This is a genomic window from Thermococcus sp. LS1 (assembly GCF_012027395.1).
Taxonomy (GTDB): domain Archaea; phylum Methanobacteriota_B; class Thermococci; order Thermococcales; family Thermococcaceae; genus Thermococcus.
On record NZ_SNUJ01000001.1, the window covers coordinates 330,611 to 385,078 of the forward strand.

55 protein-coding genes, 2 tRNA genes and 1 pseudogene (2 of these 58 only partly in view) are annotated in these 54,468 nt (G+C 52.8%); 36 read left to right on the forward strand and 22 right to left on the reverse strand.

All coding sequences use genetic code 11. From position 1 onward, the window contains the following. On the reverse strand, positions 1–1,011 hold the 5' portion of the coding sequence (locus tag E3E26_RS01805; RefSeq protein WP_167899648.1) for a DUF2139 domain-containing protein. The gene continues 438 nt to the left of window position 1, outside the view; 1,011 of the gene's 1,449 nt are visible here — the first part of the coding sequence; it begins with the start codon at positions 1,009–1,011; the stop codon falls past the left edge of the window. Positions 1,012–1,091: 80 nt separating this feature from the next. On the opposite strand from E3E26_RS01805, the gene E3E26_RS01810 reads away from it, so the two are divergent. Then, positions 1,092–1,445 (forward strand): CidA/LrgA family protein, encoded by a 354-nt coding sequence (locus E3E26_RS01810; RefSeq protein WP_167899649.1) that lies wholly within the window; start codon positions 1,092–1,094, stop codon positions 1,443–1,445. After that, the gene (locus tag E3E26_RS01815) at positions 1,442–2,116 is read left to right on the forward strand and encodes a CidB/LrgB family autolysis modulator (RefSeq protein ID WP_167899650.1); all 675 of its coding nucleotides are present in this window, start codon (positions 1,442–1,444) and stop codon (positions 2,114–2,116) included. Before E3E26_RS01810 ends, E3E26_RS01815 begins: the two co-directional genes overlap by 4 nt. Here E3E26_RS01815 and E3E26_RS01820 read toward each other — a convergent pair. Beyond that, positions 2,081–2,521, reverse strand: coding sequence for a Tfx family DNA-binding protein (locus E3E26_RS01820; protein ID WP_167899651.1), 441 nt, complete (start codon positions 2,519–2,521; stop codon positions 2,081–2,083). The two genes, E3E26_RS01815 and E3E26_RS01820, sit on opposite strands and share 36 nt — an antisense overlap. Positions 2,522–2,658: 137 nt before the next feature. Further along, positions 2,659–2,736 (reverse strand) — tRNA-Tyr (locus E3E26_RS01825). Between the two features lie 76 nt (positions 2,737–2,812). On the opposite strand from E3E26_RS01825, the gene E3E26_RS01830 reads away from it, so the two are divergent. Further along, positions 2,813–3,394 carry a hypothetical protein gene (locus tag E3E26_RS01830; RefSeq protein ID WP_167899652.1) on the forward strand — a complete coding sequence of 194 codons (582 nt, stop codon included), beginning with the start codon at positions 2,813–2,815 and terminating at the stop codon, positions 3,392–3,394. Further along, positions 3,391–3,948: an aldolase gene (locus tag E3E26_RS01835; RefSeq protein ID WP_167899653.1), complete on the forward strand. Its 558-nt coding sequence runs from the start codon at positions 3,391–3,393 to the stop codon at positions 3,946–3,948. Before E3E26_RS01830 ends, E3E26_RS01835 begins: the two co-directional genes overlap by 4 nt. A 65-nt stretch (positions 3,949–4,013) precedes the next feature. On the opposite strand, the gene E3E26_RS01840 is transcribed toward E3E26_RS01835, so the two are convergent. The 4 genes from E3E26_RS01840 to E3E26_RS01855 form a co-directional block, all read right to left on the reverse strand. Further along, positions 4,014–4,265: a UPF0147 family protein gene (locus E3E26_RS01840; RefSeq protein ID WP_012572490.1), complete on the reverse strand. Its 252-nt coding sequence runs from the start codon at positions 4,263–4,265 to the stop codon at positions 4,014–4,016. Positions 4,266–4,372: 107 nt separating this feature from the next. Then, positions 4,373–4,900 carry a cob(I)yrinic acid a,c-diamide adenosyltransferase gene (gene cobO / locus E3E26_RS01845; protein ID WP_167899654.1) on the reverse strand — a complete coding sequence of 176 codons (528 nt, stop codon included), beginning with the start codon at positions 4,898–4,900 and terminating at the stop codon, positions 4,373–4,375. 101 nt (positions 4,901–5,001) lie between these two features. Then, complete coding sequence (locus E3E26_RS01850) at positions 5,002–6,009, reverse strand: type I restriction endonuclease (RefSeq protein WP_167899655.1); 1,008 nt, start codon at positions 6,007–6,009, stop codon at positions 5,002–5,004. A 60-nt stretch (positions 6,010–6,069) separates the two neighbouring features. Next, positions 6,070–6,522: a DUF365 domain-containing protein gene (locus tag E3E26_RS01855; protein WP_167900100.1), complete on the reverse strand. Its 453-nt coding sequence runs from the start codon at positions 6,520–6,522 to the stop codon at positions 6,070–6,072. Positions 6,523–6,627: 105 nt separating this feature from the next. Between E3E26_RS01855 and E3E26_RS01860 the strand changes: the two genes are divergently transcribed. The 10 genes and pseudogenes from E3E26_RS01860 to E3E26_RS11350 all read left to right on the forward strand — a co-directional run. Continuing rightward, entirely contained in the window at positions 6,628–7,188 is a 561-nt protein-coding gene (locus E3E26_RS01860; protein ID WP_058937733.1) for a hypothetical protein, read from the forward strand. 227 nt (positions 7,189–7,415) lie between these two features. After that, positions 7,416–10,490 (forward strand): DUF1156 domain-containing protein, encoded by a 3,075-nt coding sequence (locus tag E3E26_RS01865; protein ID WP_167899656.1) that lies wholly within the window; start codon positions 7,416–7,418, stop codon positions 10,488–10,490. Then, positions 10,487–13,906, forward strand: coding sequence for a DUF499 domain-containing protein (locus E3E26_RS01870; RefSeq protein ID WP_167899657.1), 3,420 nt, complete (start codon positions 10,487–10,489; stop codon positions 13,904–13,906). Before E3E26_RS01865 ends, E3E26_RS01870 begins: the two co-directional genes overlap by 4 nt. Then, complete coding sequence (locus E3E26_RS01875; RefSeq protein ID WP_240911617.1) at positions 13,900–14,436, forward strand: hypothetical protein; 537 nt, start codon at positions 13,900–13,902, stop codon at positions 14,434–14,436. Before E3E26_RS01870 ends, E3E26_RS01875 begins: the two co-directional genes overlap by 7 nt. Continuing rightward, positions 14,433–17,432, forward strand: coding sequence for a helicase-related protein (locus E3E26_RS01880; RefSeq protein WP_206204298.1), 3,000 nt, complete (start codon positions 14,433–14,435; stop codon positions 17,430–17,432). Before E3E26_RS01875 ends, E3E26_RS01880 begins: the two co-directional genes overlap by 4 nt. A 242-nt stretch (positions 17,433–17,674) precedes the next feature. After that, positions 17,675–17,938, forward strand: coding sequence for a hypothetical protein (locus tag E3E26_RS01885; protein ID WP_167899658.1), 264 nt, complete (start codon positions 17,675–17,677; stop codon positions 17,936–17,938). Positions 17,939–17,942: 4 nt separating this feature from the next. Then, positions 17,943–18,218, forward strand: coding sequence for a hypothetical protein (locus E3E26_RS01890; protein ID WP_167899659.1), 276 nt, complete (start codon positions 17,943–17,945; stop codon positions 18,216–18,218). Between the two features lie 51 nt (positions 18,219–18,269). Then, on the forward strand, positions 18,270–18,701 hold the full coding sequence (locus E3E26_RS01895; protein WP_167899660.1) for an EVE domain-containing protein: 432 nt from the start codon (positions 18,270–18,272) through the stop codon (positions 18,699–18,701). Positions 18,702–19,223: 522 nt separating this feature from the next. After that, entirely contained in the window at positions 19,224–19,622 is a 399-nt protein-coding gene (locus tag E3E26_RS01900; RefSeq protein WP_167899661.1) for a hypothetical protein, read from the forward strand. A gap of 108 nt (positions 19,623–19,730) precedes the next feature. Then, a pseudogene (locus E3E26_RS11350) lies at positions 19,731–19,880 on the forward strand (type II toxin-antitoxin system CcdA family antitoxin); the annotation flags it as partial. A 37-nt stretch (positions 19,881–19,917) separates the two neighbouring features. Here E3E26_RS11350 and E3E26_RS01910 read toward each other — a convergent pair. Continuing rightward, a tRNA-His gene (locus E3E26_RS01910) sits at positions 19,918–19,994 on the reverse strand. A 142-nt stretch (positions 19,995–20,136) separates the two neighbouring features. On the opposite strand from E3E26_RS01910, the gene E3E26_RS01915 reads away from it, so the two are divergent. Beyond that, entirely contained in the window at positions 20,137–20,835 is a 699-nt protein-coding gene (locus E3E26_RS01915) for a hypothetical protein (protein WP_240911618.1), read from the forward strand. A 4-nt stretch (positions 20,836–20,839) separates the two neighbouring features. On the opposite strand, the gene E3E26_RS01920 is transcribed toward E3E26_RS01915, so the two are convergent. The 3 genes from E3E26_RS01920 to E3E26_RS01930 form a co-directional block, all read right to left on the reverse strand. Beyond that, on the reverse strand, positions 20,840–21,589 hold the full coding sequence (locus tag E3E26_RS01920) for a biotin/lipoate A/B protein ligase family protein (protein ID WP_167899662.1): 750 nt from the start codon (positions 21,587–21,589) through the stop codon (positions 20,840–20,842). 853 nt (positions 21,590–22,442) lie between these two features. Continuing rightward, a complete protein-coding gene (locus E3E26_RS01925; protein ID WP_167899663.1) occupies positions 22,443–22,919 on the reverse strand; it encodes a signal peptidase I in 477 nt (158 codons plus the stop codon). Then, complete coding sequence (locus E3E26_RS01930; RefSeq protein ID WP_167899664.1) at positions 22,892–23,443, reverse strand: DUF531 domain-containing protein; 552 nt, start codon at positions 23,441–23,443, stop codon at positions 22,892–22,894. The genes E3E26_RS01925 and E3E26_RS01930 overlap by 28 nt, the downstream gene beginning before the upstream one ends. Before the next feature lie 62 nt (positions 23,444–23,505). On the opposite strand from E3E26_RS01930, the gene E3E26_RS01935 reads away from it, so the two are divergent. The 3 genes from E3E26_RS01935 to E3E26_RS01945 are packed head-to-tail and all read left to right on the forward strand — an operon-like array spanning position 23,506 to position 26,434. Beyond that, the gene (locus E3E26_RS01935; protein ID WP_167899665.1) at positions 23,506–24,585 is read left to right on the forward strand and encodes a hypothetical protein; all 1,080 of its coding nucleotides are present in this window, start codon (positions 23,506–23,508) and stop codon (positions 24,583–24,585) included. Positions 24,586–24,595: 10 nt separating this feature from the next. Further along, complete coding sequence (locus E3E26_RS01940; protein WP_167899666.1) at positions 24,596–25,531, forward strand: dipeptidase; 936 nt, start codon at positions 24,596–24,598, stop codon at positions 25,529–25,531. A 45-nt stretch (positions 25,532–25,576) separates the two neighbouring features. Further along, entirely contained in the window at positions 25,577–26,434 is an 858-nt protein-coding gene (locus E3E26_RS01945; RefSeq protein WP_167899667.1) for a methyltransferase domain-containing protein, read from the forward strand. Positions 26,435–26,440: 6 nt separating this feature from the next. Here the strand turns inward: E3E26_RS01945 and E3E26_RS01950 are convergent, their stop codons facing one another. Continuing rightward, positions 26,441–28,312, reverse strand: a complete 1,872-nt coding sequence (locus E3E26_RS01950; protein WP_167899668.1) for a S9 family peptidase — start codon at positions 28,310–28,312, stop codon at positions 26,441–26,443. A 68-nt stretch (positions 28,313–28,380) separates the two neighbouring features. On the opposite strand from E3E26_RS01950, the gene E3E26_RS01955 reads away from it, so the two are divergent. After that, positions 28,381–28,707 carry a hypothetical protein gene (locus E3E26_RS01955; protein WP_167899669.1) on the forward strand — a complete coding sequence of 109 codons (327 nt, stop codon included), beginning with the start codon at positions 28,381–28,383 and terminating at the stop codon, positions 28,705–28,707. Here E3E26_RS01955 and E3E26_RS01960 read toward each other — a convergent pair. The 3 genes from E3E26_RS01960 to E3E26_RS01970 are packed head-to-tail and all read right to left on the reverse strand — an operon-like array spanning position 28,675 to position 30,838. After that, entirely contained in the window at positions 28,675–29,322 is a 648-nt protein-coding gene (locus E3E26_RS01960) for a phosphotransferase (protein WP_167899670.1), read from the reverse strand. The genes E3E26_RS01955 and E3E26_RS01960 overlap by 33 nt on opposite strands. Next, the gene (locus E3E26_RS01965) at positions 29,307–30,686 is read right to left on the reverse strand and encodes a transposase (protein ID WP_240911619.1); all 1,380 of its coding nucleotides are present in this window, start codon (positions 30,684–30,686) and stop codon (positions 29,307–29,309) included. The genes E3E26_RS01960 and E3E26_RS01965 overlap by 16 nt, the downstream gene beginning before the upstream one ends. After that, positions 30,683–30,838, reverse strand: a complete 156-nt coding sequence (locus E3E26_RS01970; protein ID WP_167899671.1) for a hypothetical protein — start codon at positions 30,836–30,838, stop codon at positions 30,683–30,685. Before E3E26_RS01970 ends, E3E26_RS01965 begins: the two co-directional genes overlap by 4 nt. Positions 30,839–30,986: 148 nt before the next feature. Between E3E26_RS01970 and E3E26_RS01975 the strand changes: the two genes are divergently transcribed. Continuing rightward, positions 30,987–31,214, forward strand: a complete 228-nt coding sequence (locus E3E26_RS01975; protein WP_012572508.1) for an Lrp/AsnC family transcriptional regulator — start codon at positions 30,987–30,989, stop codon at positions 31,212–31,214. A gap of 45 nt (positions 31,215–31,259) precedes the next feature. Here the strand turns inward: E3E26_RS01975 and E3E26_RS01980 are convergent, their stop codons facing one another. The 3 genes from E3E26_RS01980 to E3E26_RS01990 all read right to left on the reverse strand — a co-directional run bounded on the left by E3E26_RS01980 (position 31,260) and on the right by E3E26_RS01990 (position 34,886). Next, entirely contained in the window at positions 31,260–31,934 is a 675-nt protein-coding gene (locus tag E3E26_RS01980; RefSeq protein WP_167899672.1) for a TIGR00153 family protein, read from the reverse strand. Between the two features lie 4 nt (positions 31,935–31,938). Next, positions 31,939–33,159 (reverse strand): inorganic phosphate transporter, encoded by a 1,221-nt coding sequence (locus E3E26_RS01985; RefSeq protein WP_167899673.1) that lies wholly within the window; start codon positions 33,157–33,159, stop codon positions 31,939–31,941. 95 nt (positions 33,160–33,254) lie between these two features. Next, the gene (locus E3E26_RS01990; RefSeq protein ID WP_167900103.1) at positions 33,255–34,886 is read right to left on the reverse strand and encodes a metallophosphoesterase; all 1,632 of its coding nucleotides are present in this window, start codon (positions 34,884–34,886) and stop codon (positions 33,255–33,257) included. 91 nt (positions 34,887–34,977) lie between these two features. Here E3E26_RS01990 and E3E26_RS01995 point away from each other — a divergent pair, with 91 nt between their 5' ends. Beyond that, on the forward strand, positions 34,978–35,334 hold the full coding sequence (locus E3E26_RS01995) for a cupin domain-containing protein (RefSeq protein ID WP_167899674.1): 357 nt from the start codon (positions 34,978–34,980) through the stop codon (positions 35,332–35,334). Here the strand turns inward: E3E26_RS01995 and E3E26_RS02000 are convergent. The 4 genes from E3E26_RS02000 to E3E26_RS02015 form a co-directional block, all read right to left on the reverse strand. After that, a complete protein-coding gene (locus E3E26_RS02000; RefSeq protein ID WP_167899675.1) occupies positions 35,331–35,897 on the reverse strand; it encodes a signal peptidase I in 567 nt (188 codons plus the stop codon). The genes E3E26_RS01995 and E3E26_RS02000 overlap by 4 nt on opposite strands. Before the next feature lie 19 nt (positions 35,898–35,916). Then, entirely contained in the window at positions 35,917–36,318 is a 402-nt protein-coding gene (locus E3E26_RS02005) for a hypothetical protein (RefSeq protein ID WP_167899676.1), read from the reverse strand. A 172-nt stretch (positions 36,319–36,490) separates the two neighbouring features. Next, positions 36,491–37,768, reverse strand: coding sequence for a tRNA (N(6)-L-threonylcarbamoyladenosine(37)-C(2))-methylthiotransferase (locus E3E26_RS02010; RefSeq protein WP_167899677.1), 1,278 nt, complete (start codon positions 37,766–37,768; stop codon positions 36,491–36,493). 115 nt (positions 37,769–37,883) lie between these two features. Then, on the reverse strand, positions 37,884–38,096 hold the full coding sequence (locus tag E3E26_RS02015) for a TRAM domain-containing protein (protein ID WP_014013099.1): 213 nt from the start codon (positions 38,094–38,096) through the stop codon (positions 37,884–37,886). A 276-nt stretch (positions 38,097–38,372) separates the two neighbouring features. On the opposite strand from E3E26_RS02015, the gene E3E26_RS02020 reads away from it, so the two are divergent. The 15 genes from E3E26_RS02020 to E3E26_RS02090 all read left to right on the forward strand — a co-directional run. Continuing rightward, entirely contained in the window at positions 38,373–39,551 is a 1,179-nt protein-coding gene (locus tag E3E26_RS02020; protein ID WP_167899678.1) for a nickel-dependent hydrogenase large subunit, read from the forward strand. Next, a complete protein-coding gene (locus E3E26_RS02025; protein WP_240911620.1) occupies positions 39,548–40,231 on the forward strand; it encodes a 4Fe-4S binding protein in 684 nt (227 codons plus the stop codon). The genes E3E26_RS02020 and E3E26_RS02025 overlap by 4 nt, the downstream gene beginning before the upstream one ends. After that, complete coding sequence (locus E3E26_RS02030) at positions 40,228–41,058, forward strand: Coenzyme F420 hydrogenase/dehydrogenase, beta subunit C-terminal domain (RefSeq protein WP_167899679.1); 831 nt, start codon at positions 40,228–40,230, stop codon at positions 41,056–41,058. The genes E3E26_RS02025 and E3E26_RS02030 overlap by 4 nt, the downstream gene beginning before the upstream one ends. 43 nt (positions 41,059–41,101) lie before the next feature. Then, a complete protein-coding gene (gene fdhD / locus E3E26_RS02035; protein ID WP_370520066.1) occupies positions 41,102–41,872 on the forward strand; it encodes a formate dehydrogenase accessory sulfurtransferase FdhD in 771 nt (256 codons plus the stop codon). A 351-nt stretch (positions 41,873–42,223) separates the two neighbouring features. Beyond that, the gene (gene fdhF / locus E3E26_RS02040; RefSeq protein WP_167899681.1) at positions 42,224–44,359 is read left to right on the forward strand and encodes a formate dehydrogenase subunit alpha; all 2,136 of its coding nucleotides are present in this window, start codon (positions 42,224–42,226) and stop codon (positions 44,357–44,359) included. A 5-nt stretch (positions 44,360–44,364) separates the two neighbouring features. Beyond that, positions 44,365–44,865 (forward strand): 4Fe-4S dicluster domain-containing protein, encoded by a 501-nt coding sequence (locus tag E3E26_RS02045; RefSeq protein WP_167899682.1) that lies wholly within the window; start codon positions 44,365–44,367, stop codon positions 44,863–44,865. A gap of 4 nt (positions 44,866–44,869) precedes the next feature. Continuing rightward, the gene (locus tag E3E26_RS02050; RefSeq protein ID WP_167899683.1) at positions 44,870–46,312 is read left to right on the forward strand and encodes a hydrogenase 4 subunit D; all 1,443 of its coding nucleotides are present in this window, start codon (positions 44,870–44,872) and stop codon (positions 46,310–46,312) included. 3 nt (positions 46,313–46,315) lie between these two features. Beyond that, positions 46,316–47,530, forward strand: a complete 1,215-nt coding sequence (locus E3E26_RS02055; protein WP_167899684.1) for a complex I subunit 5 family protein — start codon at positions 46,316–46,318, stop codon at positions 47,528–47,530. Between the two features lie 2 nt (positions 47,531–47,532). Next, positions 47,533–49,605 (forward strand): proton-conducting transporter membrane subunit, encoded by a 2,073-nt coding sequence (locus tag E3E26_RS02060; protein WP_167900105.1) that lies wholly within the window; start codon positions 47,533–47,535, stop codon positions 49,603–49,605. Positions 49,606–49,615: 10 nt separating this feature from the next. Further along, on the forward strand, positions 49,616–50,539 hold the full coding sequence (locus E3E26_RS02065) for a respiratory chain complex I subunit 1 family protein (RefSeq protein WP_167900106.1): 924 nt from the start codon (positions 49,616–49,618) through the stop codon (positions 50,537–50,539). A 10-nt stretch (positions 50,540–50,549) separates the two neighbouring features. Beyond that, entirely contained in the window at positions 50,550–52,304 is a 1,755-nt protein-coding gene (locus E3E26_RS02070) for an NADH-quinone oxidoreductase subunit C (protein WP_167900107.1), read from the forward strand. Position 52,305: 1 nt separating this feature from the next. After that, on the forward strand, positions 52,306–52,803 hold the full coding sequence (locus tag E3E26_RS02075) for a 4Fe-4S dicluster domain-containing protein (RefSeq protein WP_167899685.1): 498 nt from the start codon (positions 52,306–52,308) through the stop codon (positions 52,801–52,803). Beyond that, a complete protein-coding gene (locus E3E26_RS02080; protein WP_167899686.1) occupies positions 52,800–53,621 on the forward strand; it encodes an NADH-quinone oxidoreductase subunit B family protein in 822 nt (273 codons plus the stop codon). Before E3E26_RS02075 ends, E3E26_RS02080 begins: the two co-directional genes overlap by 4 nt. Further along, positions 53,581–53,862 (forward strand): hypothetical protein, encoded by a 282-nt coding sequence (locus E3E26_RS02085; protein WP_167899687.1) that lies wholly within the window; start codon positions 53,581–53,583, stop codon positions 53,860–53,862. The genes E3E26_RS02080 and E3E26_RS02085 overlap by 41 nt, the downstream gene beginning before the upstream one ends. Before the next feature lie 5 nt (positions 53,863–53,867). Continuing rightward, positions 53,868–54,468, forward strand: partial view of a formate/nitrite transporter family protein gene (locus E3E26_RS02090; protein ID WP_167899688.1) — the 5' portion only. 428 nt of this gene lie beyond the right edge of the window; the window shows 601 of its 1,029 coding nt (coding positions 1–601); the start codon lies at positions 53,868–53,870; its stop codon lies beyond the right edge, outside the window.

Here is a 54,468-nt window from a genome sequence, read left to right on the forward strand (position 1 = left end):
GATGCTCGTTATCCGTGCCCCGAAGGCCCCAACGATTTTCACCATCGGCGGGACTATGTAAACCAGGACGCTGGGACCGGCCACAGTGTTGGTTGTGACCCAGTTGAACTCGTCGGTTGGCAGATAGGCCGCGTCGTGGTGGGCGTTGAAAGCAGTTAGTATCCCACCTCCGACGTTTATCGCGTTCACCCTGAAGGGCGCGTAGAAGGTGCAGAAGTCAAAGAGCCTAAAGAATGTGAAGTCCTCACCCATGAGCGGGTTGCCGGCAAAGAGACCCCCACGGACAAAGGCGAAAGCCCTGTTGTAAGCGGAAGCCATGGCCCCAAGCTCCGGCCTTATGTAGGACCTCCCGTCGACGCTGCTCCCGGGCCTGAAGGCCTCCCATTTCCCAGTTATCAAATCCAGAGCTCTTAACTCCCTCAGCCCCTCAGTGAAGTTGTTGCCGATTCCAAAGAACGCCACGTCATGGACGAGGGTCCCCTTCAGCGAGGGCTCACCTATCAGCGCCTCCGCCTTGCCGGTTCTCCTGTCAAGGGAGTAAACGCCGAGGTTGGCGTGACCGTCTTCCCTCGCGAGCAGAAGTCTATCACCGTAGGGGTCGTAGAGAATATCACTTATCTCCCCGGCCCAGTCGGTCTCGTGGTGGATTGAATCCTTCCATAGGAGCCGTATAGAGTCGTTCTCAGTATCGTAAACGTGAACATGAGAGTACTTGTTGACAAAGCTTATGGTGCGGTTCTTGTAAATGGCCGGAGCGTGAACCCAGCCGCCGAAGTAGATGAACTCATCGACTCCCGTTACGGCGTTGTAGGTATCTCCTCCGCTCGTGGGCCCTTCCCCGACAAGGGTGAAGTCGTAGGTTTTTTCCTCGCCGTCCCTCACGAAGTGAGCCTCGGCCTCGAAGGCCAAGGTGTAGTAGAGCACGCCGTTGTGATATTTAAGGCCGAATATTCCACCACTGCCCCATTCGGGGCCGTAACGCGGGGGGAAGCGGTAGTTCTTCAGCTCCATGATATCACCGGGGTTGAATATAGCTTCCCCCTTATTGGACTTTCGGGAGACTTTTATACCCCATCACCGTAGGGGAAACCATGTATCGCGGGCTGGCGATAATCTTCGGCTTCTTCCTCATGGGCGAGTGGCTGAGCGAAACCCTCAGTCTCTCAATCCCGGGAAGCGTTCTCGGGATGCTCCTGCTGCTCGGCGCACTTCTCAGCGGGGCGATAAAGCTCGAATGGATCGAGAACGAAGCGGAACTCTTCGTCAGGAACATGAGCATCCTCTTCATCCCGCCGGGAGTCGGCATAGTGACGTACCTCGGCCTGATAAAGAGCCAGGCGGTGCCGATATTCGGGGCGCTCCTCATCAGCTTCATTGTAACAATCCTGGCAACGGCGAAAACGGTTGAGCTGATAAGGGGGAGGAAAGGGGGCGATACCGGATGAATCCCTTCGGAATAACGCTCACTCTGGTTGTATTCTACATCTTCTCGGAGCTTCACAATAGGAGGAAGGCATTCTATACAAACCCGGTTCTTCTGTCGATACTCACGATAGCACTCATCATCAAAGCTGAGGGAATTACTTACGACTACTACATGGACAGCGCCAGGATACTCAGCTTCCTCCTCGGACCGGCAGTTGTTAGTTTAGCGGTTCCAGTTTACAAGGGAAGGGAGACTATAAGGGCCTACGCCAAGGAGATAACCATGGGGATAGTCGTCGGAGGAACGATAGCTATACTCAGCGCCTTCTACATGGCGAAGCTCCTCGGGGGAAGCGAGGAGGTTCTGCTCAGCATAGCGCCGAAGAGCGTCACAACAGCGATAGCGATAGGGATAAGCGAAAAGATAGGCGGCCTTCCAGCTTTGACGGCCGTTCTGGTGATCCTGACGGGAATCCTCGGCAATGCCATAGGAGTCGAGCTGCTGAACACGGTAAGGATAAAAGATAGAATAGCGAGAGGGTTAGCCATGGGTGTAACTTCCCACGGCCTCGGAACGGCTAGGATAATCCTCGACGACGAGCTGGCCGGAGCGGTGAGCGGATTGGCTATGGCCCTTAACGGCGTCTTCACGTCTCTAGTGCTTCCCTATCTCATCGAACTCCTCAAGTAGGCACTCGCTTATCCTAAGCCTGTCCCTGGCGTCGAGGAAGAGTGTGAAGTCCCTCTTGGCTATCCTGTCCGAGATTGGAGCATGCTCGACGAGGAAGGCTATGACCTCGGCCGTGCTGTACGGAACCTTAATTTGGAGCTCGTCCGCCTTCTTGAAGAGCTTGTCGGGGACTGTGAAGATGTCCTCACCCTTCCTGACCTCAACACTTATCTTTGAGTTTATCTGCTCCCAGATGATGATGGTGTTCCTTGCCCTTTCGATCTTCTCAAGGGCCCTCCTCTCGAGAATGCTTATGTTGGCCCTGCTCGTGCCTAAGAGCTCTGCTATCTCGCTCTGCTTGAGTCCCCTCGCGCGCAAACGGAGGATCTTAATCTGCTGCTCCGTGAGGAAGCTCTTACTCCCCATTTTAAACACCTGAGTTTAACACGTATCAAAAGGTTAAAACTTTTTCCATTCAAATGCCAGACTCCAACGTAATCTAGGAAGAGACAGCAAGAATTCCCAGCCAGATTATCCCTCCAGAAAAGCCACGAGAATTCTGGTGGTCCCGCGGCCCGGATTTGAACCGGGGACCTGCGGATCTACAGTCCGCCGCCGCTCCCAGGCTAGGCTACCGCGGGACCCTACAGCCAGCCCGTTCCATAATGCCCCGGGTAGGTTTATAAATTTTTCTCCCGACTTAACCTCGGTGAGAGCATGAAGCTTTACGAACCCATAACGCTCGCAATGCCGCTCGCGAAGTGGATAGGAGACTTCATAAGGGAGAACGGCCGCCTGCCAGAGGGTAAAAACGTTAGAGAAACCATGAGGAGTTTCGGCCTCGAGGAGATCTGTCTGGACAGAGGTCTAGCCGTTTACAGGGGTCGCTTTTTAATTGCGCTGGTCTTCCCGAGGAACGAGAATCTCGTCATCGACGTAATATCGTCCAGCGGAGAGCTGAGCGACGCGCTTGAGGTGATAGCCTACCACGACAAAAAGATAGAGACCTTCGTGGTGGAGATACTGCCGACCAACGACCTTGAATACGAGGGCAACATCGGCATCGAGCCGACAATCATAGACGAGGAGAGCCTTGAGCTCGAGAGCAGCCCGGTTCTGGGCCACTTTGAGGAGGACGAGGAAGGGATGTTCCTGGTGATAGACGGTGAGACCTACGAGCGCTGGAAGGAGGAGGACGATATTCACACCTGCCCAATATGCGGCGGCGAGCTGGCCTGGCGCAAGGAGAAGGCCTACTGTGCAGACTGCGGTTACGGGGTTAAGGTGGTGAGAAAATGAGCCGTATTGTTAAGGCCCAGCTTGTTAAGTACTCCCACCTCGCTCACGAGAGGGGACTTACGGCGGCCTTCGGCGGGAATCTGAGCATCAGACAGGGGGATCTGATCTTTATCAAAGCAACCGGGGCCGTCATGGACGACATGACGAGGGAGCAGGTGGCGGTAATCGACATGAACGGAAAACAGCTGTCAGCTATTAGACCCTCCTCCGAGTACAGGCTCCACCTGGCGATCTACCGCGAGAGACCGGACGTCAAGGCTATAGCTCACCTCCACCCGCCGTATTCCATAATAGCCTCGACCATGCTCGAGGTGGAACTCCCGATAATAACGCCCGAGGCGGAGCTGTACCTCAGAAGGATACCGATTGTACCCTTTAGGCCTGCCGGAACGGAGGAGCTGGCAGAGGCCGTCACAGAAGTCATATGCCAGTCAGATGCAGTTCTGATGGAAAAGCACGGCATCGTCACCGTCGGGAAGAGCCTGAGGGAAGCATTCTACAAGGCCGAACTGGTTGAGGAGAGCGCAAAGCTGTGGTATCTGCTCAGAAAATGATTATCAAACACACGGAAGAAGAGAACCCTCAAAACGCAGGAAATGAGCGGGAAAAGTAAAAGCGCTCACTTAACCTGCTCAAGGGCTCCGAGGACCTCCCAGATGATGGTCCTCGTGTGCATAGGCATGTTCGGATCCTCGCTAATCTCCTCGAGGATGGCTATCGCGTCGGCGGCCCTGACGGCCGGCTCCTTGCTCTCGTCGAGGAGGACCTCTATGGCCTGCTCGGCGGCTCTCCTAATGTTCCTCGGAACGACAGTGTCCTGGACGACCTGCTCCTTGAGAACCTGCACAATCTGGTGAATCAGCTCGCTCATTCTATCACCCCCTTTTCTAAAGAATTGTTACTAAAATCTCCTCGGGTTATCTTAAGCTTTCCTAACTAAAAAACTTTTCGGTTAACGTCGAAACTAAAGAAGGAAAATCAGTACTCGACCCCCCTCCTCGCAAGGATGCCCCTCTGATAGGGGTGCTTTATCTCCCTCATCTCGGTGACGTAGTCAGCTAACTCGAAGAGCTCCTCCGGGCAGTAGCGGCCGGTGATGACGAGCTCGGTGTGGGGTGCTTTGCTCTTAATGAGCTCCTTGACTTCCTCGACGTCGAGCATGCCGAAGCCCAGAGCGACGCAGAGCTCATCGAGGATTACCAAGTCCCACTCTCCGCTCGAGACAACTTCCTTCGCGCGCTGAAGGGCTTTCTTGGCAGCTTCTATGTCGTCGGGCTCGGGTTTGCCGTGGACGAACTTCGGTAACCCAAAGGACTCTATGACCGCCCCGCACTCTGCTATCTTCTTCTGCTCTCCGTAAACGTTCCCGGCCTTCATGAACTGGAGTATTATCACCTTCCCACCGGAGCCGAGCATTCTCACCGCGAGGCCAAAAGCGGCCGTCGTCTTCCCCTTTCCGTTGCCGGTGTATATGTGAACTAAGCCAAGCTTGTCTTTCCAGGCCATGTGGATTCACCGGGTGGATATAATCGCCAGGGTTTTTAGGGGTTTGGATGAAAGTGGTAAGATTAATGCATCTCCACCAAAATGTGAGCCTCCAGACCCTGTCACTTCGCGTTTCTTTTCACTTCCAGGGCAATGTTCACTCCTGTGGCTTTCGCAAGCTCATGGAACACAGCAACTGCCCTATTCCCATCTTCGGGGAGATATAAATACCAGTTCCCGATCTTCGCAACCGCATTCCAGTACTTTTGGGAAACAGTGGGAGCTTTTGAGAGATATTTTCCAATTACCGGAAAGTCCTTCACTCCCATATCCAGCAGGAAGCGCACCACGACAGAGGTAATACTGCTCCAGGTGAGTTTGAGTCCTCTCCACCTCTTTCCATGACTTATCTCAACTCTGTACCACTTGCCATTAATTTGGACAAACACTGCCGTTGGGGTATACCCCCTTAAATCTCTTCCAATAAGCTCTTCCACAGCAACTGCCGAAGGTGGCAACTGGACTTCGCGGGCTGAGACGTAGAGGGTTCTGAAATTGTGATCCTGAGCTGAGGGTAACCTCTGGAGTATTGGCTTCTGTATCACTGGGACAGACACTTGGGTGGGTATCCTTGAGTATTCAGATGGAATGTCCCGATAATTAGTAATTTTCTCCTTTGAGAACCAGCGGAGCCTCTCGATGGCTTCCTCTGTGCTCTGGTTCATTAAGTCCACAGCAAGAATAATTCTTTCATCAACAGGTTTGTACTCCTCAAAGGCATTTATTAAGGCCCACTGGAGGCCATTCGTCAGGATTCCAATCCTAATTCCCTTGTCGAAACAGTATCCGGCAAGCTGTCTCGCGTGTTTTGAGTTAATCCTCCCGTCCCTGAAGATTCTCTCCTTGACACTCTTCGCTTCGAGAAACGCAACGATTCTGCCGTTTATCATAATGGCATAATCTGGCCGGCCCTCCTCTGTGCTGGTCTCGGGCATGACCTCATCCGGATCAAAGACGTCCCAACCAAGGGCCATAAGGATTGGCAGGATTAAGTGTTGTTTTGTGGACTCCTCGTTAGGGATTTTACCGCTAATCTTTTTGACCCTTTCAATGATTTCAAGCAAATCCACAGTACCACCTCTCTTGCCCAACATTCCTTATCGGCAGAAGACAAATCAAAGTTGAAGGGGTCAAACCCCTGCCCTCTTCAAAATCTCCCTATACTCGTCCTCTTTGATGTATCTTCCCGAGACCGCGATGAACCGCTTCGGCTTGACGACCTTCGGGTACTTCCGTATGTTCTTCAGCTTGACCACCATCCATGGCCTCGGCCTTCTTCCCCTTGAGTGCCACTTCGCCCTGTCGCGCTCGTACTTTCTGAGCTCCTCTGGAGTGAGGAAAAGCTCGTCTTTGTACTTCTTGATAATATCCTCAACATTCGTGAAGTGCTCGACGCTCTCGACCTCTGCCTCGCCGTGCCAGCCCTGATCCTCGTGGGAGGCATAAAAGACCAGCTTCATGCCTGGTTTGAGCCTGAGCGTTGAAGGCTTGACGAAGACAGTCTTTCCCTCATCGAGTATTCGCTTCAAAAGCGGCCTCGGCACGGGGAAGGTTGCACCGATGACCTCTTCACTCCTTGTCATCGTTTTCACCGAAGGTACTTCAGCCCTAATCCTTAAGGGATTTACTGCCCAAATGAGTCGTAACGTTAAAAAGACGCGGGAGAAGAGGAATTGGGGTTTGCCACAGTGGGACAGGGAACCCTAATAATTGCCATTGACAAAGAAGTTTCAGCCGTCGCAATAATTAGTGTGCCGTACCAATACCTCGATAAAGTCACGGACGAGTTCTCTGAAATCAAACACATAAAAGAGATGGAGGGCAACAGGGACAAATACCTGAAGGAGTACTTCAAACCCATTCTGGAAAAAGTTCTGGACAAGTATCCCATTGAGATCAGGTATTACCTCAAGGTCGACCATTACTTCTGGGAGGACCTTGAATATCTCTCCAAGTGGGGACTCGAACTCATCGTGGACGACGGCCTGTGGACAGCCGTGAAGGACAGGTTCGGGGGTACTCAAGTATCACTTGTTAAAGAGGGAGAGATAAGAAAGCGCATTCGAGAGCTCAAGAAAAGACTCAGGGAAGCAAAGCGGAGGAAAGACACATTGGAAGAAGATGAAATCATGAGAGAGCTAAAAATCGAAAGAAGGAGACGCATCTTAATAACGATCGCCGACAATTACCTCCACTTGAAAAAGCGTGGTATTGGTCCCATACGCAGACAGAAGAACAGAAAACATTAAAAGCGACAGAAACCGCCTGCTCCACCGCCCCCTCATACCCCATTCCGGGGTCGTGACGGGGAACAGGCGAGAGATTCTCGTTAACGTTACTGTCTCCAGTCCCATTTAGGGTGAATCCCCTAATAAAGATTTCGTCTGTGACTATACTTAGGGCGTTACCCGATGTATCGCCCATTATCAAAAGGTATTTATTGCAGGGCGTGTTAAATTGCCCGGGTGTGAATAACATGGAGAGGAGATTCATCGAAAGCCCCCGGTTTCCAATCTGGGAGGTCAATGAAAAGAGCCTCAAAGAGAAGGGCCCGGCAAGGCCGCCGTACTGGGAGATGGTCTTTTACTGGACAAGAAAGCCCCTCATCGGGGCGAGGGCCGTTATCGCCGGTGCACTCCTGCCGGAGGAGATTGACGAGAACCGCTTTAAAACTCTCATCGGCTTAAATGAGAAAACCCCTCATCGCGTTAACCCAAAGATTCCCGCAGACCTTGAGAAATACTTCAGGGGCAAGAAGCTCCTCGACCCCTTCGCGGGCTTTGGTTCAATACCGCTCGAAGGCCTTCGCCTTGGCCTCGACGTCACCGCTGTGGAACTTCTGCCCACGACTTACGTCTTCCTCAAGGCCGTTCTCGATTATCCGAAAAAGTTCGGAAAGCCCCTCGTGAAGGACGTGGAGAAGTGGGGCAACTGGATTACCGAGCAACTCAAAAACGACCCCGAAATCAGGGAGCTTTACGATGAGGACGTCGCAGTTTACATCGGCACCTGGGAGGTGAAGTGCCCCCACTGCGGCAGATGGACGCCGGCAATCGGAAACTACTGGCTCGCCCGCGTAAAGGACAGCAAGGGCTACAAGAGGCTCGCCTACATGAAGCCCGAAAGGAAGGGTGATGAGATCGAGATAAGGGTGATCGACCTCAACGAGATACTCGGCGATGTTTCGAAGGCGAAGGTGGACACGAAAGCAGGGGAGATTGTCTTTGAGAGCGAGGTTTATGTTAAGAAGGTGGAGAAGGCAATCAGGGCTGGGAAGCTGAAGGACGACGACGTGAGGATGAGCGGAGATAAGGTCATCTTCAAGGTTCCCCACGCCAACATTGAAGCGAGAAAGAGCCAGCTCACCTGCCTCGCCTGCGGGAACATCATAAAGTACGCCGATGAGGAGGGCAGGCACTACACGGAGAGGGTCAAGGGCAACAACGAGTTCTACGTGAAGTTCGCTTTGAAGAAGTACCACGAGGGAGACGAGCGCTTCGCCCGCCAGAGGCTCCTCGTGAAGGTGAAGGTCAAGGACAGGGACTTAATTTTCGAGCCCGCCAGCAGAGAGGACAACGAGAAACTGTGGAAGGCGAAGGAGAAGGTCAAAGAATTGCTGGAGAAAAAGGACCCGGACGTGCCGATTGAGAGTATCCCTCTTTACGAAAACCGCCGTATCACTCCAATACTCAGTGCGGAAAGATGGTACCAATTCTTCAACCCCCGCCAGCTCCTCACGCTGATTAAGCTCGTGAGGCTCATCCGCGAGGTGGGCAAGCGCGTTGAGGAGGAGAAGCTGGAGGAGGGCTGGGGCGAGGAGAGGGCCTTCGAGTACGCGGAGGCGGTGGCGACGTACTTGAGCATGGCAATGCTTCGTAGCATGGCATATTCCAACGCAGTAAACACATGGACATCTTCAACGGGTTTTGGGTCTCCACTTGCACTAAAACCCACAACTGCTCTTCTCAACAGAGGAATCTCGATGAATTGGAACTGGTGTGATACTAATTTTACATATCCATTTGCAGGGAGCTTTGTGAGAGCATTGGAAGTTATGATGAGGTCCCTCAACTACCTCACCACCGCCCTCGCTCCCTCTTCCCAGAAGACCCTCACCGAGTTGGAGACCAACACGGTGAAAGTTCTCCAGGGCGACGCGACCTCCCTCGATCTCGGTGAGAAGTTCGACGTCATCGTCACCGACCCGCCGTACGCTGATGATGTCCCCTACACCGAGCTGAGCGACTTCTACTACGTCTGGCTCAAGAGGGCCTTAAGCGACTCCGACGGGAGGAAGCTTGTCCCAAGGTTCCATAAGACGGCCTTCTTCAAGAAAATCGGACCGAAATGGGTTGAGATTAGGGCACAATGGAAAGAGTTTGGGAAAAAGGAAGTCTCATATAACCCCGGAAGATTCGCAGAGAGAAATGACAGAAACGAATTTGCACAGCAGCACTTTGAGAACCTTTTCAGCCAGGCCTTCGTGGCGATGAGGGAGCACCTCAAGGACGGCGGAATCATCGTTACGTATTACGCCCACACCGACCCGGAGAGCTGGGCGAACCTCATCGAGGCCGGCTGGAAGAGGGCGAAGCTCCAGATAACGAGGGCGATTCCAATCGGCACGGAATCAAAGACGAGCATTGTGAGCAGGGGCAAGCTCAGCCTCGACACCTCAATCGTCGCGGTCTGGAGAAAATCCGCCGGAGAGAGAAAGCAGGTTCAAATCTCTGTCCTCAGGAGTGAGATGGACGCCAGGGCCAGAGAATCTGCCAGGGAGTTCATCAGGTACGGTTACGCCGGCCTCGACCTGCTTTACGGCGTCATGGCCGCTGTGCTTGAAGAGGTGACGAAGTACGGTGAGGTGCTCTCGCCGAAGGGCCCGCTCCCGACTAAGGAGCTCCTCAACGATTACGTTTACCCTGCAACGATAAGGGGCATCATCGAGGCCATCGCGGAAATTGAGGAGGGGCAAAGGATAACCTCAAACGAGGCGGTCTTTTACACCGCATACAAGGTGCTCTTTGGCAACAAGACCCTCAAACCCAACGACATAATACTCCTCAACCTCGCGACCTTCACCGATTCCAACGGCCTCATAAAGGCGGGAGTGTTAAAGGGGAAGGGCTCGGCCAGCAAGAAGGAGTTTACCCTTTACACCCCCGACCTCCTCGGGAAGAAGGCCCTCGATGCCAAGGAGCTCCAGAAGTTCCTCTATGAGAAGGGCCTCAATCCTCTTGAGCCAGAGCCGAGGAACGCGATTGACGTCCTCCAGCTCCTTGAGTACCATGCATTACTTGGAAAATCCCGCCTTGAGGAGGTTATCGAAAAGCTCAGGAGAAAGTGGAGCGCTGAAGTTGAGGAAGCCCTCACGATTGCAAGGCTCGTGAGCGAGTATTACACCGCCGTTTACGGCCAGCTCCTGGCCCCGTTGGGTGGCAAGATAAAGGCCGGTGAGCGCGATATTGAGAGGGAACTCGAAAAGGACGGCCACTTTGAGGTTCTCCTCATGAGGAGGCTCGTCAGGTACGTTAGGGGTGAAGGACTATGAGGCTCGGTTCCTTTGAGGTCTGGGACGACGTGATGGATGAGGCCCTCGACAAGCAGGTGGCCCCGGAGCTCGGGGACGTTGTGAGCGGAAACGCCCCTGAGATATACACCGACTCAAGGGAGTTCTTCAGGAGGACTTATTTCACCGACTCGATGCTCGAAATCATCGGCAAGCTCGTCGAGACCCTCGAAGGCGGTGAGAGGCACAACATCTTCCTCATTTACTCCCTCTTCGGCGGCGGTAAGACCCATACACTCCTCACCCTTTACCACGCCTTCAAAGAGCCGGATGCGATGCTTGACCCTGAGGTTCTGGCCGGCCACGACCCTGAGAAGAGGGAGAAAATCAGAGGTCTGGCGGAGAGGATAAAGGCCCTTGGCGGTGTTAAAATCGTCCCAGTTTACGGCAAGGGCAGGCTCGGCCAGCCGAGCAAGCCCCTTGAGGTCGGGCCGTACAGGGTGAGAACCGTCTGGGGTTACATCGCCCACGCCCTCGGGAGGTATTACATCGTCGAGAGGGACGACGAGAATGCCACGGTTCCGGAGATTGACACCCTGAGGGAGCTCTTCAGGGGAGAGAGGGTAATCCTTCTCGTTGATGAGATCGTGGATTACTTCGACAACCTTTACAACTCGGGGAGCGAGGACGACAGGCGTTATGCCAAAAACGTGGATAACTTCTTTGACAGGCTTTCCACGGCCCTGCTCGGCTCCGGAAGCGCGATGGTCATGACGCTCCCGATGGAGAAAAAGGAGGGCATGTTTGAGGTCGAGAAGGAGTACAACAGGGAGGTCGTCATGGCCATCTGGGGCGCCGTCAGCAGGGTCGGCGGTTCCGAGCTTTACTCCCCGCTGAGGACTTCTGGAGCGGGCAACGAGCTCGTTGAGGTTCTCAAAAAGAGGATTTTCAAAGGAGTTGACGACGAGGAGAGGGTTAAGACCCTGACCAGAATGCGCTCGGAGCTTAGCAACACCGACGTCTTCGGCCATGCGCATAACCTTGAGGACGAGCTCCGGAGGAGTTACCCGTTCCACCCGGAGTACGTGGACGTCCTCAGAACGATAATCGAGAGGACCGGCCTTCAGAGAACGAGGGACATGCTCAGAATCACGAGAATCGTTGTAAGGGAGCTGGTCAGGAGATACACCGAGACGGGCTTTGCCCCCTCGATGATAATGCCCCACCACATTGACCTCAAACACGAGAAGCTGAGGGGCATGCTGTTCGGCAAGAGCGAGACCTTCATGGATTACGCCACCATCGTTGATACCGACATTGAGAGGGACAAGTTCAAGGACTTCACCAACCCGGGACTTGCGGAGATAATTCTCAAGTACGTCTTCCTGAGGACGTATCCCTTCGACTCGCCCGTTCCCCTGCCGGGTTTCCCAACGGCTGACTCCATCGCGAGGGGTGTTTACGAGCCGAACGAGTTTGACGCCAACAGGTGGCTCCCAACGGACATTGGTGATACCGTTGAGGAGATAACGGCAAGCGTCCGCTTTGTGTATCTCAACAAGAAGGACAAGGTTCTCTGGTTCTGGCGCGTCGCCAATGTGGCCCAGATGGTGGACAGCAAGGCCAGGGAGCTCCTCGAAATGAGGCCCGGTGAGGTGTGGAACGAGCTCGTCAAGTACGTGAACAGGATGGTCAAGGAGAGAAAGAGCCTCACCTCAACGAGGGGGAAGGGGGCAAAGATTGAGGATCACGTGACGTTCTTTAAGGAGCAGTACATCATCGTGGCGAAGGACCCGCAGGAGTTCCACGACACTCCTGATTACAAGCTCCAGGTGCTCGTGAGGGACGACGTTGATGAGAGAACTCTGAGGAAGCTGATTTACGCCTATGGAACCGGTACGAGGACGTACAGGAACACGGTCGTTGTCTGTTATCCAGTTGAGGGAAGCTTTAAACCTCTCCTTGAGACGACGGCGAGGATAATGGCGTGCGATGAGGTCATCAGGGACATCGAGGTCAAATACGGCAAGTTTGGAGAGGAAGTCGTCAAGATACAGATGAACATGGTGAAGGACATTAGAGGCAAGGCCCTCGAAGACCTTGAGACTCAGATTGTGAACTCCTTCAGAGGGGTGGCTTATCCAGAGGACGATGAGGTTCGCGTCACCAAGGCCCCGTCCAGCTCAAAGTCAGTCGTTGAGAACGTTTACTCCGCTTTGCTCAGCAAGGGCAAGATCGTGGACGAGTTCGACTTTGACTGGCTCGTGGAGACCCTCAGGGGCGTTGGTGTGGAAGTTCTGAGGCCCGAAGGATACAGGGTCTCGGAGCTCATCGCCATAATAAGAATGAACACGCGCCTGCCAATGATTGAGGACAGCCACATTAGCGAGGCCATAAAGAACGCCGTTCTCGACTTGAGGATCGGCCTTGAGCGCGATGGGGAAGTGTTCTTCAAGAAGGTTCACAAAGAGGTTCCAAGCTCTGAGGAGGAGGGTAACCCGCCCAGTGCCGTTAAGCCGAGGGACCTAATCCTGCCGAGGGAGGCCGCCCTTCACAGGCAGGTCTGCAATCTGCTGAAGAAGGAGAAGGATTTAATCGTGCCCAGGGGGGACAAGGACTTCAGGGTGAAGACGTGGTACGAGGTTTATTCGCCATCATCGGAGATTGGAATTCCGTTGAAGAGCCTCGTAACTGGAGGGGAGGACTGCAAGGTAAAGGACGAGTATTTCGACATGGTTCTCTGGGGCCACATTGTTGAGAGGAGAAAAGAAGTGCCCGCAGATTGCGAGTTCGATCTGAGTGTCACAGTGTATCAGATATCAGGAAAACCAGGGACGAACGTGTCAAATGAAATTGTGATAAGACCATACGGAGAGATGCCGTTCTCTTTAGAGCTAACAACTGACTATGGAAGACTTGAACCCAACGAAGTTAGGTTTGAGAATCCCCAGGAGACTAAAGAAGTAACGGTAACCTGGTACGGCACCATACCTGAACATTCAACAACAGTAACAGTAATAGGAAAGAGTTGCGAGGGGAAGCAGAATCCCGTGAAACACGAAGTGAGCTTTAGACTTGTTCCTGAGGTGGATCCCTGTGAGTTTGAAACAAGAGAACTAAAAGAGGAATACATAAACACAACCAAGCTGCTCCTTATCAGAGAGCTCAGGGACTTGGAAGCACTAACATCCATGCCAGACACTTTAACTGGCCATATAACCGGAGAACTTGAGATTGCCAAGTCCGATGGCGTTTACTGGGAAAGTGAATTCGAGAACATCGAGAGAGAAGTCTTTGTGTACATGGTCAGGGAAATGGAAGAATTCTTTGAAGCAAAGGCAGAGATTAAGGTAAAGTTCTCCCTTCAGGAGCCCCCCATCCTCGATGATATTCTCTTCGAGAAACTCAAAATCCTGAACGGCAAAGTTGTCTTCAAGCTCAGGAAGGAGGAATGCTGATGGAGGGCAGCGTCGAGTACCAGGTGAATCTCAAGTACATCAAGAAGGCCTTCCTCCCAGTAACGCGGGAGCAGAAGCTCGCCGAGTTCGTGCCGGTGTTCAACGTTATGGGTGCAGGGGAGCAGAAAAAAGTCCCGGGAAAAGTCGAAGCAAGGGCGAGGGTGTACCTCCCCGAATTTCTCAATTTTGCCAAGAAGCTGGGGTTTAAGGTCGAAGCAAACGAGAGTCTCCTGAAGTGGCTGAACCTGCCGCCGTCAAAGAGGGAACGGCTGGAGTACAGCGGGAACAAGCGGATAATCCTGAGAACCAGCGATGATTATGCTTACCTTCGCCTGATGGTTTATGGCGTCGTTATGGCGGTTCTTAAGACGCCGGCGGAGTGGGGCCAGCTTGAGGAATATGTGCTCGCAATGGAACCGATACAGCTTCGCTTCTGGGCTTCAAGGTTCAAAAACACTTATTGGAAGTACAAGAACCGGAGGAAGCTTGATTACCTCGCAAGACGCTTCCTGGAGGTGGAGTGGGTTTGAGTGAGGACATTAAGGGAGCCATTCTGGGGGACGTTCTCCTCCACAGTCCTGCACTGTTTTACACCGCCCTAACCGCTCCGGCGAGGAGGCCAATAACCCCGTTCAAGCATCAGTTCCAGCCCCTTTACCACGCCATGATCTCCCGGCCGGTAAGGATACTCATCGCCGACGAAATCGGGCTGGGGAAGACAGTCCAGGCGCTGGCCATTGCGAGGTATCTTCAGCTGAGGGGTGAGGCCAAGAGAATCCTTGTCCTCGTGCCGAAGATTCTCCGCGAGCAGTGGAAACAGGAGATAAGAAGGGTTGGGGGCTTTCCAACCGTAATCGAGAACGGTCGCGAGGTCGAGAGCAAGCTGAGGAACACGTACGGATACACGGTCGTCTCAATTGATCTTGCCAAGAGGTCTCCCCATCGCGAGAGGTTCCTCGATATTAAGTGGGACTTGATAATCGTTGATGAGGTTCACAACGTTACCCTCGGCACCCAGAGGTACGAGTTCCTTAGGGCCCTTGTTGAGAAGGGCGGAGGGGACCTCAACCTGATTTTCCTTTCCGCGACGCCCCACCGGGGCAATCCCAAAGATTATCTCGCAAGGATTGCCCTCCTTGACCCGACTCTTACCGACCAGTATCAGAAACTTGACAAGCCGGGTTTTTACAGCAAAACTCGGGATACGCTCGTCATGAGAAGGACCAAAAAGGTCGTCAACGAGCTTGAGGGTAGGGAAGTCTTCAAGAAGTGTTATTTTGGGGCAGTTGTCGTTGAGATAAGCGACGCTGAAAGGGCCTTTTTCGATAAGCTCGATAAAGCACTCTTCGAGATGATAAAGGGTGCCAGGGAGAATTCTCCAGAGGCCCTTCTCGCGGTTCTTGTCAGGAAGAGGGCTTCATCGAGTTATGAAGCGGCGGTAAAGACAATCAGTAAGATTGCTGAGAGTGCAAACTCTGAAGGGAGCGGGAAGGCAGAAAAGGTTAGCAAATACATTAAAAGTCTCTTTGGCCTCGGTTATGATGAGATTGAGCTGGAGGACTTCAACGAGCTTGACGATGCCGTTGAGAAGATAATCGAGGAGTACTCGCCTTTGCTCGACAGGAAACAGGTGGAGTCATTCAGGGGACTTCTTGAGTTAGCAAAGCAAATCAAAGAGAGGGACAGTAAGCTCCAAATGGTGGCGGAGATTGCCGCGTATCATATCAGGCAAGGGGAGAAGGTGATAATCTTCACGGAGTTCAAGGACACGCTGGAATACATAAAGCGGAAGCTTCCCAAGATTCTGGCCGACGAGTACGGCGTTAGGCTGGAAGGCCGTGAGATTTCCTTCCTTTACGGGGGAATGTCGAGCAGAGAAGTGGAAGAACAGATGGCCAGGTTTGAGCAGCATGGGAAACTTTTAATCTCAACTGACGTTGCCTCCGAAGGTTTGAACCTCCAGATTGCCAGCGTTGTCATAAATTACGAGGCTCCATGGAGTCCGATAAAGCTCGAACAGAGGGTCGGGAGGATATGGAGGCTCAGTCAGCCGAGGGAGACAACCGCTTACACCCTGTTCCTGGCGGCAGAGACCGACCTGTACGTTCTGGAGAACCTTTACCAGAAGATTATGAACATAACTGAAGCCATTGGAAGTGGGCCACGCCTTGGCAAGCCGGTTTTCGGAAAACAAATGTTCTCTGGGGATTTTGAGGCACTGTGGAAGGAAGAAGCCTCCGAAGGGGGTGCCAAGGGAGAAGGGCCTTCCGAGTATGACCTTGTGATTGCGTCAATAAAGAGGGAACTTACAGGTTACGCTGGTGCAATAATACACACCCTGAAGAGTCTCCGACAGAACATTGAGAAAATGATTCCTTCTGACACAGCAAAGCAGGTTCAGGAGGAGCTTGAGCATATACTCACTCCGAGAGACTTTGACAGGGACGCGGTCTCCGAAGTGCTGAGGGCTTATCTCACTGAGGTTCTTGGGAAGAGGAACATTCCCGAAATTTCCCCGATTCTTCATGGTGTCGTTAAGGAAGGCCCCTCAAGCCTAATGCCAATGAAGATTGGTGTTAAGGGCAGGGATGGCGTTGAATACCTTTATTTTGTAAGGTTAGTTGACGAGAAAGATGGCCGGGAGTTCCATCGTTATCCTGTCCTCGTAAGGAGGAACGGGGGGAAGCTTGAGTTCCTTTATGGCGTTGACCTGTTGAAGCACCTTATTGGGGTGTTCTCGCAGGAGTTCGTTGTTATTGGCCGGCCCGAACCCACCATGGAAGAGCATTTAATATCTTCCCAGCTCAGGACGCTCGCAAGGGACGGTTTTTACAGGCCCAGGACAAAGTACAGAAATTACGAGCGGGCATTTTCAAGGGGCAAACTGAAGAAGGGGCGCCTCTTCAAGAACACGAAAATTGAGACAACCGAGGTACTAAGGATCGAGGGCATCAGCGAGGAGAGGTTCAACATACTAAAGTATGTTCCCAGTGGGATTCTCGACGTTTATGGGCTCTCGGAGAAAGACGTGGAACCGCCCACCGATGAATACAAGCGCATAACCGAGAGGAACTTCGTGCCCCTGGAGGATATCCTGAAGAGCGAACGGAAGGCGATGGAGATCGTCATGGAGCTTGAGAAGAAAAGGTTGGAAAAGAAGTATGGCCCCGGTGGAGGCTGGGAAGTCAAAGACGTCTCATTGAAGGAACATTATGACATCAAGGTCGTTGAGCCCGAGGGAGAAAGGTACATTGAGGTTAAGGGTCACAAGCCGCTCCTGCTTACGGCAGAGGTCACCCCTGCGGAGTATGAATTCGCGACGGACTCCAAAAACGTTGATAAGTACTGGATTTATATCGTCGCAAACCTCGGAAAGAAAAAGCCGGTCATATTGAAGGTTTTCAGGCCTTTTGAGAGGGATGCCAGGGTTTATGCAGTCCTCGAAGATGGGAAGGAAGTTGAGATTACCGGAAAGGTCAGCGTCAACATTGAGAACAAGATTCGAAAGGTGCTCTCGGTGGGGTAATTTACCTCATTTCCTTTTATTCCCAATTTTTGTCTCAAAATTCCAAACGGTTTTATAAAAACGTTCGAATTTTTGAGACTTTGAGACCATCAGAGAAACGTGACCGTTTATGATTATTCGAACATTCATAATTCGTGTGATTGTGTCATGGCATCTTCGATAAAAAGTGAATAATATCTTGGCATTTAGCGAACCAAAAAGGTTATTTATTCCAGGATTGTAAACCATACTGGTGGGTTTAGATGGACCTTGGAAAGATGGTTTTCGCTTTTATTGGGCTCGGGACAACACTGTTTTTAGCATTTAGTGTCCCGAGTATTGAGCAGGTGATTTACAATGCTTTTACACCCCTCGTATTTCAAGCTTCTCAAGAAATTCAGGCATACGATTGGTCAACTGCATTTCTCATCAAAGCAACTTGGATTCTTGTGGGAGTGTCCGTGATTATTTTGATTGTAACTCCAATAAGGGACGCACTTATGGAGCTTATATCTTCGCTGGGGTGATATGATGGATGCCCTGGAACCCCTTGAACAACTTGCTGAGACTTTTGACGTACTGAGTAAGATGCTTCTTGAAATGGCCCTTCCAAGCGCACAGTTCATAATCGCGCTGGCTTTTTATGGCGTTGTATTGTATCTTTGGAATATCTTGGGAGTGACGCCTAATACCCCATTTTACAGTGTGATGGTGAGTCTCTCCAGTGCCATTTGGGTCGGAATTGGTTTATTGGGACTTGCAGGTACATTATCTGCGTTGAGGCATCTGGAAGAGCTTCCATTCTAATGACAACTTATTTATCCTTTGACGTTCTTATTCTCTGGTTGGGTGAGTGGAATGAAGTACTGGCTCTGCATCACCAACCGTGCGAACTGGGAGGTTGTCAAGAAGAAGAACGTCTGGGGAGTCGCGAAGAGGCATAAAAACACCATCGCCAAGGTTAAACCGGGCGACAGGCTCGTCTTTTACGTCAAGCAAGAGAGGAAAAACAAAGAGGTTTTAGAGCCGAAGATTGTGGGCATCTTTGAGGTCGTTAGTGAGCCTTACACAGATTCAAGCAGAATCTTCAAGAGTCCTCCCCACCTTAACGAGACTTACCCGTTGAGGGTGAAGGTTAAGCCAATAAAGCTCGGCGAGCTCGACTTCAAGCCGCTCATTCCAAAGCTGAAGTTCATCACGAACAAGAAGCGCTGGAGTGGCCACCTGATGGGCAAGGCCATGAGAGAACTGCCAGAAGAGGACTACAGGCTGATTGAAGGCTTGCTTTGAGCCGCCTCAATCTCTTCGCCAACTTTTTGTGAACGGTTCAGTGTAAGGCAAATGCCTTACACCAGCACCTCCAAGGGTACACTTTTGTACACCCACTTAAAAAGGGGCTTTCTGGGCGCTCGTTTTACCCCATTGTTGTGCCACAAACCGCCCGGCGTGGTCGCCCAAGAATTATGGGAAAGCGCTTTATCACGCTTTTCATGAGACTTTTTGTTTTCATACTGTTTTTCAGCCAATCTGGGCTGTCTCATGTCTTCTTTTCAGAGCTTGATTTAGTGAACGTACAAGTTTATGCGTTTCATTTTTTGCAACTCGCGTTTAAATGCAAGAATTATTGAAAACAGAGGAGTAAAAAGAAGGGCGAAGAGGGCTTCTTTTGTCAGCCGCGAGTTATCAAAATTGATAACTCAAGCCCTTGACGAGTTATCAGATTTGATAACTCGGGTCAAATTCAATTTTCTTAATGACTTCGCTCGGTGGTCATGGGTTAATTTTAATTGCTCACACCCTCGCTGGGGAGTGGTGGTAAGGATGGAAGATGTAACGACCGTGCTGTACGGAATCTTCAACGAAATTAGGGTCATGAAGCTGGAAGAGGTCAATAAAAAGGTGGCTGTGACTTTGGCTGGGCCTTTGGGCGAGCTTGGGGTGCCGGAAGAATTCTGGAGGGAGGTCTACTCCCTGCTGATGGGGGCTTATGAAGACCGTGAGGCCCTCCTTGATGCCAGGGGCCTCTTCAATTACGTCCTTGATGACTTTGTTGGGAGGGGGTTGGTTGATACGGAGAGTGCTCTCAAGCTTCGGGTATTCGTTGATTACTTCGAGGAAGTGCTGTTCCCGAGGAGGCGGGACTGTGTGAGGGTGCCTTCCGCAATTGCCCTTGAGGTGTTTTTCATCCTCGCTTACGGCGAGGCGGACTAATGCCCTTTTATTATTTTTGGCTTTCAGTGTAAGGCATTTGCCTTACACCGGTTTCTGCGTGCGAAAGTTGTTTAAATCAGAGTTCTCCACTCTTTTTGGTGCCAGGCTATGGGACCTGACACGGGTATTTACACGTGTATTTACACGGGTGATGTACAGAAACGTTCAAAGAAGCGGAGTGTTACCGTGACAATCCGGGCTGATTTGGTGGAGTTTGCGAAGAGAGAAGGCATTAACATGTCGAAGTTGCTTGAAGAAGCCTTGAAAGCGTTTTATTCTGGGAGAAGCGTTGTTCTGGGGCCGGGGCCGGGATTTGAACCCGGGCTAGGGGATCCACAGTCCCCTGTGCTGACCAGGCTACACCACCCCGGCCATGTCCAGCTAAACCTTTTGAGTTAGCTTTATAAAGTTTTCGTCAGAACGGGCTGAAAGAGGGAGCTGAGACCTTTTACATTCAATAACCGAACTCAGAGGAGAGATTGAAAACCGTCAAACCACATAGGGAGGTTTCGAGATGAAAGCCAAGAGAGAAGCGCTCGCGAGCCTCTTCACGGCCATAAATGAGGGTAAAGTCGACGAAGACATAATAGACCTCCTCCTTCTCATCAACTCGATAAAGGGCATCTACACCACATCCTCCTGCTCGGGGAGGATTGGAATCATCGAGGAGCCGACCCTGGGGGCAAAGCCCCTCTCCCGCTGGCTGATGAAGGCCCACAGACTCATAGAATTTGAAGAAGCAAAAGAAGCCCTGAAAAATGCCAAAGAGGGGATCATCTTCCTCAAGAGCCAGCCACCCATCTTCCACGTCGTTGCCGAAGACCTTGAGAAGGCAAAGAAGCTCCACGAGCTAGGCTTAGCTTCAGGCTTCAAGTATACAACATTCAAGGTCATTTCAAAGCGCTACCTCGTTGAGATAAACGCCACCGAATACCTTACCGCTCCCCTTGGAAAGAATGGAAAGGTCCTGGTGGACGACGAATACCTCCGCTTTGCAATCGAGATCGGCAACGAGATGCTGAAGCGCTCAAAGGGCAGGCTCCCCCGCCTTGAGGAGAACTTCAGAAAGCTGAGGAAAGAGCTCGGAGAAGACGAGCTGTTCTACGAGATGGCCTCCAAGTACATGATAGACTACTCCAAAATCATTACAGTCGGGATGCTGAATCGGAGGGTGGAAAATCTGAGAAAAGGGATGGAATCTCTGGGGGAATAACCTCTTACCTCATCTCGTTCCACTCCGGGTTTCCGTACCTCTCCTCTATCAGTTTCTCTGCAAGCTCGAGCTCGTAGTCTGTCAGCTGGCCTTCTTCCAGCTCAAACGCGGCAAAGAACTTGTCTTTCAGCAGCTCGTAGGTCTCCCAGCGGTTCAGCTTTATTCCCTCGCGCTCCAGCGTCGTAACCCTCTCCCAGATGCTCGAAACTCCTTTATCAGAAAGCTTCGCCTTCGAAATCCTCAGAACCTTCGCGAGTACCTCCACCCTCGTCGCGTACATGAACGTGCCGTGCTGGAGGATTACCCCCTTTCTCCTCGTCTGGGCAGAGCCGCTTATCTTCTTGCCGTTGGCGACGATGTCGTTCAGGCCGGAGAAGCCGGCGTCGAGGCCAAGCTCCTTCAGAGCATCCACGAGCGGGCCGGCCAGGTAGCGGTAGCTCTCCTCGACGTTCCGCAGGGCGGGATGATAGTCCTCGCCGATGACCACCGAATAGGTTATCTCACCGAACTCGTCGTGGAAGACGCTCCCGCCGCCGGTTATGCGCCTTACAACCGGGATTCCAAGCCTCCCGGCGGCGTCGAGGTCAACGTCGTGCCGGACGCTCTGGAAGCGGCCTATAGTTACCGAGCTGGGATTGAAAGCGTAGAGCCTCACCGTGTCGGGGACCTTGCCCTCAATTCTAGCGCGCATTATCGCCTCGTCTATCGCCATCTGAACCTCGGGTCGGGCAACTATGAGCGGAATGAACCTCATGCCATCACCAAAGTTAAAAAATCAAGAGCGTTTTTAAGCCCAGCGATGATGACGCCCAAGCCCTCCTGAGAGGGTGATGAGAGCGGTCACCACTGAGCGGATAAGAAACTTTGCCTTCGCAAAGTTTCATCAAAGTTCGTGATTCCTTCGTTGGGAGCCTTTTTAGAATGGGTTCTCTTTTTTATGAACTTGCGTGATTTGTGGAACCTCTGCAAACGCTCATTTTTGATGGGGTTTGCTTTTTGGATAAGCGCCCTTCGGGCGCTGAGGAGAGAAAACCTTCTAACGGGCCCTTATGAGGTAGTTCCTCGCAAAAGCCCCAAGTCAAGTAAAAACCAACTTAGTTGGGTAAACTCACTGAGAATCACAAAACTTGGTCAAGGGTGAAGGGAAGGAACCTCCAGTGGATTAAGAGAAAAAGAGAGGTGAGAAAACGTAGTTTCCCAGATTTTAGAGAAGAACGGGGCACGTGGCTTCGCCCCACATCGGGGGTTTGAGAGTACAGGAAGCTTTTGGAAAAAGCTTCACCAAAAGTTCGTAGCTCTTTTCAAGGCCGCTGGATAGCAGTGGATTTCGCTAAGTTCTAAAGTTAAATTGGGGAGCCTCCTGAGGACTTTTCGATATCGCTTAGGGGTTTTCTTTCGGACGCCCTTTGGGCGTCTATTCAGGTAACCACCTTATTAAAGAGAGCATTTTTCGAGAGGCTCAGAGATAAATTGGCCAAGAGCAATGAAATCAACCCCCAAAAGAAGGTAAAAGGAGCTACGAACTTTGATCAAACTTTGCACCAGCAAAGTTTGATGGTCAGGGGCCGATTAGCTCCTCATCGGCCTCTCGGTCACCTACCCTCACATCATCCCAGGCCGAGGCGCTCCCTTATCTCGAGCGGGATGAGGCCTATCTTCGGGAAAACCAGCAGGGCCTTGTCCTCGACGGCATAAGCGGGAACGCAGGGAACCGGCCCGTAAGGCGTTGGATAATCTGGATCCGGGGCCCAGTTGTTGTCGCCCCAGGTGACGAAGCACTTCTCGGTTTTCCCGCCAAGGTTTACCTCCTTTATCTCCCTGACACGGTGGATTATTGGGTATTCGTAACCTGGGCGCTTATAGACGATCACGTCGCCAACGTGGACTTTATCTATGTTGTCCTCATTTATCCCTTCCAGGAGGACAACGTCTCCCCTGTAAAAGACGGGCTCCATGGAGCCGCTTACCACTATGACCAGCGGCGACTCTGTGTGCAGCACTATTTTAAGTCCTGATTGAAGTGCAAAAACTGCTATGAACGCGATTAAAATCCATGCTAGATCCTTTTTCCAGGATTCCTCCATCTCAACGCCTCCATTAGAGTGCTTATTCTCGCGGGTATGGCACCTATTGCGGTGCAGGTTTCAAGGCTGACCCTTTTCCCTGTTATATCCATATGATAGCGCGCCATCTTAAATATTTCCTTCGGGAGGCCATGCCTTCCAAGGCCTATCAGGAGCAGAAAACTCTCGCCTTTCAAAGCCCTCTCTGCGAGCTCAAGTGGGGTTATCTCCTTCTCCTCGCTCGGCTTTCTGGTGGTCGCAACCGGCGTGCCGAACTGAGGGGGAAAGCCCTTCCTCGGAAACTCAAGGAGGTGGAAGCGGTTTCTCTGGGCGAGCTCGAGGAGATACTTCCCTCCCTCGCCTATGGTCGTGTGACCGGCTATTTCCTCGGCAACATCAACCGGCCTGCCCTCGAAGGGGAATCCCACCAGAGCCAGGTGAAAACCGTAGGCGTAAGCTATTGGTCCGGCTCTGGCTATGGCCCTCAGGTGGGCCTCGTGCAGCTTCCTTGGGTCGTAGGTGTTGTAGAGCGCAACCGTCAGCATGTTCCTCGGAAAAAGTGTCCAACAAAGGTTTATAAGGATTTATAGCAGACTAAACATTTAGTATGACCACGCTAGAGGAAATAAACCTGCTTGTTGAAAGGGGCTACTACGAGGAGGCCCTTGCAAAGGTTCATGAGCTTAAGGACCCCATAGACCAAGTGGAGGCTCTCACCAAGATAGTCGTGGCCATATACCAGCACGGTGGCCCGATGGAGTGGATTCCGAGCATCATAGAGGACGCCATGTACATCGCGAAGAAACTCAAAGACCCTTCTAACAAGGCTGTGGCGTATTCCATAATCGCTTCCGCCCTTGCGATAATGGAGTACGAAGAGGACGCGATGGATTTCTTCAACCGGGCGATAGATGAGACTAACGATATAGAAAGCCCAATAGAGAAGGGCATAGTTCTCTCGACCCTTGCCTATCACCTCGCCCTTGCAGGTTATCCCGACAACGCCCTCGAGATCTTCAACATCGCCTTCGATACGATAATTGGGGCTGAGATAGGCTACACCCACAAGGTGGACGGCATACTCAGGATGGGAGAGCTTCTTGAAAAGGCTGGGGATACCTTGCCATCGAACAAGGCCCTGGACTTTTATAAGATGGCATTTGACATATTCGACAAGCTCCACGTCAATCAACGCGCGGCGATGGTCGAGAAAAAGATAGAGCTTGCGAAAACGGTTTATGACGTCGGGCTTCCGCAGATACGCGCAGCCCTGCTTGAGGGGAGGAACTACTACGCGCTGGCCCTCATAGAGAAGAAGTACAGCGGCGTTGTGAGACTCATCGGAGAGCTCGAAGTTGCCCTCTGGATGAAGAGGGTGAACAACGTAGAGTATCTCGACGTTGTTAACAAGGCTTTCGAGCGCTGTGAGAACCCGAGGTTCACCGACGTCAACGTCCAGCACATAGCTAGGCTCCTCACCGAGCTTGGAAACCTGAACAGGGCACTAAAATTCGCAAAAGAAATACAGGATATCCACAAGAGAAGCGAGGCACTGAAGGCCATAGCCCTTGAGCTGGCCAGGAGGAAGGAGTTCGAAGATGCAAGGGAAATCATTGAAAGCATCCCCGATCCAAAGATAAAGGAGGAGGCACTCACAGAGCTTGAGACCATAGAAGGGAGTCAGTGAGGGGGTCCGCATGATATTTGATGCCCATTCAGACCTGCCTACTTTTATCTATGACGAGAGGAAGAAAGGAAAAACCCTTGTCCTCGAGAAAAGCTTTAACCAGTTCTTCGCTCCAGGCGTAGCCGCTCGAGTGATGGCCATCTGGACGAGGCCAGACAGGAGGAGCTCGGCCCTGAGATACGGGCTGGAGGTTCTCAACGCCCTTCGGAAAGACGTCGAGGAGAGCGAGCGCTTCGAGCTTGTGACAAGCGTCGGGGAGATGAAAAAGGCCATCGAGGAAGGAAGGGCCGCCCTCTGGCTGGGCCTTGAGGGCGGGGAGCCGATAGAGGACAGCCTGGATTTGCTGGAGGTCTTCTACCATCTCGGCCTGAGGGTTCTAACGCTCACGTGGAGCCTCAGGAACGCAATAGGCGACGGCGTCTTCGAGAGGACAAACGGGGGTCTGACCAACTTCGGCGTTGAAGTCGTCGGAAAGGCCGAGGAACTGGGAATCCTCATAGACCTCAGCCACATAAACGAAGCCGGCTTCTGGGACACTCTAGACGTTACCGCATTTCCCGTTATGGCCTCGCACTCCAATGCGAGAGCGCTGTGCGATCACCCGAGGAACCTCACGGACGAGCAGATAAAGGCCATAGCGGAGCGAGATGGAGTTATCGGAGCGGTTGCCATTCCGAGCTTTGTAGACAGAGAAAAGCCAACGCTGGAGAAGTACGTCGAGCACATCGATTATATGGTCGAGCTGGCGGGATACAAGCACGTGGGGCTCGGCTTCGACTTCGTGTACTACCTGTCCGGCTGGAGTGGGAGGAGCGTTGAGGGCTTTGAGAACGAGTCGAAGATTCCAGAGCTGCTTGAGAGACTGAACGAGAACTTCAGCGCGAAAGAGATTGAAGCGATAACTTTCAGGAACCTCGAGCGCCTTTTTGAGAGGGTTATCGGATGACGGAACCTTTTTATCCCCCTTTTCTCAGCAATCCGCGGTGAGCCCATGGAGGAGGTCTACTTCCTAACTGCAGGAGACGCGAGAAGGCTGCTCTTCGCGAGAGGGGGAGCGAGGCTTAACCTGGATTTGAGAAAGACCGGGCGTTCATGGCTCATCACCATTGAGGGAGACGAGTTCATCTTTCCGGACGGCACGCGCGTTGAGAGGAGCCTGGTCGAAAGGATAGCGAGGGACGAGGGGAGCGTTTACTTCGTTAAAAACGGAGGAGTTTACAAGGCAGCGATAGCGAGTGAAGAGGGCTTCTACAAGCTCGTGCCGACGGTTCCGCCGACGATAGAGATAAACGGCATCAGAATGCACCGCACGAAGGAGGTAAACCCCCTGCAGGACACGCTCAACAAGGTGAACACAGTAAAGCCGAAGGAGGGCGAGATGGTTTTGGACACCTGCATGGGGCTCGGCTACACCGCGATAGAGGCCGCGAAACGCGGTGCTTACGTGATAACTATAGAAAAGGATAAGAGCGTCATAGAACTGGCAAGAATAAACCCCTGGAGCAGGGAGCTCTTCCAGGGCGGGAAGATTCAGATCATCCACGGGGATGCCTTCGAGGTCATTAAGCGCTTCAACGACGGGAGCTTTGATGTGATAATCCACGACCCCCCTCGCTTTTCTCTGGCGGGTCATCTCTACAGCGGGGAGTTTTACGGGGAGCTCTTCAGGATTCTCAAGCCCGGCGGAAGGCTGTTCCACTACGTTGGAAACCCCGGGAAGAAGTACAGGAGAAAAGACCTCCAGAAGGGCGTGATGGAGCGCTTAAGGAAGGCCGGCTTCGTCGGGGTAAAAAGGGTTGAGGAAGCGCTCGGTGTAGTGGCGAGGAAACCGGAGAAAAGAACAAAATGAACGGGCTCACTCTAAGCCCTTCAGAATCTTCTCCACATCGAAACCTTCCTCGTACTTCTTGAGCTTCCTCTCGAAGAACTCCATGAAGAGCTTGTAGCGCTTGGCCCTGTGCTTTGGAGAACCCCTTATGCTGTGGCCGTGGGCACCGCGCCTGAATATCGCTATGTAGGCCTCCTTGCCGAGGTCCCTGAGGGCGTGGTAGAACATGACGCTCTGGTCGAGCGGGCAGCGGTAGTCCTCCAGCGAATGGATGAGCAGTATCGGGGCCTTGACGTTCTCGACGTAGAAGAGCGGGCTGAGCTTTCTGTAGTTCTCGTTGTTCAGCGGGTCGTCTCCGATTACCTCCTTGTCGAACCAGAGGCCTATATCGGAGAAAGCGTAGCTCGTCAGCCAGTAGCTTATGCCGTTCTCACTTATTCCAGCCTTGAAGAGCTCGCTCTGCGTCAGCGCCCAGTTGGTCATGAATCCACCGTAGCTTATGCCCGTTATTCCAACCCTCTCGCGGTCGGCCTGCGGTTCAAGCCTGAAGAACGCCTCAATTCCGTTCATTATATCCAGGAAGTCCTCGAGGCCTGTTCTCTCCAGAACGCGAAGGGCGAACTCCTCTGAATAGCCGTTGCTTCCACGCGGGTTCACGAAGACGATGTAGTAGCCCTTATTCGCCATCAGCTGCATCTCGTACTTGAAGTAGTGGCCGTACATTCCCTTCGGTCCGCCGTGGACGAATACTATGACCGGAGCCTTCTCATCCTCCTTCAGCTCGGGCCTGATGTACCAGCCGTCTATCTCGAGGTCGAGGGACTTAAACCTGAAGTGCCTTGGCTCAAAGGTCCTGAGCCTCTCAAAGAGCGGCCCGTTGTAGTCGGTGAGCTGCTTAAGTTCGCCGTCGTAGATGTAGAGCTCTCTCAGGCGCGTTGCAGTCTCGATGAGCATCGCAACCCTTCCGCCGTCGGTGTCGAAGCCCATGATCCAGTGCTCGCCAACGGTTATCGGCTCGACCTCACCATCCCATAGGTAGAGGTTGATACTGCCAGCCTCGTAGAGGGTGAAGTAGACTCTGCCACCGTCTAGCTTAGCCTGGCCTGTATTCCTGCCGAGGTGTTCATTAATAGCCTTCAGCTCGCCGTCGTAGAGGTAGAGGAAGTCGTGCTCGCTGAGCTTTTTCTTCTCAGGCTTGCCACGGAGGAGGATGGTCTTACCGTCGGAATCAACCGCCTGGAAGGAAACCTTCTCGAAGAGCTTCTCCTCCTCTCCGTCGCGCCAGAGGTAGATATCGGTGAACTTGAAGAAGGCAGGCTTGCTGCCCTCACGGTAGGGAACGTTGACGACTATGGCGTTGCCGTGCCAGATACCTGAGCTGAAGCGCGGCTTCTCAAACTCCTCAAGTATCTCCTCGCTCTCGGTGTCGAGAACCCAGAAGGTGGTCTTCTCGCCGTCGAAGAAGCCCATGTTGTCGAACCACACAGGGACATCGTCCTCGAAGATGAAGTCCTCGTCGTCTCTGCGCTTGAAGCCTACAACAAGGAGACGCCGGGAATCGTCGTTCCACTGGATGAAGCGGACGTTTTTAGCTTCCAGAACCCTCTTGGCGCTCAGCGTTTCAACGTCGGCAACCCATATCTCGGAAGTCTTCTTCTCCTCGTTGGGCATCATGAAGGCGAGCTTCCTGCCATCCGGAGAAAAGCGAGGCATGGAAGCGTTCTCGATGAAGCGTCTTGCCCCGATTTCGATGTCCTCAACAACCACAGTGTTTTCGTACCTGTTGTCCTTCATGTTGGCCTTGGTCAGAACGTAGGCGACCCTACCCCCTTTGATCTGGGGATCGTCCAGGTAAGCAAACTTAGAAAAGGTCTTTTCGTTCCATTCGATGCTGCTCATAACGGTATCACCGATTTAGTAGAGAGCCTTAAAAGTATATAAGCCTAACCCAGTGGACAGGTGGAAACATGAAAGATGAGTACGCCGTTGGAATAATTCTCATAGCGGGACTCGCCGTATCACTGGCCTTCAGAACGTACCTTGGAGTAGTCCTCGCTGCAATAGGGATACCGCTCTACCTGGCCTACGTAGCCAGAGAACAGAATATACTGGCAAAGTCGAGGCTCTTCGACAGGGACCTCTTCCTCATGATAGCCATAGCAATAGTCGTGATACTCGTCTTCAACTACCTCTGGGACCCGAGGATGGGCCTCATAGCAATGGCAGTGATGATTCCAGTCCTGGCTCTCTACGCGGATAGACTAAAGGCGAGAAAGAAGTCTCAGAAGGCCTGAGAGGTTTCTGGTTCTCTTGTAGTTCCTCAGTTCTTCCCGCATCTCCTCTAGAAAAGCTCCCCCAACGCTGAACTTTTCCCTTATCCTGCGCGAGATGTAGTTGTCGTTGATGAAGAGCATGGCCATTGCCGATGTGAGGTTCTTGGGCTTCCTGAAGCCGGCCTTCTCGAAGTCTATAAGCCAGACGCGCTCACCAACTATTATGTGCTTTCCGCCCTGTATCTGGCCGTGGTCGAGGCCGAGTCTGTCAAGGAGGGCCGTTTTATGGGCTATCTCGAAGAGATGGCGCTTTTCAAAGTCGGCGTAGAAGATTATCTCACCCTCTGCGAACTCGCGGATGAGATATTCGAGGCCCTCAAAGGTTCCGTAGTCTACAAGCCGGGGCGTTACCTCGTATGGCTCGAGTATCTTGATGATCTCCGCCTCCCTCTTGAAGTTCATCCTCGGGGAATCCGGACGCTGGAGCTTAACTATGACGCTTTTTTCCCCTAACCTGGCTCTGAAAATAAGGCTCGTCGTCCCTTTGGCGTAAGGCTTTATTTCGGCCAATCCTAACCCTTCCAGGTGAGAGTAAAAGCGCTCCAGCTGAGCTCTGCTTATCAGGTGGTCGAACATAGGCCTCGCCGACCTCCTCCCTGCTCCAAAAGACTAGGGTTCTTATGAGAGAACTCATGTACTAAGGCGAGGGAGGTTCGAGGGGTTTCCCCTACTACCGTCACCGGATTCGGATCATACAACCCCTCGGGGAGGGCCTTCCCCCCATTACCCCTCCTCTGAGCGTAAAGACCGCTCAAATTCGGGGTTATCGTTTTCACAACCTTCTTCAAAATGTTGAAAGCCCCAACAAGGTCGGAGTTGAAGACAAGCCCCGTCACGGGACACTTAAACAATCCCCGAACAAATCTTGCCCCATTATGGGGCTTCCCGCAGACGGGGCAAGATTGTGAAGTGAAAGCCTCATCAACAACCAAAACAGAAATACCATAATCCTCAGCAACTCCCTTCAAACGTTTAATGACATAATTGAACCTCCAAACGTGGGAGAGGATGAAGTTCTGTTTGGAACCTTTATCGGAGTTCCTCGATATGCCCTTAGGATAGCCAACGATGATTCTTGAAGCCCCCAAATCGTACAATCTTTTAACAGTTTGCCTTACTGCTGTGTTAATGTAGTGCCTTGCTTGAAGTTTAGCCTTTTCATGCATTCTTTTAAGGTTTCTACTTGTTTTTTGGCTGTTCTTGTTGAGTTTAGACTGATAATCGGCTATTCTTCCCTGCCAGTAGAAGGCAATGGATTTTAAGGGACGACCATTGACCAAGAAACTCTCGCCGTTTTCAACATAGACAGCCATTAGATTGTTAATCCCTAGATCTATTCCAGCTGTTAAGTCCCCTTTTGGTTTTCCCGGAACTTCAATCCATTTTTCACCTTCGAGTTTTTCTTTGATTGTGAAGCTGATGTGAGCATACCATTTTCCTTTAACTTCATTGTAAGTTATTTCCAATCTCCCTATCTTGCCTTTCAGGTGTATCCTACCCTTGAATTGAATTTCAAGGCGTTTGAACTTGCCAAGACCCATTAGAATTAGTTTGTTACCTCCAATTTTGTATTGGGTGTTTCTCAGGATGATGAATGGTTTTCGTTTCCCATTTTCTTTAAGATAGTTAGGCGGCTTTGGTTTGAACCATTTTGGGAGTTCTTTATTCTTTTTCTTTTTGGCGAGAACTAAAAAGCTCCTCCAAGCTTCGGCATTCTTTCTGGCGATAGTCTGAACTGTGGCAGAACCGATTTCCTTTTTATATTCCTCGTAAACAATTTTTTGAGTTTTCAAAAAGTCTATTGGTTTTCCTTGGAAGTATTCTTTTCTCCGAAGATAGTTTACTCTGTTCCAGACTTTCGCCCCAATATCGGCTAACTCGAAGAGGAGTTTCTCTTGGGCCTTTGAAGGCTGGAGCTTGACTGTTACCGTTCGTTTCATTTTTCCTCGCTTTCAACTTTTTTAATCCAGAGTTTCATGGCTTCGGTCACTGCTACACCCAAAGCTCCCCTTATCCGTCCATATTTTTTCTCCACGAGTTCCCTGAATCTTTTTTCGACTTCATCATCAACGGAGATCGTTATGACACCCATGTTCCCACCAATATGTGCAAGTATGGATTAGTATTTAAGAGTTGCTGCCAGATAGTTTATTGTACCCTCGCCGTAAACCGCGAGGCTTCAAAAGAAAAGAGAAGATAAACTTAAATACTCCGCCGATAAAATACTTTTGGTGATAGCCATGGTGACGGCTTTTATTTTGATGGTTACAGCCGCTGGAAAGGAAAGGGAAGTTATGGAGAAGCTTCTCGCTATGCCGGAGGTTAAAGAAGCATACGTCGTCTACGGCGAGTACGACCTCGTAGTTAAGGTTGAGACCGACACGCTCAAGGATCTGGATCAGTTCATCACTGAGAAGATAAGGAAGATGTCCGAGATACAGATGACCTCGACGATGATAGCCATCTGAACCTCTCGATTTTCCTACTTTCGTTTCTGAGAAAAGGAAAAAGACTCACTTGTTCATCATGAGCCTTATTCTTTCCGCCGAATCCTTGGCCTTGTCAGATATGTTGCTGAGGGTTCTTGCTATGTTGAGGATGTAGAATCCGTCGCCCCAGCTCAGCTCATTCTCCTTCTCGAAGACGAGCTGCATGAGCCTCGTATCGAGTCCGTCTATCTTACTCTCGACGCTCTCTATCTCCCTGATTATCTCGTACTCCCTCTCGATTTCCTTCTCGGTGAAGCCGCTCTCTATGACGCGGTCCATCTGGACTATAGCCTCGTGGACGAGCTTAGCAGCTTTGATGCTCTCCGTCCCCATCTGAAGGATTATATCCTTAATATCGGTCGGGATTCCATTCGGCCTCTTGATGAGGAGCCACTTGGCGGTGTCTTCAGCAGCGTCGGCAACCTTGTCCTGCATGTGGAGGTATATGAGAACGTCCTCCCTCGCGACGGCCATGAGAAGCTTGGAGCTGAGGGAGTCCCTTATTTCCTCCTTTATCCTGTCGGCAACGTCCTCGAGGCGGTCGACTTCGATGGCCACCCTCTCCATCTCCTCAAAGTTCCCCTCGTACCAGAGGCGAAGAGCCTTCTCGAGGGTCTCAACCGTCTGGAGGACCACATCAGCGTGCTTGATTAGAGGCTTGAACGGGCTCTTCGCAAAGAGTTTGGTCCACACCTGCATGATATCACCCCACCACCATAAGCACCTTGAATATAACGGCACTCACGAAGGCCGCTATCGGAACCGTCACGAACCAGGAGATTATTATATCCCTCACGATGTTCTTGTTTATTGCTTTTACTCCTCTGGCCAAGCCTATGCCTATGACGGCACCGACCACCGTGTGGGTCGTCGAGATCGGCATTCCGAGCCAGGAAGCCACGAGAACCACCGTTGCAGCGGAGAAGTCTATGGTGAAGCCCCTCGTGTTGGTGAGCTCTGTTATCTTCTTGCCGACCGTCTCCATGACGCGGTAGCCGTAGGTTGCGACGCCAACCGCTATGCCTACTCCACCGAGGGCGAGAATCCACCTCGGAACGGGCACCTGCATTCCGGCCAGACCCATCGTTGCGACGGCATAAACGGCGGCAACAGGACCTATTGCGTTGGCAACGTCGTTGGCTCCATGAGCTAAAGCCACGTAGGCAGAGGTGACTACCTGCACCTTCTTGAATATGCTCTCAACGCCAATGTACGGGTCGCTCGAGGGGAAGCGGACCTTTATGAGGAAGTAGCTGAGGATGAAAACGATTATGCCGAGGGGAAGCCCATAGAAAATAACCCCCCTCTTGAGATCACTCCCGTGGAGAACCTTGATGTAGAACATGGCCCCGATGACCACAAAGGCCATGCCTATCCAGAAGGGAGACCATATCCTCGCACTTCTCACAGGGTTTCCGCTTTCGAAAATGCTCTTGGTCAGGGCCTTAAAGATGAAGTAGGCCATCAGGGCACCGATTATCGGGGACAGAATCCAGCTGAGAACGACCTGCGCCATCTTGTCCCAGTTGACGATGCTCAAGCCGGCGTAGGCTATCCCGTAGCCCGCTATGCCACCTATGATTGAGTGAGTAGTTGAAACCGGGAGGCCGAATTTGGTAGCCATTACCAGCCAAATCGTTGCAGCCAGTAGAGCCGCGATGGAGCCGTATATCAGAACCGTTGGATCTGTGATTTTGTCGGGGTAGAGTATGCCCTTCCTTATCGTCTCTGTGACGCTCTTGCCGAAGAAGTAGGCTCCAGTGAACTCGAGGATGCCCGCTATGATCACGGCCTGCTTCGGAGTTATCGCCTTTGCACCGACGGCAGTGCTCATAGAATTTGCGGCATCATTGGCACCGATGGCCCATGCCATCGAGAATCCAAGAATGATGGTTATCATTAGCCACGGATCCACGCTCACCACCGGGGATAACTTCAGGGGGGAATATAAATATCTTGTCGCAGTAGAATATAGTGCACCGCAAAGCTCTATATAGACCTAAATAGAATAAAGAGAAATCAGGGTTCGACCTTGACAGGCTCAACCCCAATGCTTCCATCGGCCGCCATGAACAGCCTTGTATAGTGGTCAAAGCCGCCCTCGTCAGGCGGAGCGTAGAGCGGGGCTCCTGCAGCGCCGGTTACTATGAACTCAGCGCCCTCCTTCTCGCCGTACCAGAACATGTGGATGTGGCTGAAGATTCCGAAGGCGTTGTACTCCCTCATTAGACTGAGGAGCCTCTCTCCATCAGTCGGGTTCATGCCGTGATCCCCATCGGGCCGCGGGTCAACGGGCGGGGCATGCATGATTATTACCGGCCTCTTGCCCATCGCTTTTGCCTTATCCAGCTCATTCTGGAGCCAGGCCCACTGCTCGTCGCTCAGGCTGTAGTCGTTCTCGATGTTGTTCATGAAGATGTAGTAGTAATCCCCGAGGACGAAGGAGTAATCGGTCGGACCGAACACTTGGTGATAGACGTTTATACCCTCCCCGCGGTACTCGTGGTTGCCCGGGGAGACGAATATAGGCTTGTCCCACTTCCACTCCTTGAGCAGAGCCGCCCACTGGTCAACGGTTCCTGAATAGACAAGGTCTCCACCATCAATGACGAAGACTGCATCTTCGTTGTTTATCTCATCCCTTATCTTAAGGAATACCTCCGGAACCTCGGTGCCGCCATCGGGCCTGTGGTCGCCGAAGGCTATGACCCTGTAATCGCCGAGATCCTTGGGTGTCAGGCTGAAGGAATCGGCGCTCGTTGTGAGCTTAACCCACGTTTCGCCAGTCTCAGCACCCTCCGGCAGATTTAGGACGCCCGGATTGGTGTTCTCGACGATGTAGGTCAGCTTGACGCCCTTCGCGTCCTTAACCTCGACGGTGATGTTGAAGCTCAGGGCGTGGATGTAGACGGTGGAGCCATTCACGCTGCTTATGAAGCCACCCTTGACCGTCACGTTTTCGCCCTCAACAACGCGCCAGTAGTAGATGAACGGCTCCATGGTCTTGAAGGAGCCTAGATACCAGTTCTCACCCTCGTCGGGAATTCCATTCCAGTTGTTATCACCTATGACCTTAACCACAACTCCCTCAAAGTCACCCATCCTGAGGACATCGTCCGTCCTAACACTTCCGCCGTTCTTGAGTTCCAGCGCGTATTCAACGGCGGCACCGACACCAGCCTTGCTCGTTCCCGTGAAGACGTAGTAGGCTTTCCCATCTTGGTTGAAGACAGCGAAGATGCCCTTATCCTTGCCGACGAACTTGACGCCGAGCTTGTAGATGATGTAGCCGAAGTAGTCGTTGACTGTGATGAGAATCGGCTTACCCCTAAGGAGAGCCCTTGCGTCGGCGGGAGAGAGGATCGCGACGCCACCAGTGTAGTCCTTGGCCGGAAGAATCTGGGCGTCCGGGAAGTAGTGCTTGGCCAGATCCTCGTAGCCTTCGCTCACGTAGACCTTTGAGACGTCGGCAAGGTTGTACCATCCCGCCAGAACCTGACCCTTCTCATAGCTATCGAAGTCTATGCCCCCTGAAGGCGTAGAAGTTGGAGACGTCGACGTTCCCGTTGTCTCGGTGGTTCCGCTGGAGCCGATACAGCCCGAGACCAGTACAACGAAGACGAGCAGGATTGCAAAAGCGGCTTTCTTCATGGACTTCACCTAAGAGGAGATTGATACACGGCCTTAAAGCCCTTTTGATTACGTTTAAATATCCAACGGCCGAAGTTCTTTTGGTGATACCATGTTCGTCGGACACTACACCGAGGTGCCCGAGAAGGACACAGGTTTTGAGGGAGTAACTATCAAGTGGCTCGTTTCTCCGAAGCTCGGAGCCAAGAACTTCGCGATGAGATATTTTGTCCTCAAGAAGGGTGCCGAGATACCCCTCCACAGTCATGACTGGGAGCACGAGATATTCATCGTGAAGGGCGAAGGGATAATAACCAACGGGAAGGAAGAGCACCACGTCAAGGCCGGAAACTTCCTCTACGTCCCGCCCAACGAGCCCCACGGCTACAAGGCACTGAGCGAAACCTTCGAGTTCCTCTGCCTGATTCCGGCCAAACGGGAAGCCATTCCAGACGACGAGTGGGCCTAGCGCCTTCTGTAGTGATGGATCTTTATTTTCTTTCTCCTGGTTACCATCAGGTCTGCTTTCTTGGATTTAGGGCGGATTGGAGGTTCTTCAAGAAACGCCCATGCGAGGTCATATGCAAGGGAGGCCACGAATATCAGGATGAGACCGAGGATTATCAGCGGCGTGTAGTACCAGATGACCCCGATTTTGGGAATTACGAGGAGAGGTTTGCCGATGACCTGATCGGGATATACCACCCATGGATCAGGCCTCTCACGGTTGTCTCCCTTAGTAATGTAATAGATCTGTCCGTTCTCATCGGTGTTTATTTCAATGACCCTATGGAGAATGCGGTACGTGGAGTTCCCAATCTCAATGCGGTACAGGATGATATCACCAACGTGAACATCGTGAGAGGGATACGTTATAACTAAATCATTTGGATGTATTTTCGGTTCCATAGAATCAGTTAGAATGACAACGTACTGAAAGCCGAAGACAAATTTAAGGACAACTACTAGGACGACGACGAACAGGAGAACATAAGTCAAAATGGAAAGGATATCACGACACTTGGCACTCATTCAGGGCCTCCTAGAGAGTTCATGAACCCTGGTAGACCACATAAACAGTGTCAAAGCTGCTGAGGGGAACACCATCAGCGCTGGCTCCGTTGGTGAATGTCACAGTATAAGTACCGCTTCCATCAAGAGTAACCTGGCCCCATGCAACTAGAGTCGTGCCGCTGTAGAGCTTGACGTAGAGGGTTCCAGCTCCGGGATCAGTGGTTATGGTAACCGTTGCACTGACTACGTAGTCCGGATTGTTGGTGTTAAGGTTCCAGGTGACATCGGCCGTGGTGACAGTGCTAGTGATCGTCTTGCTTCCCTGGCCAAGCTCCTGAACGTTCACTGTAATAACAGGCACAGCAAGCGCAGCACCAACCAGCGCCAGGACAAGCGCCAGCGCGAGTGGAATTAACCTCTTCTTATTGTTCCTCCTCATGGGACTTCACCCCCGTGACTAGAGCCTTGTGATTTTTGGTTGAATGGGATATATAAATAGTTTTCTAAAACAAACCATGTTGGTTCACTGTAGAACATTGTAAGTTCTACAAATGAACCACAGATTTACCACATATCTAACAATTAATGTTGTAGAATCTGCAAAAAATGCCTCAGTGTAAAACAGTACCTTTAAGGTACGTGGAACCTGCCCAGGTGACCTTGACGTTTATCAGCTCACCAGGGTTTCCATCATCAAGTATTATATCCTTGTAGTTGAAGGTCCTGCCCTCCACTCCACCCTTCTTGCCCTCGCCGTGGACGAGAACCTCAACCTCCCTGCCAACGTAGTCCTGGTTTATCTCGTAGGCTATCTGGAGCCTGAGCCTGTGGAGCAAGCGAGAGCGCTCCTTGACCATCCAGCCAGGGAGCTGCTTCCATTTGGCGGCTATAGTTCCGGGTCTCGGCGAATAACGGGAGACGTTTATCTTGTCGGGCCTAACCCTCTTGACAAGCTCGACCGTGTTCTGGAATGCTTCCTCGGTCTCTCCAGGGAAGCCGACTATGATGTCCGTGTTAAGGTTCAGCCCGGGAATCTTCCTTCTGAATTCGTTAACTATCTCCTCGAACTCCTCAACCGTGTAAGTGCGCCCCATTCTCCTCAACACTTGGTTGTCCCCGCTCTGGACGGGCAGATGGAGGAACTTGTAGACTTTCTCGTCCTGATATGCCTCGATAAGCTCGTCAAGGAACTTTATTGCATGGTTCGGGTTCATCATGCCGACCCTTATCCTGAACTCGCCTTCTATTGAGGTTATCTCGTCGAGAAGCTCCGCCAGGTTGGTCCCAATATCGAAGCCGTAGCAGCCGGTGTCCTCGCTGGAGAGCTGTATCTCCCTGTATCCGCGCGCCAAAGCCTCCTTGACCCACCTAATCACGAGTTCAGGTTTGTAGCTCTTGAGAACCCCACGGGCAAAGCGCGTTGCACAGTAGGTGCACGCGTTGAGGCAGCCCTCGCTTATCGGAACCACGAAGGTAACGCCACTCTTCCACAGGCGGGGAAGCTCAAGCTTGTCGATATTCCTCTCGCGCCAGCCCTCAACGCTCACCAGCTTTCCGCCGCGCTCGGCAATCTCTATTGCCTCGGCTATTCTGTCTATGCTCTTTACTCCCAGTATTCCAGAAACGTTGGGATCTATTATGTTGGGGTTAACATGTGTGAGGCAGCCCGTAACGATGACCCTTTTACCAGAATCAAGGAGCTCCTTTATGCGCTCCCTCATGTGCTTCTCGGTGGGGTCCTTTACGGCGCAAGTATTCACAACAACGTAGTCGGCGCTTTCCGGAGTCTCCACTAACTCATAGCCCGCTCTAAGGAGGATTGCCTCCATTATCTCGGCGTCCGCTTTGTTCCGGGTGCAGCCGTAGGTCTCGATGTGAACCTTTATCATCGCACTCGCCTGGTCTTGGGGGTTTAAAAAGCATGCTGGTCAGGTCTGTGGATACGAGATCAAAAAACATGAATAATGAGCTCCAAAGTATAATAATAGTAAGAGGGAAAGGAAATCAAATAACCTCTCCGAAAGCGAACTTCCTCTTGACTGAGTTAATGACGATCTCAACCTCGTCGCCGACCTGAGTGTTCGGGACGAAGATAACGAAGCCCTTTATCTTGGCGATACCATCGCCACCCTTTCCAAGGCTCTCGATCCTAACTCTATACCTTTCTCCAACCTTAACAGGGGCTTCGTAGCCACCACCAAATCCATCTCCATACATATCTAACACCAACTCTTTCAACTTTCAGGGCTCTTCGGAAGGGCTCCAGAAGAGCACCGAGCCTAGTTAGTTTGAGGCTTTATAAACCTTTGGGCAGTTTCAGCGAGTTACCTTTACCAAAAAAGTAAACAAAAATGTTTGAGACACCAAAATAAGCTGAAAAAAGTGAGATTTCGACCGAAGATTCCGTTTTAAACCTCAGGTTCAGAAAACGCTTTTATCCATGAGCCCCTTAGTGTAGATTAGGTGAAGTGAATTTCATCGGGAGGTGATAGTTTGGGCGAGATTACCCTCAACAAAGTCTGCCGAATCGCCGGTGAGGCGAAGCTTGTGCTGTACGAAGAAGATGGAACAGTTCAAGATGCACTCTTCATCGCCACTGCTCCGATTAGGGGTTTTGAGAAGCTCGCGGTGGGCAAGAATCCACTTTTCGCAGTCGAGGCTGTCATGAGAATTTGCGGTCTCTGTCATGCGTCCCACGGCATAGCGATGAGCGAGGCCATAGAAAATGCCATTGGAATAACACCGCCAAGAAACGGAATACTGATGAGAGAAGCCCTTGGCCTCGTGAACAGGATTCAGAGCCACATGCTCGAGTTCCTCATGGTTGCTGGGGACCTGCTAATCGAGGAGAAACGGGAAGAAGTTCTGTTCCAGCTCATGGACTTCCACGCCAAGATCAGCGACTACCTTCTCAAGATGGGAGGAGCAGCAACGCATCCTCCCAACCTCACAGTCGGAGGAATGTTCTCCATCCCCAAATGGAGCGTCTTTAACAACCTTAAGGCACGTCTTCCAGGGCTGATGGAGCAGTGGGATGGAATAGCCCACCTGCTGACCGATGAGGACATCCAGACGGAAATCGCCGAAGAACTCAGAGAAAAGCGCGCCGAGAATGAATACCTCACCAGCAGTCTGTTCTACGGGGACAGATTCAACATAAACGTCGAAAAAATCGAGACCATGCCCTATTACGAATACAGAAAGGAGCACCAGCACTCAAAGGAATCAACTACCCTCATAGCTTTCTACGGAAAGGAAAAGGTAGAAGCCGGTCCAAGGGCGAGGATGAAGGTGTACAGGGAGTTCAAAGACTCATCCCTCTACGGCATTCACACCGCGAGGGTTCAGGATACAACGCTGGCCCTCATGAGGCTCGAAGAGATCCTTGACAGCATAAAGATGGACGAGCCGTTCAGAACGAAGAACATAGTTTTCGGACCAGGCAAGGGTGTTGGAGTCTATGAGGCGCCAAGGGGAACGCTCATCCACTTCATCGAGCTTGGAGACGAGGGCAGGGTGGTCTCCTCCAAGATAATCGTCCCCACTATGTTCAACATCCCTGTGATGGAGGAGATGGCAAAGGGTCTGAGCGTTAAAGCGGCCGAGGCCGTTATGCGCCTCTATGACCCGTGTATTCCGTGTACGACCCATGTTGTGAGGCTGGGGGGATGATTATGGAGAAACTCAAGGTTCTTCACGTTGATATAGGCGGCTGTGAGGGCTGCAACGTCAGCATCATTCGCGCGTACCCAAAGCTCATGGACTTGATAGAGCTCGACATATCCTACCTGCGGAAGGAAGAGTATAAGCTCGACGAGTACGACGTGGCGATAATAACGGGCGGAGCATGTATGAACGAACCAAGGATTCTTGAAGAGCTGAAGGAGATAAGGGAAAAAGCCCACACTGTGGTGGCATTTGGTTCGTGTGCAACCTTCAGCGGGATATTGCGCTTCTGCCGCGGCGGGCAGGAGCCAAGGCCCGACCACAGGAACTTCCAGCCCATAAACAGCGTAATTAAAGTTGATTACTCCATCCCTGGCTGCCCGCCAACGCCGCAGATGCTCCAGTCCTTCTTCAAGTTCTACATCAACGGCGACGAGAGAAGGCTGAGGCTCTTCAAGGTGAGCGCCGACATCAAGAAGCTGAGCGGCTTCGACCTGATAGACGACATAGTGCTTACGGGACTCTGCATAGGCTGTGGTGCCTGTGAGCTGTCGTGCCCGACCAATGCTATCAAGCTGATAGACAAGAGGCCCAACCTCGTTCAGGAGAAGTGTATCCGCTGCGGCACCTGTTATATAAGGTGTCCGCGCGCCTCACAGATTCTGTCCATGGGTGGTGCGAAATGATGAGCGTTACAGACAACCTTTTGGGAAACGTCTTTGGAATTTATCTCGTGCGGGCAACCGATGAGGAAATCCTCAAAAGAAAGGTTGCCAGCGGTGGCGCGGTTACAGCTCTCTTAGTCTACGCCCTGGAGAAGGGCCTCATAGATGGCGTTGTAACGGCCAAAAGGACAGAGGGACTGGAGGGTCAGGCGGTAGTTGCGAGGACAAGGGAGGAGCTCCTTGAAACTGCCGGAAACAAGTGGAGCATAGTGCCCTTTGCCTCCAGGATGAAGGCCAAGATAGAGGAGGAAGACCTAAAGAACGTTGCCGTAGTCTGCCTCCCCTGCCAGGCCCAGTTCTTCGGCCAGATGAGGGACTTCCCACTCCTGGAAAGCGATTTCGGAGAGAGGGTAAAGTACATCGTCAGCCTCTTCTGCATAGGAACATTCGCATTCGAGGCCTTCCTCAACTACCTCAGGATGAAGCACGGCATAATGGCCCAGGATATCAAGGACATAGTCCTTAAGGGAGACTTCCTCGAGATATACCACGGCGATTCAGTGCTCTCACTGCCGATAAAAGAGGTTTACTCGTACCTCCAAGCCGGCTGTCTGGTCTGTACGGACTACACTGGAACCTGGAGCGACATCTCGGCCGGCTTCGTGGAGAGCGAGAGGGGATGGACGGTCCTTATAACGCGCAACCTTAAGGCAGAAGAGCTCGTTAAGAGCGCCGAGAAGGACGGATACATAGAGCTGCGCGACGGCTCCCACGTGATGGGAGAAGTCCTCAAAGCGGCCAGGGAAAAGCTTGCGAGAGCGCAGAAGAACATGATGTATCTGCTCTGAGGGCAACTTTTTCATTTTATCATCTGGATTACCCTTTTGGAAGGTGGTTGGATTGATAAAGAGGGTGAAAATTTTCAGGTGGCAAGATGGACCAGTTCCCGCCGAAGACTACGTCTGCGTTGAGGAGACCTTCGAAATCTTCGCAGTACACGAAAAGGACGAAGAGTTTCTTGCCGAACTTCCAGCTTCACCCAACCAGCTGAAGGAACTTGGAGCCGGATTTGTCGTATGTGGAGGCTATGAAAGACCTGAGGACATAGTTGACGTATGGGTTGAGGGCAGGGAAATTTACGTGAAGGTGAAGGATGCCCCCACCACCACAGGCGAGCTGGTTGTGAAACACACACCCTGCGGCGACCCCTACAGAATGAAGGAGGGCAAAATTCTCAGCAGGAAGGGCGAGGAAGTCAAAATAACCCCCGACCTCGTATTGAAGATATCCTCCACGACGACAACGCTGGCTGAGACGTGGAGAAAGACGGGGGGCACACACTGGGCGGCCCTTTTCGATTTAAACGCCAACGTCGTTGCATTCAGCGAGGACATAGGCAGGCACAACGCCGTCGATAAGGTCGTAGGATACGCCGTCCTCAACGGACTCGACCTTGAAAGGCTTATCCTGGCATCGAGCGGCAGGATGCCCTATGGCATGGTAAGGAAAGCAGTCAACGCGGGCATTCCAGTAGTGGTGACGAAATCACCGCCGACGGACAAGGGCGTGGAGCTCGCCAGGGAGCACGGGGTAACCCTCATAGGCTTCGCGAGGGGAAGGCGCTTCAACGTGTACTCCGGGGAGCATCGATTATTGTTCTGAGACTTACTCCTGTTTTGTTCTAACCCCTCCCCGCCTTGAAGGGCAAAGCTTGATGAATAGTCAAACATGTACATTGATGGCATTCTTAATTCAATGTTCTACGTCCATAAATGGCCTTAAGTGATTTTGTTTACTCCAGTATCCGGCAGTATACAAACAAACTTAAAAAAAGCCCTCTGAGGGCTTTATTTCGCTGTTTCCCAATGGACATAACCTTTTGTTAAAAACCAAGCGATTTAAAAAGTGTTTTAAGCCAAACAGCGAACTGTCGTTGAAAAGTAAATGATGTACAGTACGCAATATAGAGTACATTGACGTCCAAAAATGTTCCTCAATGTGGAGGTGTGGAGAATGAGTGAAAGGCTCGTCCCTGTGGTCTGCCCCTACTGTGGTGTAGGGTGCAGGCTCTACATCAGGAGTGTTGATGGCTATCCCGTAGGCATAGAATACGCCAAGGACATCCCCAACATCTCAAACGAACTCGGAAAGCTCTGCCCTAAAGGCAACGCCGTCGTTGAGTACCTCCTCGCAAAGGACAGGCTCAAGAAGCCCCTCAAGGCCAAGGAGCAGGGCAAGTTTGTTGAGATAAGCTGGAGCGAAGCGATTAAGGAGATCGCCGAGAGGCTCAAGGCCTACGCCAAGGACGACCCGAACCAGCTAATGTTCTTCGGTTCAGCGAGAACCTTCAACGAGCCCAACTACCTCATCCAGAAGCTGGCCAGAATGCTCGGCACCAACAACGTTGATCACTGTGCGAGGCTCTGCCATGCACCAACTGTCACGGGTCTCAAAGCTGTTTTCGGTGCCGGTGCAATGACCAACACCTACAAGGATATCGAAGAGGCAAACGTCATCTTCATCATAGGCCACAACTACGCCGAGACCCACCCAGTTGGCTTCCGCTACGTCCTCAAGGCCAAGGAGAGGGGCGCTAAGGTCATAGTCGCCGACCCGAGGTTCACCAGAACGGCCTGGTTCGCTGACATATACCTCCAGCACTATCCGGGAAGCGATATCGCGTTGATAAACGGCCTTATCCACGTCATCATCAAGGAGAAGCTCTACGACGAGAGGTTCGTCCGCGAGAGGTGCGTCGGCTTCGACGAGGTCGTCTCAGCTGTCGAGAAGTTCACACCCGAGTTCGTCGAGAAGGTAACCGGCGTCCCAGCGGAGCTTATCGTTGAGGCTGCGAGAACCTTCGCAACCGCCGGAAAAGGCGTTATAACCTGGGCCATGGGTCTGACCCAGCACACCCACGGTACCGATAATGTAAGGCTTCTCGGAACTCTCTCGGCTATATGCGGCTATCAGGGCAAGGAAGGCGCTGGCTGTGCCCCAATGCGCGGTCAGAACAACGTTCAGGGCGCCTGTGACATGGCAGCCCTGCCGAACGTCTTCCCAGGCTATCAGGCCGTCACAGACCCTGAGAAGAGGAAGTTCTTCGAGGAGTTCTGGGGCGTTGAGCTGAGCGGCGAAGTTGGGCTGACAACGGTGGAGGCTGCCTACGCGGCCGACAAGGGCAAGGTCAAGGCATACTACGTCATGGGTGAGAACCCGGTCATAAGCGAGGCCAACGCCAACCACGTGATGCACACCCTCGAAAGACTCGAGTTCATGGTTGTTCAGGACATCGTTCCAACCCCCACGATGGAGTTCGCCGACATAGTCCTTCCGGCTGCCGCCATGCTCGAGAATGAGGGTTCCATAACCAACACCGAGAGGCGCGTGCAGTGGAGCTTCCAGGCGGCAAAGCCACCTGGAGAAGCAAGGCCCGACTGGTGGATTATAAGCGAGGTCGGTAAGGCCATCGGTTTTGACAAGACCGGATCCGGTGGATTCGTCTACAACGATGCAGCCGACGTTCTCAGGGAAATCAACGCCTGTACTCCGCAGTACCGCGGTATAACCCCAGAGAGGCTCAAGGAGAACCTTGCAGGACTCCACTGGCCGTGCCCGAGCCCAGACCATCCGGGAACAAGGGTTCTCTACAAGGAGAAGTTCCTGACCCCCGATGGAAAGGCCCACCTCGCAGCAGTCCCGGAGTACAGGGGACCCGTCGAAATGCCGGACGAAGAGTACCCGTTCCTCCTCACAACCCACAGGTACGTCGGAATGTATCACACCGCAACTATGACCATGAGGAGTGAGGCCCTCAAGAAGCGCTGGTCAGAGCCCTTGGCCGAGATTCACCCTGAAGACGCTGAGAAGCTCGGAATAAAGAGCGGAGACTGGATCAAGATAGAGACTAGGAGAGGAGCCTACCCGATCAAGGCAAAAGTGACGAGGGCCGTCAAGAAGGGTGTCATCGCCGTCCCGTGGCACTGGGGAGCCAACGTCCTCACCAACGACGCCCTCGATCCCGTGGCAAAGATACCGGAGACCAAAGCCTGTGCCTGTAAGGTCGTCAAGATCACAGAAGAGGACGCCAAGAGGCTCATGGAGAAGCTCCCGCCCGTTATACCCAAGATTGAGGTCGTTAGGGGGTGAATTAGATGGCCAGAAAGACCGTCTTTATTGACTTTTCGAAGTGCATCGAGTGCCGCGCCTGTGAGGTTGCCTGTGAGCGCGAGCACAACGGGATGTCATTCATCAGCGTCTTTGAGTGGCAGGAAATGGCAGCCATGGCCCTCAACTGCCGCCACTGTGAGAAGGCCCCCTGTGTTGAGGTCTGCCCGACTAACGCCCTCTACCGCGACAAGGATGGGGCGGTCCTGCTCGCCCCCCAGAAGTGTATCGGCTGTCTCATGTGCGGCATAGTCTGTCCATTCGGAATACCAGAGCTCGACCTCATCAACAAGATAATGGGCAAGTGTGACCTCTGTGCCCACAGAAGGGCCGAAGGAAAACTCCCAGCCTGTGTGGAGACCTGCCCGACGGATGCACTTCTCTACGGCGAATTCAACGAGATAATCCGGAAGAGAAGGGAGAAGTTCACGGAGAAGACCATAGAGCTTGCCAAGACCGGGGAGAACATCCAGCTGACAGGAGTGTGATAGCATGGAGGAGCTTTTCGTTCTTTCCTTTTCAATTCCACTGGTTGGCGGGCTCCTGCTGTTCAAACTCGATGGTAAGAAGGCAGATTACTTCATGCTCATCACTGTCATCCTGGCCACTCTGCTGAACCTCGCGGGTGTTTATGAGTTCTATTCCTCTGGAATGCCTTCCATTCACAAAACCCTCGTGAGCTCTACAACCTTCGGTGAGGCCTACGGCCTCCTGATAGACCCTATGAGCGTATGTGTTGGCCTGGTCGTGATAACGGCTGGACTGCTCTTCATGCTTTATGCAAAGGACTACATGAGCCCAGAGAACAAAGAGCACCCCGTCTATGAAGGCAAGGGAAGGTTCTACGCATGGATGGTTCTCTTCATCGGTGCGACGCTTGCGTTTATCTATTCCTCGTCAGTCCTCCAGCTGCTAATATTCTTCGAAATCATGAGCCTCGCTTGTTGGGGTTTAGTGAGCTATTATGGAGGTAAGAAAGCTAAGAGGGCTGCGTACAAGGCCCTGCTCGTGCCGAACTTCGGTGCGATGGTCGGCCTCTACACAGCGGTCGGGATAGGAATCACCCGCCTCCACGACCTCAGCCTGTTCGCATATTCCAACCTTACCGACGACCTGAAGCTTATTGTCTTCATAGCAGTTATGATAGCCGCTTTCACCAAGAGCGCTCAGTTCCCGCTCTATTCGTGGCTGCCAGACGCTATGGTAGCCCCAACGCCTGCTTCAGCCTTCCTCCACGGTGCTGCAATGGTCGAGATGGGTGTCTACCTGCTCGCCAGGTTCATCCAGTTCATGCAGCCCATCCCGAAGGAAGGCTTCTACGTCATGGCCGCCCTCATCATCGCCACACAGGTAATCTGCATCCTGATGTACCCCCTCCAGAAGAGCGCGAAGAGACTGCTCGCCTACTCGACGATAGCAGAATCTGGCCTGATGTACGTCGCCCTCGCGACGGCAGTCCTCGGGTTGCAGGGAGGACTGCAAGCCTCGATGTTCCAACTTTTCAACCATGCGTACATCAAGGGTCTTGCTTTCCTGACGGCTGGAACGTTCAGCTACGCCCTCGGAACCCTTGAGATGGACAGGATAAAGGGCCTCATCAAGTCCCCTGTGGTCGGCTACGGCTGGACCTTTGCCCTGCTCGGTTTAGCGGGCGTTCCACCATTCGGCGTGTTCTTCGGAAAGCTCGGCATCCTCAGCAACGCTGAAGCGATGAAGGAGAGCGCCCTCGTTATTGCCATGTTCGTCCTGCTCCTCATAGACTCGGCGGTATTCCTCATGGTGTCCCTGAAGAGGATACATGGCATGGTTTTCAGCGAAGGTGGAGAAGAGGTCGAGATTACACCACTGATGAAGGCTGTGATGGTTATCCTGCTCGTCCTGGCCATGCTGGCCCCGTACATAGCGTATCCAATGATCGTCAAAGTGGGGTGGTGAGAGATGTTCGACGTAACGCTCACTTTTTCACTTGATAGAACTGCAGTATTCTTCGTACTCAACGTCGCGATACTCGGTATAGCGGCGCTCATGGCATCGTTCAGATACATGAGGATATACGAGTTCAGGCCAAAGATACCCTACTATCCGACCCTCATTATATTCATAGCCTCAATGCTCCTCATCCCAATGGTCCAGGACTGGCTCAGCTTCCTCTTCCTCTGGGAGATAATGACGCTCGCTTCATACTTCCTGATAATCTACGACTGGCCGGAGGAGAGCGTCAAGAAGGCCGGCTGGAAGTACTTCGTGACCATGCACCTCTTCGACACATCTCCCCTCATGCTGGCAGTGACTATGTACTACGCCTTCCATGGAACGTTCAACTTTGGAGCCATAACGGAGTATAGCAACGCCATAGTCGCGCTCTTCCTCCTGGGATTCGCAGCCAAGGCTGGCCTCTTCCCGCTCCACTTCTGGCTTCCCGATGCCCATCCAGCCGCACCAAGCCCTGTCTCGGCCCTGATGAGTGGTGCAATGGTTGAGCTCGGCCTCTACGGAACTATTAGGGTTCTCGATGCCGTGGGATGGAGCGTCGCAACCTGGATAGTCTATCTCATCGGCGCAATGGCAGTGCTCAGCATGCTGGCTGCCATACTCAGCTACACTCTCCAGGACGACGTCAAGAGGCTCTTCGCGTGGTCAACGATAGACAACATGGGCTGGATGTACCTGCTCATCCTGGCAGGCCTCCTCGGCGTTGCAGGAGTGGAGAAGAGCGTTGACTACTACGTCGTCTCCCACGGCCTCGCCAAAGCGGCCGCATTTATTTCAACGGGCGCCCTCCTCTACGTCTTCGGTACGAGGAGCCTGGAGAAAACCAAGGGCATGATGAAAGCAGACCAGCTCACCGCAGGATTAGTGATGGCCTCAATATTTGCCCTCGAAGGTGTCCCGCCATTCAACCTCTTCCTGAGCAAGCTCAATGTCATAAAAACTCTCCTTACAGTGAGCCCAGCTTTGGCATACTTCACGGCCCTTGAGTGGGTGATAGCGTTCATACTGTTCCTCAGGGTCGTCCACGCCTACATCATAAGCGACGGCAGGCCAGAGGCAAAGAGACAGCTCGCTGGCAGTATAGCGCTCTCCGTGGTGATACTGCTCGTTCTTTCGCTGGTGAGCCAGTTCATCTGTGACTACATATGGGTGAGGTGGTGAAGATGGAGGGACTCTTTACGATCGCCGTCATCCTGTATCTCCTCTCCATACCTGCGGCGTTAGCCTTCAGAAGGAGCTTCAAGACTTCAATCGGCATCGGTCACATACTCACGGCTCTAGCCTCCATAGCCCTGTTAGCCTTTACCTTCGCGTCAATACCAGATGTCCTCAGCGGGAAGACCATCGAATTCACCTATGACTTAGGAGTGGCCCAGATTCCGTTCCAGATTGATGGGCTCTCGCTGATAATGTGCTTCATCTTCGGCGCCCTCGGACTTGCAGCGTCAATATATTCCCCAAGGTACATGGCAATCTACGAGAAGTCCGGCAGAGGCTGGATGTACATAACCATATATTCAGTGTTTATGCTCTCCATGATACTCATAGTCACAATAGCCAACATGTTCTGGTTCATTTTCCTCTGGGAAGTCATGACGTTTACATCATACCTCCTGACGATCTGGGAAAGCGACAAAGAGGAGGTCAGAAAAGCCGGCTGGAAGTACTTCGTGACTATGCACATAGTGAGCACGCTACCACTGATAGTCGCCATCGCCCTGCTGTATGCAGACGTTGGCTCAATCGAGGGGCTTAACTTTGAGAGTCTAGCAGCATTAAAACTAAGCCCAGTATTCTACGCCCTCTTCCTGATAGGCTTTGGAAGCAAATCAGGTGTTGTTCCGCTGCACTTCTGGGCCCCGGAGGCCTATACGGTCGCCCCGAGCAACGTCTCCGCTCTAATGGCTGGAGCACTGGAGAAGGTTGCGGTCTATGCCCTGATAAGGACTACATGCTTTATCATGAAGCCAAACGAGACTTTCGGATATGCAGTTGCCCTGCTTGGAACAGTAACTCTGACAGTTGGAACCCTCTACGCGTTGAAGCAGACCGATGCCAAGAGACTTTTGGCCTATCACAGTATCGGCCAGATAGGCTACATCTGGCTCGGCATGGGCGTTGGGATAGTTTTCATAGCCAGGGGAGATATGTACTCAGCCTTCGGAGCCATAGCCCTAGCATCAAGTCTGTACCACCTCGTTAACCACACGTTCTTCAAGGGACTGCTCTTCCTGTCGACGGGTTCAATATTCTACAGAACCCGCAGCAGGGATCTCAACCAGCTGAGAGGTCTAGCCAAGCTGATGCCATTCACGGCGCTCTTCACATTCATAGCCGCAATGTCGATAGCTGGAACTCCTCCGTTCAACGGATTCATGAGCAAGTGGATGATATACCAGACAACGTTCCTCTCGGGCAACGGCCTGATAGTGTTCTTTGGGGTGATGGCCCTCTTCATCAGCGCAGCAACGCTGGCTTCATTCATCAAGTTCTACACGACCGCGTTTGGAGGAGAACCGACGGAGTTTACGAAGGACGCTGAGGAAGTCCCATCCCCGATGCTCATCGCCAAGGGCTTCCTGGCTTCACTCTGCCTCCTCCTTGGACTGGTTCCAAGCCTCATCCTGCCGATACTGCTTTCGCCAGGGGCAGCCCTAGCAGGCATAGATGTCTCAGGATTGATGGACACAAACTACTGGCTTGTTACGATTAAAGCTCCGCTCATGCCGACGGGAGCAGAAAGCTACTTCAAACCGCTACTCTTTGCGACACTCTTCGGCGTGCTCTTCCTCGGCATCTACCTGCTCTTCCCGGTCTCAAAGAAAACCTACAGACCCTGGACCCTCGGTGAGCCCGTGGCGATGGAGCACTACAAGTTCAAGGCCATAAACTACTACGAGCCCTTCGAGGAGTACATCCACCCGCTCTACCACACCGGCCACGTTCTCAGCGAGTTCGGCTCCGCCCTGATTGGCGCAGTCGCCAATGCGTACGTCTCAACGGCCACGGCCCTCCACAAGGCCTGCGATTCCATAAGCAGGGGAATAACAGGGGTCGGCAAGGCATACGAGAGGAAGTGCCCCGAGGTATACTTTGACGAGTACTTCTTTGCCCCTCTGGTCAAAATAGCGAGGGTCTCGGGAGTGCTCCTCGATGAAGGCTTCATGAAGCCCAACGCGGCGCTCACAATAGCCCTGGTAATCCTGGCAGTTATACTCGCACTGATGGTGCTGTGAGGTGGTGAAGATGACGCTCGAAAAAATTGCATTCGCGGCCGTTTCACTGATGATAATCATCCTCCTTCCGCCCCTCCTCGACGGAATAAGCAGAAAGATCAAGGCTACCGTCCAGGAGAGGCAGGGGCCCCCAGTCTTCCAGACCTACTACGACCTCTCGAGCCTGCTCTCAATGGAGCCGATCCTTCCAACGGATAGACTGGGTTTCCTCATAGCTCCCTATGTGGCCTTTGCTTCAGCAGTCTCAGCCGCCCTGCTCCTCCCCTTCGGGAACTTCGTTCCAGTGGCCTTCACAGGGGACATCTTCGTCTTCCTCTATGTGCTGGCGATATTCTCGATCTCGATGATGATGGCAGGCTTCCTCGTGAACAACACCTACTCAAACGCAGGTGCCAACAGGGAGATGATGCTCATCCTCAGCGTGGAGCCGATACTGGGAATAGCAATCGGAATACTCGCGCTCAAGACCCACTCGCTCAGCGTGAGCGGGATTCCACTCAACCTCAGCCTCACACCCTCCGTTGTCCTTGCCTTCATCTTCCTAGCCTACGCCGTCTATACCGAGTGCGCATTCATACCCTTCGACATAGCCGAGGCCGAAACGGAAATACTCGAGGGTCCACTCGTTGAGTACAGCGGAAAGCTGCTTGGAATCTTCAAGTGGGCTATGCTGATAAAGCGCGTAGCCCTGATATGGCTCTTCGCGAGCTTCATAGCACTGCCTCTTGTGAGCAGATTCGTTGACCTATCGACGCCATACGGTGGGGCAATAGCACTGATCACCCAGCTGGCTCTGCTAGTGACGCTCTACGCCATGTCGGCCATCATAGAGTCAACGACGGCCCGTATGAAGGTAATCCAGGCCATCAGGCAGAACACGGTGATATTCCTTGCGGGAATAGTCGCGCTGGTGATAGCTTCCCTGGGATGGTGAGGTGATGTTCATGTCCGAAGTTATCAAGTTTAACGAGGCCCTGAAAGAGAGGCACATACGCCGGGGAGATGAAAAGGCCAGGGTAACGCGGGAGTACTTAGATGAGATCATCAAAAAGTTCGGGGAGAAGATAAGAGACGTTAAGCAGGTCGCTTACAACCAGTGGGTCATAACCGTCGAGAGAGAGGACCTCCCGGAAGTAGTCCTCCACTTCCTCGACCACCCGGAGTGGAAGGAGACACAGCTCTCAACGATGGTCGCCACCGACGAGAGGCCCCTAAACGGCAAGTTCAGCATCACCTACTGGCTCAGCGTTAACGGAAAGGCGGGTGACTTCTACCTCGGTGTCAGGGCTTACCTGCCGGAGGACGACCCGAGGTTTATCTCGATAGCGGCCAAGCACAGGGGCGCGAACTGGTACGAGAGGGAAGCCATGGAGATGCTCGGCCTCACCGCCGAAGGCCACCCCGACCCGAGGCGGCTCGTCCTTCCGGACGACTGGCCGTCCTGCGTCTACCCGCTCAGGAAGGACTTCCACTACTCGGACAGTCCGCCGGGGGAGAAGTTCTACCCCTACAAGGAGCCGAAGAAGGACGAGATAATAGTTCCCTACGGACCGTATCATGTAGCCCTTGAGGAGGCAGCACACTTCAGGCTCTACGTGAAGGGAGAGACCATAGTGGACGTTGACTACCGCGGCTTCTACGCCCACAGGGGCATAGAGAAGATATCCGAGGGAAGATTAACCTACGATCAGGTCTGCTTCATAGCGGAGAGAATATGTGGAATCTGCGGCTGCACACACTCCACAGCCTACTGTCAGGCGGTTGAGAACGCCGGAGGCATAGAGGTTCCGGAGAGGGCGGAGTACATCAGGACGATAGTCCTCGAGATAGAGAGACTCCACAGCCACCTGCTCAACTTTGGAATAGCCTGCCACCTCGTTGGCTACGACTACGGCTTCATGAAAGCCTGGAGGATAAGGGAGCACGTGATGTGGCTCGCGGAAAGGCTGACGGGCAACAGAAAGACCTACGGAATGCTCCTTGTCGGCGGCGTTAGGAGAGACCTTTTGGAGTACAGAAAATCCCTGCTGGAGGACGTCCTCAAGAAGATAAAGACCGAGTTCAGTGAGCTCGTCGATGAGGCAATCTCAACGAGCACCTTCGTGAAGCGCCTTGAAGGCGTTGGGGTTCTGCCCTACAAGGTCGCCAAGGAGTGGGACGTTGATGGACCCCTCGGCAGGGGCTCCGGAAGGGACTTCGACGTGAGAAGGGACCACCCGTACGCTGCCTACAAGTACCTCGACTTCAAGGTCCCAGTCTACAAGGAGGGTGACGTTCTGGCGAGGGCCCTCGTCAGAATAGAGGAAGTTTTCGAGAGCATCTGGATAATAGAGCAGGCCCTCGACCAAATGCCTGGAGGAGACATTCTGGCGGAGTACAAGGAGATACCCCCCTACTCGGAAGCGATAGGCATGACCGAGGCACCGAGGGGCGAGAACATTCACTACGTCATGACTGGCGAGAACAACAAGGTCTACAGGTACAGGGCCAGGGCGGCAACCTACAACAACCTGCCAGCCGTTCCCGACATGATGCGCGGCTACACCATAGCCGACGCCCCGCTCATTGTGGCAAGCATAGACCCCTGCTACTCCTGTACGGAGAGGGTTCAGATAGTCGACGTCGAGAGCGGGAAGGTTAGGGTTCTCACAGAATCCCAGTTCAACAAACTTTCCATAAAGGCCTCAAGGAGGGTCTGAGATGGCCGTGACGCTGAAGTACCCCTTCGTGAAGCTTGAAGCTCCTCCGGAGTACAGGGGAATTCCACAGATAGACGCGACCCTCTGCATAGGTTGCGGTGCCTGCGTTAACGCCTGTCCGCCAGATGCACTCCTCAGGATAGACAACTACGACAGAGGAGTTAGGGAAATCGTCCTTGATATTGGACGATGCATCCGCTGTGCGCGCTGTGAGGAGGTCTGCCCCACCGGAGCGATCAAGCTCACGAACCTCTTCGAGGCCGCTTCACCCGACAGGATGGACCACGTGGAGGTTGTTAGGCTCAAGCTCGTGAAATGCAAGAACTGCGGCAGGTACGCCGACTTCACTGAGAGGCAGGTGAGGAAGGCCCTCCAGATTCTCCCCGAGGAGATCATCGAGGAGGAGGCTCTGGAAGAGAAGGTCTGGCTCTGCAGGGACTGCAGGAGGAAAGGGACAGTTGATGGAGCCATAGAAGCCAGCAAGGAGGTGGTTCTATGAGCAGAAAGCCGAAGCTCCGCTCCATATGGGTCTTCCACCTCAACACCGGCTCGTGCAACGGCTGTGACATCGAGATAATCGACGTGCTTACACCGTTCTACGACGTCGAGCGCTTTGGAATCAAGCTAGTTGGCTCACCAAGACATGCCCATGCACTCCTCGTCTCAGGTCCGCTCACGAGACAGGCCTACTACGGCGCCAAGGAGACCATAAAGGCGATGCCGCCGGAGCCAAGGGTGATAGTCGCCGTCGGAACGTGCACCTGCAGCGGAGGGATATTCTACAACGGCTATCCAGTCTACAGAAGGCCCGAGAGCGGCAGGGAGGGAAGAGAGTATCCACGGAGGGGAGGTATAGCAGAGCTCATCGCTGACTTGAGGGACGAGGGCGAGAAGGTCGGTCCGGTCATCTACATCCCCGGCTGCCCACCGAGGCCGGAGGAGATAATCTACGGCATAGCACAGCTCGTGGGACTCGTCGAGAAGAAGCTCAGCTATCAGGAGTACAGCGATGAGCTGGTTCCCTTCAAGCTCCCAGAGGGGCCGCTGGAGGAGCGCATCAGGCTGACCCTTATGGAGAGGCTCAGGCACCTCGTGGGATACCTCGACAGGGAAAAGATCCTCGAGGATTTCATGGGGCTCGTTAAAGAGGCCGAGAAGAGCGAGAATCCCAGGGAGGAGCTGGCCAGGCTCGTCAAGGACTACGCCGCCAAATGCGGGGACGTTAGACTGGGCTTCTGTATGGCGCTCCTCGAAAGAGAGTACTGGAGGGTCAGGGATGCCCTGGATGCTGGTAAAGAGTTCGTATATTGGGTTTAAGAGCTACCTCGCGGGTGCTCTCTCCCACACGGAGGGAGACTTCGAGGTGAAGGAAATAGTCGGGGAGATAAGCCCCAGAACAGCCCACCTGCTTAGAAAATCCTTCGAACGGTCATACTTCACGCTCGCCGATGCTCCCCTGATTCCCTTCGAAGAGCTGGATGAGGGGGATAGGCGGCTCATCTTGGAGGCCCTCCGGGGCCTTAGGGAGAATGAAAGGCTCAAAATAGAGAGGAGGTGAATTGGATGGCTGAGACAAAGGAAAAAATCCTGTATGGAGTAGACACGACATTTGAGGCCGTGGCGAAGAAGGCCACCCCCAAGTTCAAGACGACCCCGGGTAGGCTGCTCTTCGCCGGCTTCATGGCGGGGGCCTTTATCGCCTTCGGATTCCTCCTGGCGGTGGTTGCAGCGGCTGGCTACAGCCCGAAGCTCTTCCCAGACACCGGTAACATATCCGCCTTTAAGATACTCCTCGGTGCAGTCTTCCCGGTCGGCCTCATAGCCGTCATCTTAGCGGGAGCCGACCTCTGGACAGGAAACGTTCAGTTCCTCAGCTCGGCCAAAGCGAAGGGCTACGCCGACTTCAAATGCGTCCTCTACAACTGGTTCGGAAGCTACGGTGGAAACTTCATAGGCTCGATATTCCTCGCGCTCCTGGCCGTTCCGCTCACCGGACTCTTCGGCCACGTTGGGGACCCGAACACCTTCGGCCAGGTCACGGTAGGCATAGCCACCGGCAAGGTCTCGAAGGACATACTGGCGTTGTTCTTCCTCGGTATCGGCTGTAACTGGCTCGTCAACGTCGCAATATGGCAGTCAGCCAGAGTTCAGGACGGTGCCGGCA

What these genes read in the sequence shown, in the direction of transcription:
- E3E26_RS01980 (WP_167899672.1), bottom strand. Translation starts at nt 31,934, where the DNA reads ATGCAGGTGTGGACCAAACTCTTTGCGAAGAGCCCGTTCAAGCCTCTA.
- E3E26_RS01955 (WP_167899669.1), top strand. Translation starts at nt 28,381, where the DNA reads ATGAAAGATGAGTACGCCGTTGGAATAATTCTCATAGCGGGACTCGCC.
- E3E26_RS02085 (WP_167899687.1), top strand. Translation starts at nt 53,581, where the DNA reads ATGCCCTGGATGCTGGTAAAGAGTTCGTATATTGGGTTTAAGAGCTAC.
- E3E26_RS01830 (WP_167899652.1), top strand. Translation starts at nt 2,813, where the DNA reads ATGAAGCTTTACGAACCCATAACGCTCGCAATGCCGCTCGCGAAGTGG.
- E3E26_RS02070 (WP_167900107.1), top strand. Translation starts at nt 50,550, where the DNA reads ATGTCCGAAGTTATCAAGTTTAACGAGGCCCTGAAAGAGAGGCACATA.
- E3E26_RS01945 (WP_167899667.1), top strand. Translation starts at nt 25,577, where the DNA reads ATGGAGGAGGTCTACTTCCTAACTGCAGGAGACGCGAGAAGGCTGCTC.
- E3E26_RS01820 (WP_167899651.1), bottom strand. Translation starts at nt 2,521, where the DNA reads ATGGGGAGTAAGAGCTTCCTCACGGAGCAGCAGATTAAGATCCTCCGT.
- E3E26_RS01930 (WP_167899664.1), bottom strand. Translation starts at nt 23,443, where the DNA reads ATGCTGACGGTTGCGCTCTACAACACCTACGACCCAAGGAAGCTGCAC.
- E3E26_RS01995 (WP_167899674.1), top strand. Translation starts at nt 34,978, where the DNA reads ATGTTCGTCGGACACTACACCGAGGTGCCCGAGAAGGACACAGGTTTT.
- E3E26_RS01840 (WP_012572490.1), bottom strand. Translation starts at nt 4,265, where the DNA reads ATGAGCGAGCTGATTCACCAGATTGTGCAGGTTCTCAAGGAGCAGGTC.
- cobO (WP_167899654.1), bottom strand. Translation starts at nt 4,900, where the DNA reads ATGGCCTGGAAAGACAAGCTTGGCTTAGTTCACATATACACCGGCAAC.
- E3E26_RS01920 (WP_167899662.1), bottom strand. Translation starts at nt 21,589, where the DNA reads ATGAGGTTCATTCCGCTCATAGTTGCCCGACCCGAGGTTCAGATGGCG.
- E3E26_RS01915 (WP_240911618.1), top strand. Translation starts at nt 20,137, where the DNA reads ATGAAAGCCAAGAGAGAAGCGCTCGCGAGCCTCTTCACGGCCATAAAT.
- E3E26_RS01950 (WP_167899668.1), bottom strand. Translation starts at nt 28,312, where the DNA reads ATGAGCAGCATCGAATGGAACGAAAAGACCTTTTCTAAGTTTGCTTAC.
- E3E26_RS01990 (WP_167900103.1), bottom strand. Translation starts at nt 34,886, where the DNA reads ATGAAGAAAGCCGCTTTTGCAATCCTGCTCGTCTTCGTTGTACTGGTC.
- E3E26_RS01925 (WP_167899663.1), bottom strand. Translation starts at nt 22,919, where the DNA reads ATGGAGGAATCCTGGAAAAAGGATCTAGCATGGATTTTAATCGCGTTC.
- E3E26_RS01960 (WP_167899670.1), bottom strand. Translation starts at nt 29,322, where the DNA reads ATGTTCGACCACCTGATAAGCAGAGCTCAGCTGGAGCGCTTTTACTCT.
- E3E26_RS02060 (WP_167900105.1), top strand. Translation starts at nt 47,533, where the DNA reads ATGGAGGGACTCTTTACGATCGCCGTCATCCTGTATCTCCTCTCCATA.
- E3E26_RS01875 (WP_240911617.1), top strand. Translation starts at nt 13,900, where the DNA reads ATGCTGATGGAGGGCAGCGTCGAGTACCAGGTGAATCTCAAGTACATC.
- E3E26_RS01885 (WP_167899658.1), top strand. Translation starts at nt 17,675, where the DNA reads ATGGACCTTGGAAAGATGGTTTTCGCTTTTATTGGGCTCGGGACAACA.
- E3E26_RS01935 (WP_167899665.1), top strand. Translation starts at nt 23,506, where the DNA reads ATGACCACGCTAGAGGAAATAAACCTGCTTGTTGAAAGGGGCTACTAC.
- E3E26_RS01975 (WP_012572508.1), top strand. Translation starts at nt 30,987, where the DNA reads ATGGTGACGGCTTTTATTTTGATGGTTACAGCCGCTGGAAAGGAAAGG.
- E3E26_RS02045 (WP_167899682.1), top strand. Translation starts at nt 44,365, where the DNA reads ATGGCCAGAAAGACCGTCTTTATTGACTTTTCGAAGTGCATCGAGTGC.
- E3E26_RS02055 (WP_167899684.1), top strand. Translation starts at nt 46,316, where the DNA reads ATGTTCGACGTAACGCTCACTTTTTCACTTGATAGAACTGCAGTATTC.
- E3E26_RS02005 (WP_167899676.1), bottom strand. Translation starts at nt 36,318, where the DNA reads ATGAGGAGGAACAATAAGAAGAGGTTAATTCCACTCGCGCTGGCGCTT.
- E3E26_RS01970 (WP_167899671.1), bottom strand. Translation starts at nt 30,838, where the DNA reads ATGGGTGTCATAACGATCTCCGTTGATGATGAAGTCGAAAAAAGATTC.
- E3E26_RS02075 (WP_167899685.1), top strand. Translation starts at nt 52,306, where the DNA reads ATGGCCGTGACGCTGAAGTACCCCTTCGTGAAGCTTGAAGCTCCTCCG.
- E3E26_RS01870 (WP_167899657.1), top strand. Translation starts at nt 10,487, where the DNA reads ATGAGGCTCGGTTCCTTTGAGGTCTGGGACGACGTGATGGATGAGGCC.
- E3E26_RS02015 (WP_014013099.1), bottom strand. Translation starts at nt 38,096, where the DNA reads ATGTATGGAGATGGATTTGGTGGTGGCTACGAAGCCCCTGTTAAGGTT.
- E3E26_RS01865 (WP_167899656.1), top strand. Translation starts at nt 7,416, where the DNA reads ATGGAGAGGAGATTCATCGAAAGCCCCCGGTTTCCAATCTGGGAGGTC.
- E3E26_RS01895 (WP_167899660.1), top strand. Translation starts at nt 18,270, where the DNA reads ATGAAGTACTGGCTCTGCATCACCAACCGTGCGAACTGGGAGGTTGTC.
- E3E26_RS01940 (WP_167899666.1), top strand. Translation starts at nt 24,596, where the DNA reads ATGATATTTGATGCCCATTCAGACCTGCCTACTTTTATCTATGACGAG.
- E3E26_RS02000 (WP_167899675.1), bottom strand. Translation starts at nt 35,897, where the DNA reads ATGAGTGCCAAGTGTCGTGATATCCTTTCCATTTTGACTTATGTTCTC.
- E3E26_RS02010 (WP_167899677.1), bottom strand. Translation starts at nt 37,768, where the DNA reads ATGATAAAGGTTCACATCGAGACCTACGGCTGCACCCGGAACAAAGCG.
- E3E26_RS01965 (WP_240911619.1), bottom strand. Translation starts at nt 30,686, where the DNA reads ATGAAACGAACGGTAACAGTCAAGCTCCAGCCTTCAAAGGCCCAAGAG.
- E3E26_RS01815 (WP_167899650.1), top strand. Translation starts at nt 1,442, where the DNA reads ATGAATCCCTTCGGAATAACGCTCACTCTGGTTGTATTCTACATCTTC.
- E3E26_RS02030 (WP_167899679.1), top strand. Translation starts at nt 40,228, where the DNA reads ATGATGAGCGTTACAGACAACCTTTTGGGAAACGTCTTTGGAATTTAT.
- E3E26_RS02025 (WP_240911620.1), top strand. Translation starts at nt 39,548, where the DNA reads ATGATTATGGAGAAACTCAAGGTTCTTCACGTTGATATAGGCGGCTGT.
- E3E26_RS02050 (WP_167899683.1), top strand. Translation starts at nt 44,870, where the DNA reads ATGGAGGAGCTTTTCGTTCTTTCCTTTTCAATTCCACTGGTTGGCGGG.
- E3E26_RS01835 (WP_167899653.1), top strand. Translation starts at nt 3,391, where the DNA reads ATGAGCCGTATTGTTAAGGCCCAGCTTGTTAAGTACTCCCACCTCGCT.
- E3E26_RS01810 (WP_167899649.1), top strand. Translation starts at nt 1,092, where the DNA reads ATGTATCGCGGGCTGGCGATAATCTTCGGCTTCTTCCTCATGGGCGAG.
- E3E26_RS02080 (WP_167899686.1), top strand. Translation starts at nt 52,800, where the DNA reads ATGAGCAGAAAGCCGAAGCTCCGCTCCATATGGGTCTTCCACCTCAAC.
- fdhF (WP_167899681.1), top strand. Translation starts at nt 42,224, where the DNA reads ATGAGTGAAAGGCTCGTCCCTGTGGTCTGCCCCTACTGTGGTGTAGGG.
- E3E26_RS01855 (WP_167900100.1), bottom strand. Translation starts at nt 6,522, where the DNA reads ATGACAAGGAGTGAAGAGGTCATCGGTGCAACCTTCCCCGTGCCGAGG.
- E3E26_RS02065 (WP_167900106.1), top strand. Translation starts at nt 49,616, where the DNA reads ATGACGCTCGAAAAAATTGCATTCGCGGCCGTTTCACTGATGATAATC.
- E3E26_RS01890 (WP_167899659.1), top strand. Translation starts at nt 17,943, where the DNA reads ATGGATGCCCTGGAACCCCTTGAACAACTTGCTGAGACTTTTGACGTA.